A 56,285-nucleotide genomic window follows, 5' to 3' on the forward strand; every position below is an offset into this window, starting at 1 on the left:
GCATAGATATCTTGTTGTAACTCCGCCTTAAGCCGATGCAACTCCTCTTTAATACTAACATTTACCAACATCCTAGGTCCTGCTGAGTTAGCGGTCTTGTAGTCAACTCTATAAGCTTCCTGATAAGCCTTGGTAGCATTAAAGTATTGGATATAAAGAAGACAGAACAACTTCTGCTGCTCCGTCAGGTCATCATTTTCTATTACTGGTTGCACCTTTTTCTTGGTTGCAACCTTTTTTGTTTTTGTGTGCAACCTTTTTTCAGGTGGTGCACCCCATTTACGAGACTTCCAAGATTTAACAGTATTGATGGATACCTCGTACTTCTCGGCGATATCCTTATACTTCATGCCGTTTACATAATCTTGATAAGCCAGTTCCCATTTCTCCACATTTTCACCACCTCGTTTCTTGATAAACTATTTTGAAGCCTATGTAAAAAAAAGACGCCCGACCAAGCGGGCACCCTTTTATTTGTTCAATCCAAGCTTTTCCATACCCTCAAGTTCGTTGTCAAATGAACACTCAAGACACCGTCCATATTCTGGAGCTTGCCGTAAAGCTAGAAACTCATTTTTGCTACAAGACGGACAAACCTGTTTGGTAAGATAAATCTCATCGAGTTTTTCTTGTCGTTGTTTTTGATCCAAGATATCTTCCTCCTTCCTACTTTTTTTAATAATTTCAAAAGAAGTATAGCAGAAACATAAATTTAATCAATCACTTTTCGGTAATCGTTTGCAATAATTTTACTCTAACATATTACCATTTTTCATGTTGCATTGTGGTGCGCAAAACGTGCATCAGAAACAGTCAACAACCACATCAATTCCAAACAGTATCACAGATAATTGTTGCTGACCCGACTTGAGCCATCGCCCCACTGTAGTACGATCCACGTTATATTTTCCAGCAATAAACTCATCGGTAAAACCTCGTGGTAGCAAATACTTCATGTAGATTACATCATAGGCCCGTTGATCTTCAGCTTTCAAGACTTCTAAGGCGTAATCCACATGTTTCATCAATTTCGCCGTCTTGGCTTTGTGCTCGAGTAAGCTATCCAGGCTGAATCGCCAATCATTCCACATTGACATAAACTCTTCTGCTAATTCCTGGTCAACAATTTCGCAATGCTTCTTCAGTAACGTATATTTTCTAAGAAGCAAGCCCGTATTGTGGTATGCATTGTCTCTGATTTTTTTTCGTTTCTTTTCCTGGGCAGACATCAATCGATTGGTTACTTTATCAGCTAATTCATTTAATTGGCTATCAGACCATTCATATTCCATAACTTCTTTCAACAGACTATTCCCCCATCAAGCGAATATCACTCGAAAAAAGCTGATAAACCGGTGATATTCGCATATTTAAAAATATTTTCACTCGAAAATGTTTATTTACTAGACTTTCTGAAGATATCCATACTTACATCCAAAGCGTCAGCTATCTTCTCAATCAGTTCAAAACTGGGTTTTTTTATCCTTCCCTTTTTCAATTCTGTAATTGTTCCAGTTGAAACATTCATTTTTTTAGCTAGCTCAGATTGAGATAGCTCTTTTTCAATTAATAGATGTTGTACTATATTCCACATATTCCATCTACCTTTCTAAGAACACACATTCGTAATAATCGAAACGCAATTAATACAACATGTAGTGTTAATGTAATAACAAACTCTGTATATTGTGCTATCATAATATTGAGTAATGACCCATACCAACTGAGCATTATTCAAATTTTTAATAGGAGGTAAAAATATGGGGGTAAAGATTCAAGGATTAGATCAACTTCAGAAAAGGTTGAAACAAATGGAGCAAAGCGCTAGCTCCTTAAACGGTTCCCATTCAGTATCGTTTAACGATTTATTTACGAAAAAATTTATGAATCGTTATACTGATTTCTCTATCATCGATGAGTTTGTAGAAAAATCAGGTTTTGATTTTTCGGATATGGAATCAATTGATGAAGCAGATTTAGATTCTTTTGTTAACGAAAATACTCAATTTGAGTCATGGAACAAAATGAAAACTAAAGCTGCAGAAGAATGGACTGCTAGACAACTTGGATTTTAAAATTTTCAATTTTATCTAGTGTTTCCTTGAGCTGATTGCTTTGGCTTTGCGCTAATGCAATCAGTTTTTTTAATTCATCTATGTTTGTTATTTCGACATCAACATTTTTATTTATCATTATTTTCCCTCCCTCATCCGTAATTTGCTAAATAATTCAATAAATGCGGCCACAGTTCCTACCACTGCGGAAATTTTTGGCTCAGCCAGAACAATATCTGGCGAAGTGTTTCGATAGTTTCAGCTGTCATATTCTCACCTCAATTAACCCTATCCACCGCTATCATTTTCCAGAATTTTGAACCGGATTCCTGCAGCAGGACCCCACTTAACTTCTTGACCAGTTTTGATACTGGTTCGCACTGTCCCGGTACTGCAATTAGCGACTTTCGCCGCTTTGCCAACACCTTTAACCTTTCTTGGCTCCCCGAACGGAAAAACAATTTGTATCATTGGCCAAGAATTTATCTTTGCTTTTTCCATCAAAGCTTGCTTCCGACGCTTATTCACTGCCCGTTCCCTAGCTTCAAAAATCTCCTTGGTGCAGGCATAGCTAACAAAAAACTTGTATGGGATATTGGCTTTAGCAAGATATGGCCCTATCACTTCGCCTTCCGCGTATTGCTTGCGCAGCTCCAGCATTTTATCCACGTCCCAATTGCCAACGATGCCAAAAACTCGATAGCCATCACGCTTTGGCTTTAAATCACGGTTAGCAATCAATTGTTGTATTCGTGGTTTCTGGATTTCCGTCTCTTTTTGGATGGCGAGTATTGACATACCTTGGACATATTTCATTGAAATTTTATCCGCTAACTCTACCGGTATTTCTGGTTTCGATTTTGCTTTCTTCACCGGTTCCTCAATTTTTTCTGGCGTTTCTGCAATTTTCACCAGTTCATGCACTTGGCGCTCTATTTCCATATTTGTTCGGATGTCATGTTCATTGGTCAGCTTTAAAATCTCATCCCAAGCTTTACGCTGGGCAAGTGTTTTATTTCGTTTTCTCAAAATTTCTCACCTCAAAACGGCAAATCATCATCGCTGATATCAAGGTTAGTACCTTGATTAGCAAACGGATCACGGCCAAAATTTGGCATCCCTGCAGTCGTATTTCCATATGCATCCATTCCAGGAATATTCGGCTGTGTAGATGCGTTGCTTTGCGGCATATTTGGCGCACTATTGTTATAGGCTGGGGCTTGATTGCGACTATTTGATGCCTGATTGAAGGCGTTCTGCATCTCGTTACCACGGTTTTGAGACTGCTGACGAGACTCCAAAAGTTGAAAGTTATCCGCTACTACCTCAGTCACATAGACACGTTGGCCTTGCTGGTTTTCGTAGTTTCTTGTCTGGATTCGGCCAGTAATAGCTAGTAAACTCCCTTTCTTAGCGTAATTCGCCATATTTTCAGCGGCCTTGCGCCAGATTACACAGTTGATGAAATCTGCTTCACGTTCTCCATTTTGGTTAGTGAAATTCCGATTTACAGCAAGGGTAAAGGAAACGACGGCTTGGCCACTACCTGTATATTTGAGGTCAGGAGATTTGGTCAATCTCCCGACTAGTACCACGTTGTTAATCATTTAGGTTCCTCCTTGTAGAATTCCTGTAATTGACGATCCAATTCCTCATCCAGTGCAGCTTGTTCCTCAGGGGTTCGTTGAGCTGATTGAGCCAATGACTCCCAGTCTGTCAGTACTTCTGTTTTCTGCGGACGCTGGTACCCTTGATAGCTCTGGGTTATTTGCTTTTTAGCAGCTGGGCCTTTTTGTTGGCTATAACTTTCGAATTTCGTACCAAACAACGTCTCCGGCCGAAGATATTGAGACATATTAGCGTCGTTGAGCCATTCAGCGCATTTAATATCGATAACTCGCTTAAAGTCATCCACGTTGAACCCCTCGGCTAATCTAGCCTTGATCTTAGTCTGTGTTGCTTTTGTACTTGGTCGATAGTTTGAGCTGGTTTTTTTGTTGAGATAATCAATTATTTCTTTGATTGCCGGCATGTAGTCGGGTCTACCCGACAATATATCTTTCTTTATCTCTAACTCTTTCTCTAACTCTATCTCTAACTCTGGTTGACATTTGTCGGACATTTGTCCGCCACCCTCTATAAATGTTGATTTATCAGCATTTTCAACAAGCGACTTGTCTCGTTTGTCGGACATTTGTCCCGACGTTTGTCCGACATTTGTCTTTTGGTCATTTTGTAACAGGAGAAAATTTTTCTCTTGATCAATCTTATTTCTCAGGGCTCTTTTTCGGTCTGCTTCCGTGCTAGACTCTCCAATGAAATTTTGGATTTCTAGCATATAAATTGCTCCATTATCCAGCACTTCAATAAGATTCAACTGCTCAAATATCTTTACTGCCCGTTCAACATCACCAACACTACAGCGAGTAATTTGAGCCAACATTGTTGAGTTAAATGGTATTCGGTCATTAAACATCAAACGGCCGTCATACTTTAGGCTTCTCAGATAAAGCTTCAAAAGAATATTAGTGTAAATATAGCCATCCGGCATGCTTTCTAAAACGACCATTTCATCACTGTCGAAGAAATTATCTTTTAATTTGAGGTAATAATATTTCTTGTTGTCTGCCAAAAATATTCTCCTTTCATTCTTTTTTTAAATCGGGTTATAATTAACAAAAACTAGAAAGTAGTGATTATATGAAAGTCAAAGAATTAATAAACCATTTACAAAACCTTGATGAAAATCTTGAAGTGGAATTATTGATTGAAGCTGATTCTCCGATGGAAGATAGCTTAATTCCTATTACAGGAAGTATCAGTAGCATCGAATTTAGCAAATCAAAAGTCATTCTTAAGGGACTAGACGATATTTTGGAACAGGATTAACTTCCTGTTCTTTTTTTATCCCCCTATATGCAGTTTTTTCCGTTCCTCATAATCCAAGTAAACCGGGATTATCTGGTACAACTTCAAAAAGAGCTGAATTCCGATTGTATGTTGTTCAGTATGATGTTTCCGGCACAGAGCCATAAACCGATGGTCACTATGATCAATCTCTTGCCGATTTCTACCCATGCCGACCGTTTCCACGTGAGCTACGTCGGCATGTTTCCCGCAAATACAGCACTTCCGATATTTGAGGCAGTAGTAAAACCAGCTCGTGTTCTGAGTCAGATACTCATATCGCTTCGGCAACGGGACATCATTTGCAAGAACAAACTCAATCAAAAAATCAATCCATTCCCTCGCCTGAGACCGTGTGGCACTTGCATGAGAAAACCAATAACCGGATTCGGCCATAAAGTAGTATTTGAGATACTGCTCTACCAAAATCGGATAATCACCCGACCAGGTGGCTACATCGCCAATAAGAGCGTGGGCCACCTTATTTTGTTTGCCAGTAATTCCCCGGTTATCAATCAGGCGAATGTCCACATGATTTTGACCACCATGGGCTAACAGGTCCAAGTAATCGGCATTCAATGTTTCATCTAACTTGAGCGTGACCATCTTGCCATCGATGGCCATGATGGTCCCAAACATCAGCCCACCTCTTTAACAGCAATCCCAAGCTCAACGATTTTCTGGTTTAATGCTTGGAACTGGTGAATAGTTCCTGTTAATTGGAGAATAACGGTCTGGGTTTCAACCTCCGGAACTTGTCTAGGTGCTTCATCAACAATTTCGCCAGTTTCCCGGTCAATCACCACTTCACCGACTTGTTCTTGTTTTTCGAGTTCCATTTGAGCAATAGCAGCATCGTATTCTTCTTTGGCCTTGCGTTCCTGTTCTTCCTTGGCTAAACGGTTTGCCTTTTCCTCGGCCGCCTTATCAATCAAAGGCATCAATTCAGCCGCAGAATGACCTTGTTCCACCATTCCCATCCAGCTATCAGGTTCTAAGCCTTTGATAGTGGCATAAGAGCCGATTACTTTCTTGTCGCCAGCGATTCGTTCCAATTCCTTCCAGGCGATATCGACAGCCGATTCAATTTCCTCCAACATCTTCTTACCAAGAAATCCAGTCTTATTAGTCCAACTAGGCTGCACTGGAATCATTTCAAAAGGCACGCCCTTGGCTTCGGCAATCTCAGCGATTTTCTGGTCTAACTCTTCAGCACGTTTTTGCTGTTCCCGCTCATCAAAATCTTTGATACCAGCATTGATGTTGTCGGAAACTTCTTTGATGGTACCGGTCAGCTTCTTCATCTTACCTTCAAATTCATTCAAGGGTGCAGAATAGCCGTTCTTAACAGCTTTTCTTTGGTCATCAATCATCTTGGTGATGTCATTGAGTTCTTTTCTAGCCTGTTTGGCTTCAAGGATATTTTCATCGGAAAAGACGAGTGATTTGTAATGTGCGGCTGTCTTCTCCACCATTTCCGTTAGTTTGTCCTCATTTTTAACTGAAATCACACTCGGTTCATATTGGACTTCAAATTCTGTCACTATCATTAGTTCATTCATTGTACGGACCCCCATTGCATTCTGTTGTTTTGCGGCTGTGTTTGCTGATTTTGTCTAATTTGATTCTGTCTTTCATATTCTTTACGACATTCTGCTAAAATCATGACAGCTGCATCAAATGTTTCCTGATCAAATTTGGTAAAATCTACACTCACTTTTAAAGTATTTTTAAGGTAACCAACCAGTGACGAAGCTGATACTCGCCCTATATTGGCAGTTTCTTCTACTCTGTCTCGAAGGTATTGCACCTTATCTTCTGGAATATATTTTGGCTGCAATGACTGACCATCTGTTTCCGGATCATCGCCCGTGGGAATCAAAAAGAGAGAGGTTAACGCGTATTTAAGCGCTCCCGTTTTTGCTTTATACACAGCTTTGTCCCCAGCATCCTGACCATCTCCGTAGCCTACAAATTTTGTAGTTTCACCGGAATCTGCATCAATCAGCGTGTATTCAATCTCCAAAGTAATAATTTGTTCTTGAGAGCCTTTTTTTGTAGTCACCGGTGTAGCCGTACGACTAAGTTCGTGTGATATCATCATGATATTGCGACTAGATAATTCTTTACGAACGACATCCTTGATATCGCTCTCCAGCGCATAGTCGTAATCGTGAAAGTTATTGTGCCCTCTTTTAGGAATTCGTTCAATTACAGCCATAATTTCTGACAATTTTTGCATCAAGTTTTTCTGTTCAACTGGCGTTTCTGCTGTTTCGGTCATCGTTAGCCCTCGCTTTCATACGGTCGATATTTTGTTGAGCTTTGATAATTGGGGCACGTTGGCGCCACCATTCATCAGCAAGTTCTTTATATTTTGCTAACGCTTCTGCTCTATTCACTCGATTTCTCCTTCTATCCATGCTAAAATAAGCATGAATTTAACTTAGTTGACTGACTCATTGCTTGCCGGCGGAGTCAGTTTTTTTGTTTGTAATCAAGATTATGCCTCCTAAAATAAATGCTTAAGCAAAATTGCTGTCAGTAAGGCTACTGCTAAAAAATTAGCCGTTAAACTGAGATAACAAATAGCTTGAACTCGTCTAGCATTTATCCGACGATCTTCCGCCAAAGCTGCTAACCATATTTTCTTCATTGTTTTCTCTCCCCTCAAATACGTTGGTAGTGCAACCTCTTCGCTGATTCATCACGCAAAAACTGGTCATAAATTTCCGTATTGATGTAAACTTCACTTTTAGTCACCATGATATATCCGTCCTGAGTCAGATACTTTGGAACCTTAAACTTTTTCATACGGCGACTATACGTGGATTCTGAATATCCCATCTTCTCTTTGAACTCTTTTTTAGTCAGTATATTCTCGTTCATGTTCAGTCCTCCTTAGGCTGTTCGCTCAGCCAAAAACTTATTGACGAAATACACTTGCCCTTTTCCAGTTACCTTAGGAGTTCGACTAATTCGAATACTGCCGTCTGGGTTGTTGTGAGTCCGCTCCTTAATCTCAATCAATCCCATTTCGGCAGAGCGCTGTGTGGGCATATTGTAGCTCTCACCTTTTCTCGAAATCAAAAATCCATTTTGACGTAACCACTCAAAAAGCCGATTTTGTCCGATATCCACACCATTTTGTTTAATGAGCTTGGCCAAGTCTCCAATTAGGATTGAAGTCTTACTGGCATCCACTGCATCGGCAAAGAGCGCTTTTGGTTTAAGTTCAGCATTTTCTAGTTGCAAAGCTTCAACTTTGCGAGTCTGGATTTGAAGAGCGCGTTGGACAACCATTTCTGGATTGTTCCATGCCTTTTCTATTTTGATGAAATAAGCTCTCACTTCTCGGCCTTTTTCAGTTTTACTTTGCATGGCTAAATGTTTGGCTGAGTCTAATGTCAAGGCATAATCTTGTAACCGTCGAACGGCCCCGTTATTTACAACCGTATCTGTGGATACACTTGTAAAATCTTCACCATCGAGTAGTCCATCATTGTTCTTTTCCCACCAAAGACTGAATCGTATTTTTAAATCTAAAGCTTTGTGAAGCTCTCTTGCGCTAACTAACTGCTCATCATTTTCATTGGTTGTTACTTTGATTAGTTCGTTCATTCAGTTCATTCCTTTCTGATATAATTTTGTTATCAGCAGATTACTTGCTGAAATAACCGATAGGAGATTAGTTATGGATTTTAAAATTAATATGGATCTGCCATTGTCAAAAGATACAGTAAGCAATATTCTTGAACCAACATTGATTCCGCTAAGTAAGGCACTTGGTGGTATTATTCAATGGGTCTTTCAAAAACCGATAGAATATGGTGTTATTCGACCTATTCAATTAGAAAACCTAAAAACAAGAACCGAAATAGAACTAAGTTTAATTCCAGAAAAAAATCGTACCCCCGAAAAATTAGGTTTAACTCTCAAAGCTTTTGAAGATTCTCGATACCAACTAGACAGCGAAATTTTAGTTGAATTCTTTGCCAAACTGATTGCTGGCACTGTCGACAATCGTTCAGAAATTAATCCCGTATATTCATCTATTCTCTCTGAAATGTCGGAAGATGATGCACACCTATTAAATTATTTTTTCAACAGGAACTACTTATTTGAAAATCAAATAACACATTCAAATCCTGCTTTTTCTGATGAAAGATATAGGCTTCGATCAAAAATGAACTATTACAAAATAACAGGAGACTATGAGGAGGGATACCATCGGCCATCGGATAATTGGCCTTCTTTATTAAAAGATAATATTGTTCTGGATGACATTGAAAACTCATTTCTATTCTTGAAATCTAAAGGATTGATTTTTCAGGATTTCTCTCAAGATTCACACGTTCTTATACAAACGATTGAAGAAAATTCTTTCAAAACTAACGACTGGTTGAAAGATTTACTAGATAGATTTTCAAACTATAGGTATAACCGAATTACCACGCAAGAAACGACTGTTTACTCACTCACTTCTCTCGGTCGTTCTCTAGCCGATTTAGTTTGTCATAAAGACTAATCTTTTCATCTATACGATTTTCGAAATCCATTAGTTCTTTCAATAATTGTTCCCAAAGTAGTCTGAATAGCACGATTTGAAATATTAAAGTTATGACCAAATAAAATATAAACATCGTATTTGCATCTCCTTTTTGTCACTTGTAAAGCAATAAAAAATTCTTTCTTGCTTTAATTCGGATAAACCTTATCTCCATTAATTCTTAGATCACTTTTGAATTTAGGTTGCTCCTGGCTACTCGCAATAGCTTGGAGCACTTTTTTTAGTTCTTCTGGGGTTCCTTTGATCGTTATTTCCAATTATTTTTCCTCCTAAATTCCACAAGATTCCTGAAAAACTTCCAAGAAAGTATGTGCTATGTCTGAATATAGTTGCTGAGCTTGTTTTCTCTTTTCAATAGGAATTTCCGTGTTGTACTTTGCGAAAAATGCCATCAACACTAGTTTTCGAATCTGATCGTGAACTCGCCATTCTTTTATTTCTGTTTGGATTCCCCAACGTTCCTCTACAAAGTGACCACTCGAAAGCTGTAACTCCTCTACTGTCCGTTTCAGATGCTTTCCTTCCTCATTAAACAGAGTGTTTACATTAAACCTTTCGGACTGAACTACTTTTTTCGATTGTCCATATTGAGCTGCTTGATTCAGCATTACTTGCAACTCAGCTTTAGTCATCGTGATTTTTTCTTCCAATTACCTCACGTCCTCTTCTTTTTTCGTTCTCTTTCGGGTACATCGAAAGTAAAAAAAATTCCAAGCTGATCTTTTCCATATCCAAGAACTTCTCCAATTCTTTGCAATTCATCAGCACCTATGTCTACAAATCCATTTTCTCTCTTTGCATACGGTGTTCGTGTCTTCCAACCTAATTTCCTTGCCATTTCATCTTGTGTAATACCTTTTTCTACCCGCGTTTCTTTAATTTTTTCAAGGTTTAATGCCATTACCACACCTCCGTTCTCTTTCGGGTACACTTATAATATAAACTCACCGTTCCCATTTGTCAACATTTATTCTTGTATACTTTTGGGAACGGTGATATAATTTATTCATCAAACAGATTATCCGGAGGTGACGTTATGAGAACAAATGATGAAATAATTCAACTATTAACTCAACTAAAAGACGAACAAAACATTTCTATTTCTGAAATAGCTCGACGAGTAGGCATGGCTAAATCAGCTGTCTCACGATACTTTAATAAAACTCGAGAATTCCCTCTAAATAGAGCTGAGGAATTTGCTAATGCACTAGGTATCTCTCAAGAGTATCTATTAGGACTTGAAGCTGATTCAAATGAGGATAAGCTGAATACGATATTTAGAAAACTCGATAAGCCTCGTCAAAATGAAGTAATTGAGTTCGCAGACTTTAAACTCAAATCACAAAATAATGTGGTGACCTATCCAGAACAAAATGAAATCCACACCCTCGCCGCCCACCGGGTTGATGAAACAGAAACTGCCTCACCGGAAGACAAAGCTCGCTTGATGTCCAAACTGGATGAAATGGATCGTAAATTTGATGAACAACAAAAACGACTAAAAGCAAAAGAGGCCGAAAAAAGAGGTCCTTTTGATGAATGATTATGAAGTTATTTTGAGTAATATATTTCAGGAAGTCCCAGTTGTCGAAGGTTCTTTGAGAGAAGATGGATATGAAGGACTATATCGTGATGGGCGAATTTATCTCGAAAAAAATCTTAATACACTTGCCAAAAAGGAAATACTGGTTGAAGAATACTTCCACCACAAAACTTCTGTTGGTGACATTATAAATTACAAAGATTTTGAAAGTCGAAAGCAAGAAGCCACCGCAAGACGTATGGCATTAGAAGCGCTGGTTCCTTTAAATAAACTCATCGAATGCGCCTTTTCTGGTAGCATTGGAAAATACGAATGCGCTGAGTTTCTAGAGGTCTCCCCGGTAACTTTGGAAGCTGCTATCAAGCACTACTCTTCCAAATACGGACAAGTTCATCTGCACAACGGCTGCATCTTACGCTTCAATGAATATTCAGTGACAGTATTGAATACTGGATTACAATAAAAAAACTAACCAGCGATTCAACTCTTACCAGGGTTTAACTTATTTTCCATCTATAATACATCAAAGAGGTAATTTGGCGACTAACACTACCTGCCATTAAATGGGAGTGAATACATTTATTTGGAGGAAAGAGAATGGGTTTGTTAGATGGTTTAAACAAGGTAGTAGATTCTGCTGCAAGAACAGTGCAAGACAAAGGGGAACAATTATCTAAGAGCGTAGATGAAATGACCTCTGGCGCTGATAATGGAAATGTTCTTCAAGGTATGTTGGGAAACTATTCTTCACAAGATGCTAAAAAAATTATGGCGAAGTGGGGCGATTTTTTAGTTGATTCGGAAGAAATTGTTTCCGGCTATAAGCTTGTCAGAGACGAATTAATTTTAACAAATTATCGGATTATTTTTATTGATGTTCAAGGTGTGACCGGTCAAAAGAAAGCTATAACTCAAATTTATTTAGATAGTATTGTTGATGTGAAATACACTGCTGCTGGATTTGGTTTCGATGATACAGATATGTATATTACTTACATGGCAAATCCGTTTAAAAAATCATTGCAAACAACTTTAGAATCCCATCACTTTGAATTTCCTAAGAAACAAGATGTTACCGATTTATATCGCTTTTTAATGCAGCTAGCAATTGAAAATAGAATCAAGATAAATCAATAAATAAAATAGACGCATCCCCTGACTTTAGCGAGTACAGGATGCCTCTAGCAAAAAACATAAATAGGCCCTTACCTTGTAACAAAGAAAATAATCAAAGTAACCTATAACGCAGCAAATAAAAAATACCCCGACCAGAGTTGGAGCTCTGATCGGGGAATAATCAAAAAACGAGGTGGATTTATGAACGATAACAATGAAAAACTAAGAAAAAAAGATTATTTTGATTTAATTGTTGAAGGTGGTATCGGGGCAATTCCGTATATTGGTGGTGTTGTACAGTCGCTTTATTTTGGATCTAAAAACGAGAAACGCTTTAGACGTGTAGAGAAATTCTATGAAAATTTAAATGAAGACTTGGAATGTATTCGGGATCAAATTCCAGAAGATGTTTTTAATTTAGAGAATAAGGACCAGCTCATTGGTATATTTGAAGGAATAAATGACGAAATAGAAAAATCAAAAGCACAAAATAAAATAGAGATGTACAGGAATCTTTATAAGAATTGTTTACTTCGAATTAACAACACTTCATGGGATAGTGAGGAATATTTTCTTCTTGTACTCAACCAGTTAACATCGATTGAGATTCAATTACTAGCATATTTAATGAACCGTGGAAATGAAAACTTTTTAGGAAATATCAGTATGGTTGGGTATTCGCAAGAATTAATTGACGGTAGTTTAAATAGATTAGCTGATTTTGGACTATTAGAAAAGACTATTGGATCCATTGTGCTAGGTGAGATAGGTAAGCAAAACATGGGTTACAAAATTTCCAATTTAGGAATCCAATTTATTTCTTCGACTCTTACTTAGATTTTCTATTTAATATAGCATCTACCCCAATTAACAAGGCAATAATAAAAATCCAGACGTACCAATAATCAACAAATAATTTAAATTCTGGAAGTTCTGTTATTCTCTGGAAAATTTCCTGAACCATAATAAGCGCCTCCTAATTGGTTGGTCTTAACACAACCAATTATATCATCAACAGCAATAATAAAAAATAGGCACATCCCCCCTGCCGGCAAGCTAGTGGATGTGCCATCACATAAATAACCCTAAGATAGGCTTATTTAACTATGCCTATTTTACCAGAAAATAGGAGGAATGAACAATGTGGTTGCAAGAAATGAAAACAAAAGATGGCAAGATTCGATATGTATTTTACGAACGTTACACAGATCCCTACTCTGGAAAACAGAAACGAGTGTCTATCAGCAAAAACAATAAGTCTAGGCAGACCCAAAAAGAAGCTGCTTACCAACTTAATAATAAAATAGCGGATAAGCTAAACCAAGTTCAGTTGAAAAAGCCAGACCTAACGTTAAAACAACTGTATAAAGAGTGGTATAACATATACCAGCAACAAGTGTCTGAAGGGACTTACCTTCCTACCAAAAATATGTTAAAAGCCCCTATCCAGGATATCGGAGAAGACGCCCTTGTATCTAAGATTGATTATGTGCTACTGAATGATATCTTAGAAAGTTACCTCTACGAAAAAAAATTAACCAATCGCTATGTCAATACAATTAAATCAAAGCTCAACTTAATGATGAAATATGCCAAGCGAAAAGGCTATATCGAAACCAATCCAGTAGAATCTGTCGAGTTAGCTTTCAAAAGAGAAAATGGCGGCTCAAAAGTTAAGGATAAATTTCTTGATGATGATGAGATAGAGTCTTTGCTAGCATACACGCAAAAAAAGAATAAACGCTATGCCCTACTATTTGAATGGCTCTATCAGACCGGGGAACGTTGTGGTGAAGGAATTGCCCATCAGAAAACAGATATCTTTGAAGAAGATGGGGAATTTGTTGCCAGAGTCGATGGTACTCTATTGTATCGAGAACGAAAAATTGCAGACGTGAAAAAATCAGATCGTCCGAAAACAGATGCCGGCTTCCGGGATATCGTCTTATCAAAAAGATCCGTAGAAATCTACAACGAAGCACTAGAAATGAATCCGGATGGTTCCTTTCTTTTCCAAACTTCTCACGGTACGCCAATAGCTATCTCTGCAGTAAATAGTTTTTTACGGCTACACAAAGAACGAATGGGTATCGCTGAAGACAAGCCATTAACTTCCCATATTTTTCGGCATACTCACATTTCTAAATTAGCCGAACTTGGGGTACCCATGTATGTCATTCAGGAGCGAGTTGGGCATGAGGATAGCAAAATTACTCAGCAAATTTATACCCATGTCACTAAGAAAGCAAAGGAAAAATTGAGTTCAAAACTGGACTTTTTGTAGGAGTCTGCCTTATTTCTGCCTTATTGAGATTCAAAAGCCTCTTTTTTGAAGGCGATATAAAAACATCAATAACAGCGCAAAAAGAAAAAGCCCCTCGATTTCTCAAGGGGCTTGCGCTATTTTTATAACAAAAATTAACGACGGATTTCTTTGATACGTGCAGCTTTACCGTGTAAAGCACGCAAGTAGTACAATTTCGCACGACGAACTTTACCGTAGCGAACTACTTCGATTTTTGCAACACGTGGTGTGTGTAATGGAAAAGTACGTTCCACACCAACACCGTTTGAGATTTTACGAACAGTGTAAGTTTCGCTGATGCCAGCGCCACGACGTTTGATAACGACGCCTTCAAACAACTGAATCCGTTCGCGAGTTCCTTCGACAACTTTCGCGTGTACGCGGACAGTGTCCCCAGGGCGGAAAGCTGGGATGTCAGAACGTAATTGTTCTTGGGTTAATTCTTGAATCAATGGGTTCATTTTGCATTCTCCTAATTTCCAAACATTCATAGGGTGCCACACCCCAGCGGAATATCGTAATTGTTGAGCTGTGCGCTCACCAAAATATATTAGCATGTTTTCCAAGTAGTGTAAAGAAAATTTTCTTGTCAGAAGTTTCGAAAAGTCAGAAATCACATTTAAATGATTGAATTAGTATAAAATCTGCTACACTTAAAGAAACCACTTAGGAGGTTCCCCATGATCATCACCGAAACCTTAGAAGAAACCTATATTCCCCAACTTTGGGCCATTGACCGGGCCATTTGGAATCCCAGCAACACCCCGGCCTTAGCGCAATATGAAAATTACGAGCATTATGCCAAAAGCCTGCGCCACCAAAAACTGCTGATTGCCATTGATGAAGAAAACGACCAAGTGTTAGGGGCTGTGAGCTATCATCATCCTTCTCCACTACCTGCTCATCAGCGTCAATGGGTATTGGGCATCGGTATCGCCCCTAGTGCGCAAGGTCAAGGAGTGGGCCGTGCTTTGATGAAGCACCTGATTGACTTAGCGCCATCTGACAATATTGGCAAAATTTCATTACGGGTTTTTGCCACCAATCCTGGTGCTCGTCATTTTTATCAGCAGCTTGGCTTTCAAGATGAAGGTTTTTTACAAAAAGAATATTGGCTCAACAATCAGTGGGTGGATGAGTACGCCATGGCCTACTATGTAAACTAAAACAGTCCCGTTACCGAAATTAGATTTTTCCGGTGACAGGACTGTTTTTTTATTCTGCTTCTTTTTTGTCAGCCAACTCTTTTTTAATCTCTCGTAATAGTTTTTCCATTTCTGAGGTTAGCGTCAATTTTGCCAACATATCTGGCCGGCGGGTATACGTCCGGCGCAGAGATTCTTTTAAGCGCCACTCTTCAATCAATTTGTGATTGCCATTTAATAAGACTTCCGGTACAGCCAATCCTCTAAAATCCGCTGGGCGAGTGTATTGGGGATGTTCCAATAGTCCTGTGGAATGGGAATCCGTTTGAGCAGAGGTTTCATTGCCCAAGACTTCTGGCAACAAACGTACGGTGGCGTCAATCATCACCATGGCGCCTAATTCGCCTCCGGTTAAGACATAATCCCCTAAAGACACTTCGTCGGTGACTAACGTGCGAATTCGTTCATCATAGCCCTCATAATGGCCACAGATGAAAACCAAATGTTCTTCATTAGAGAATTCTTCGGCCATCTTTTGGTCGAATTTTTTTCCTGCCGGGTCTAGCAAAATCACTCGCTTTTTCGTGTCCGGCGTTGCTGCTTCAATGGCCGCCAAATTATCAAAAATTGGCTGAGCCTTTAACAACATCCCCGCACCACCGCCATAAGGATAGTCATCGACGGTATGGTGTTTGTTATCGGAATAATCCCGAAAATTGGAAATGTTGATTTCTAATAAGTTTTTATCCCGGGCTTTGCCGATGATAGATTCCCCCATGGGCCCTGCAAACATCCCCGGAAATAAGGTTAAGACATCAATTCTCATCATCTAACAACCCTTCTGGAATGTCCACAATGACTTTGCCAGCTTCTACGTCAATGACTTTGACCACCGATTCGATATAAGGAATCAAGGCATCTTTTTGCCCCGGACGTTGGACTACCCACACATCATTGGCTCCTGGTGACAAGATTTCCTTCACTTTCCCAATAACAACACCCTCTGTTTCCATTACTTCTAAACCAATGATTTCATGGTAGTAAAATTCGTTTTCAGCTAACGTGCCCAAATTGTCCTTAGAGACTTTTAACACGCCATCTCGAAAAGCTTCCACATCGTTAATATTGGGGTAACCTTCAAAGCTCAACAAGTCAAAATTTTTATGTTTGCGATGGCTTGCTATCGTTAATGTTAAAGGTTCTCTACCGTTACGAAACAAGACTAAAGTTGCTCCTTTTTGATAACGTTCTTCAGCAAAGTCGGTCTGGGAAATCACTCGGACTTCTCCTTTAATGCCATGGGTGTTGACAATTTTGCCTACATTTAAATATTCAGTCAAACAAACTCCTCATTTCTATTTCTCATTGGATAATCTGCTTTATTTTACCACGGGAGTGAGCGTTCTGCTAGAGGGAGGATTTTACAAAAACTGCCCACCAAATAGGCAGGCAGTTAATGACCGATTTACTTATTTGTCCTTACTCACTTCATCTGATTTTGGTAAGTCTCCCAACGTCCAAGTGACCGTACTGTGGTAAGTACCTAGCCTTGTGACCGGATCAATTAATTGTAAGGTGCTGCTAACGTCCCCATCAGCTGTTGTCAGAATTCGAAAATTTTCCGTAGCAGATACCTCACTGCCACCTTTGTGTAACAAAAACGCCGCCGTGCTGTTTTCTTTCGAGCTAACCGTAATTGGGGTAATCGTATCTTGATTATCTTGTTGAATGTTTAAATTCAACTGAGCATCGATAGTCTCACTTGTTCCTTCAGATTGAAATGGAGTCATGGCGACATTTAGGCTCCAATTTCCGCCTCTGCTATTGTTTCTAGAGTCAGTAACCTTAAGTAAGCCAGTTGAATTCCCATCAAAAGTCTGAGCATTTTTCACATTGAAATCTTTTAACTTACTTGTGGTTCCAGCCTGACTGTTCCCCAAAGTAAAACTGCCAAAGTTCAAATCAGGCACGGCATCTAGGCTAAGAATTGCCGGTGCTTCAGGCACGATAATCGTAAATTTTGCTACGGGTTGGTCCTGATCCGTATTTTCTACTAAATTCCCATTGCTATCTTTCCAGCTCGTAATTCGCCCGATAATTTCATATTCCCCCGGAGCCCAACCCGTGGTATCCACGGTAAAGGCCGTGTCTTCTCTAAGATTGATTCCGCTGATTTGGTTATCAGCTTTGCCATCGGTATCAGTTTTAGCATTAACGCTGACAGGTTTGTCCTCTTTAGAAAAAGCTACTGTAAAATCACTGCCACTGCCGTAAACTTTTAAGCTATTAGCAGCTGTATTATTTTCGGCAGTTACTTCTTCTTTATCAAAGGCCAATTTCAATAGCATCTCATCAAAATCTGGTAAGTTTTCTGTATCAAACACACTACCAAAGGCTTTTTCTTTCGTAATGGTCATTTGCAACGTAATATTTTCTCCTGCAATCAAACTTCCCCAAAATGATTGGGTTGATTGATTGGAACTGTTTAAAGAAATGCTCCCATTTGGAACAATCATCGTACCAGCAAATGGATAGTCCACATTGCCAATTCCTAAATCAAGAGTACTCCCTGAGCTGACACTTGGAAAATTATGAATAATATGACTCCCCATTTTCTTATAGAAGTCAGCACCTAGAGAATTGCCATTGCCGTCAACGAAAGTCATATTCCCTTTATCAAAGGTCCATTGTAAACTAGTCCAGTCATTCCAATTAAAAATAATGTAAGGCAGATTAGCTTTCGGTGTATCCGCAGTAACGTTGTCCAATTGGATACGCATGGCATTGTTGCTACGAATGCCACCGAGCGTTTGACTAGATAAATCAAAAATTGCTAACCCGTTTGTACTACTCCCTGCAATTAATGGAACTTCTACTTGGATTTCATTAATCCAGCCTTCTTTTTGCACATACTTAGCCGCTTCAATTGTAGGATCAATACTGCTATTGCCCACAACTGGCAAATCAGCATTAAAAGATTGATAAAATTGACTGACCGTCTTTAACTGAGCCTGACTGCGGCTAAAGTATTCTGCTCCAGAATAGAGTGTGCCAGATTCGTTTACTCCGAGGTTGTCTCGAAAATCAGGAATATCTCCTACTTTATTTTGCACCGGTGTCCGATTTATTGCAGGATGTGAATTTTGATCATCCGTAGTAGCGGCTATCTCATCACTATCCCCTTCAAATAGAAAACCTTGATTATCCTGAAAATTCTGTACCGAGGTCAGAACTTTTTTCCCATCGGAGTCAGGAGCGTAAGTATTCCCAATGAAAGACAAAGGAGCAGTTTGTTCTGTAGCGTTTGTATCCGTATAGGTATAAGAGAAGGGATAACGCCAATCACTAGGATTTGGGTATTGATCAGAGTGCATATAATAATCCGCATTCCAATAATCAAAGTTCATAGTATTGGCACTATACGTTCCATCATAATTTGGCCGATTGTTTTGTCCTGTAAAATAAATTGTATTTCCAGCGAAAGCAGTAAACTGTGTACCTATGCCTAAAGGATACTTTTGGGCCAAATTTTGACTAAAGTACGCCACATCATTTACATTTACCTGAGTACCAGAGCCATCATAGTCAGGAATTTTAGGATTCGTTGCTGTTTTGGCCGTTTTTTCTTCATCAGAAGAAGTTGCTGTTTCCTCAGTATCGCTTGAATCAGTAGTGGCTGTATGGTCTGCTCCCGTATCATCCTGAGATTCACTCGTTGCTGTCTCACTTGTCAACGTAGAAGCGGTCGTTTCGCTAGTTTGGGAATCACTTGTCCCAGATTCGTCAACAGCATTACTCGTACCTTCACTACTTGCCACCTCACCAGTTTGGGTGGAAGTCGTCGTGCTAACAGCCACGGCACTCAATGGATTTAGCAATAATAATGCAATCATGGCACCTGTCACTATTTTTCTATGCATCAACTTCCCCTCCCTCAACTGATTGTTCTTTCTTGTTAAAATACAGCAAGCAAACAAGTACTACTACTTCCACTCCAATTACCACCAGCCACCAATTTGTCGCTTCTGCGGTTTTGGGAAACACTTTTTGAACAGACTGATTCAACACGCCTAAAAGATTTCCAGAAGAATTCAAATTTTGCAAGCTATCAACGGGTCCATTGGGCAACTTGCTCTCTGGATTGGGATGAAGTACTAGATCTCCAGAAGGTAACTCAGGTAAAGGTGCCGTGGGATTTACAAAGCCATCGTCAATAATTTGTAATTCCGCCGTACTTTTAGCATCACTAGCAGCCATTACCGGCGAAACATTTCCTCCTAAAAGTAACGTTGCTAGCACAAGGGGGCCAAGATAAGTAACGATTTTTTTCATCATTCTCACTCGTTTCTATTTTTCGGCAGATTCGTCGGTTTTCCGTTTCCGACGGCCTAAGACAAAGGCTAAAATCACCAAAATCAGTAATAATAAAATCGCAATTAAAATATACAACCAAGTGTAATCCGGCTCAACTAAACCTACTGCTTGTTCGTTCAATTTATCCGCTTGGTCATCCACGATGGTAAAATCTTCTTCAAACTTCCACTCTTTCTTTCCTGAAGTAGCTACCATACTCAAATGATAGTCCCCGGCTTCAATGGGTTCATTATCCCAATCAATGGCAAAATCATAATTGGAATTTGGCGCCATTTCTTGATTCTCTTTTTTGGTTTCATGAAGGATTTCTTTACTGCCTTTTTGGGAAACTTTTGCAGTTACCGTCATTTCACCAAAAGCTTGAGGCTTACTATTTTGGATATTGGCAAAAACCGCCGTACGGCCATTGTCTAAGCCTGGCTTAATGACATTTAACTGGAGCTCAGGGGATATCGCGGTTTCCGTATCTTCCTGTAAACTGATGCCCATGACCATGGCGTAACGATTGCGAATGTTTAATGACTGTTTACTGCTCGTGGCGTCTTCTGCAGTTTTCAAAGCGTAAAAACCGCCCGTAATCGTCCCTGCAAAGGGCTCTTTCGGGATGGTCATTTTAAAAGTAATATCTTTAGTTTCTTGGGCTTGTAATGTCACTTTTTGCGGCGCTGAAAAAAGTTCGGGAATCGTATATTGAGCCGAAGAATCTTTGGCGTATTCATAATCTGAATACTCAATTACTCCACCGTTATTGGTAAAGGCTGGATTGGGAGAGACGGTTACTTCCATAGGAGCATCTTCCAAATTCGTCAGCCGAATGGTTAAATTTTGTTCCGACTCCGGTGTGACTTTTAAATTAAAAAAGCTGCTGTCATCCAGTTGGTTGTCCGGCAATAACGCCTCCATAGTAAAACCTGCACCATTTTCTGTTTCGGCCGCCACAACCGATTGTCCCCCCAGTCCTAGCAAAGCCACTAAAACGAACAGCAGGCCAAAAATAAATCCAGTTTTTTTCACGTATCTCGCTCCTCATTGATTCAATGGCTTTGCCAAAAATCCTCTACTTGAAAATGAATCGGACAACAAGTTGCCCGATTCATTTTCAAACAAAATTTTTAACATCAGCAACTTATTATTGTGCTGCTGTAGTAGTTGCTGTATTGGCTAAAGTCCAAGTTAAGTCGGCTTGGTAAGTGCCCGCTTTAACATTTTCGTTTTGTGCGATAGATAATTTTGTTTTTGTAGCATCTACCGTAAAATCATTTTGACCAGAGCCTTGTTTATCGTCGTTAGTTGCAGCTAATTCAAAACTTTGGCCAGGTTCTAAACCGGTTTTAGTATTAACAAGGGTTGTGTCTTTCGTTGGTGTTACCCCAAGATCCATGGTAATACCAGTAAAGGGTGCTTGAGCTTTATCGTTGATATTTGTAAATTGGCCCAGTTTTAAACTTAAGGACCAACCAGCATCCGATCCCCGGAAATCAGAAACGCGGACAAGGCCAGTTTTATTTCCATCATGGGTAGTTTTTGCATCGGAAACATCCCCATTTAAATAAGGTAATGCTACATCGCCTTCAATAATTTTTTTAACTGAAGTAGCGCCAAATTGCATATCCGGTACCGCATCTAGGGTTAATTTCCCAGCTTCTACCGTAAATTCAGCAGTGGAATTAGCCTTAGCTGAAGTTGTATCAGTTACCTCAAAACCATTTTCAGCAATACCTTGGGAAATATTATTGTCTGCTGTTCCAGCGCCGCTACCTTCCGCAGCATTTACGCTTGCTCCTCCTACCATCACAGCTACCATGGCCGCAGTGGATAATGAGAGTGCTTTGATTGTTTTCATAACCTTTTTTCCTCCTCGCATTCCTTTGAGCAAGCTTGTTCAGCGCTTATTGCGAATGCTTTTTTTATGTTGGCGTAGTGCCACTGTGATTACCAAAATTAAAATCACAGTCAACCCGGCAAGGACTGGTATGCCCCACCGAAGAGTTGCATCTTTTACTGTTGGTGCTTGTTTGTTAATCGCCGTGACTTCGGCTTTAGTTAAAGTGAAGTTTTTATCTACTTTAACCTGATTTCCACCTTGACCAATGGTGCCATAAACCCGATAAGAACCACTTTTCAGGGCTTGACCTTCCATGGAAATGGGATAATTCAATATTCCATTTGGTGCCCAGGTCACTTGGGCAAGGTTTACTTGCCAAGTATGTTTTACCAAACCAAAAAACTGGGAATGAACCACTTTCAAATTCATCGGTTCTGCTTCCACTAGTCTGGCTGCGCTGTTTTCTATGGTGATGGATAAAGCTGGTAATTTTTTCAGAAGCTGACCGGCAATTTTAGATACTGCTAACTGAGGATTAGGCATTCCTTTTGTTCCAACTAATCTGACTGGTAGTGAATAATTCGTCTCATCACTGCTCATCTGGATTGCTCCTAGGACTTCTCCGTAATCCACTTGTTGAAAATTTAGATTTATGGTAAGTTCTTTTGTTTCCCCGGCTGCTAAATCTAAACTAGCCTTAGGAATCAAATTTTCAAAAGCTAGTGGTACTTTGCCAGAAAAACTTTTCGTCGCCTCATAGGTGAGCTGACCTTGGGTGTTGGTCACAGCTTGTATTCCTTGATAGTTGATAAGCCGTTCCTGATTTGAAAAATTAGTCACCGATAAAGTCAGCTGGTGGACTTTACCGTCTAGTGGCAAAGTAACTTCAGAGGTTGTCACTCGTAATCCATCCAGTTGTAGTGGTGTCAACGTAATTCCCATTTTATTTTCTGTTGCCCAAACTGATGGACTAACTAATATGCTCCACAACAGAGCAACTATTACAAAGCCGTGTTTGTATAATTTAGTCACTACATCACCTCTGAAATATCATTATAGTAATTTAATTCTTTTTTGCAATTAATAAGACTTCTCTTTTTTAAATTTCTTACAATTTTGTTACGATGGGCTTTGATGCATTGCATTCTGTCATTTTTTAACAAAATAATCTAATTTTTTGAAATGTTGTTAAATAAATGATTTTTTTGTATAGTTATCCATAAGCTTGTTATACTTATGATAATTTCGTAGACAGGAGGTGTCTTTTTGGATCACCAGAAGCGTTCTTTGCTGGTCATATTATTCATTTTTTTTCTAAGCTATGCACCGGTTCAAGCTCAGGCTACTGGAGCAGGTTATGGTGTGACACCACTCTTGCCAGAAAATCAATTAGATGAAGCTACTTACTTTAATCTCTTGGTTGCCCCGGGTGATACGCAACGACTTAGTATCCAACTGACCAACCAGGAAAATCAGCCCAAAATTCTGCACATCGCTCCGACTACTGCCACAACTTCAAATATCGGAGCCATTCAATACACCACGACAAAACCCGAGCTCCTAAAAGGCCCAGTACTCAGTGAACTCCTATCTGCTCCTAAAACAGTTACTTTACAAAGCCAAGAAACTAAAATAATTGATTTTACTTTGACCATGCCCCAAGAATCTTTCCAAGGAATTCTCTTAGGTTCTTTTTTGATTCAAGAAGTCGGGCAAAATTCGAATGCAAATGGTATAGCCAATCAGTTTGCCTATGAAATCGGGCTAATGATTCGAGAATCAAAAAAATTACCATCGATGAAAATAAGCTTTCACAAACTGCAATTAAATAACAACGATCTAACTATTCAGTTCAAAAACCAAAGTGGTCGCTTAGTTTCAGGAACCTTAAAAGCAAAGCTAGTTGGAAAAAAACAAAGTTTCTCAAAAGAACTCCAAATTGCTCCTAATACTGCTTCTCAAATCATTTTTCCCTTTGAAAAACTTCCCACTGGTGCTACTAGCGTAAAATTGACGTTTACAACAGATAAGGGCGAGAAATTTGATTATCAACAGGGAATCTACTTATACAGTCAAGAAGGCAAACTTCAGTTAACAAAATTATCAATCTCCTGGCAGTGGCTGATTACTGGTGGTATTTTCTTAGCAGTATGCCTTTTGGCTATCACAATTTTATTTTTCAAGAAACACAAAAAATCAGGAAAATCCCAGTAAAGGATTTTCCTGATTTTAAATAATTTACTACTCCACCGATACCGCCATTTCCAAAGCGGGCAGTGGGTCTTCGTGGCTTACGGCATACACCACTTTCTCTTCTTGCCATATCACCGTTGTCGCCTGATAGCCGGCAGCAGATAGGTCAATGGTAATCTGTCCGACCGATTTGGGTACGGGTAAAAAGGCTTCTTCTAGGTAATTGACCACTTCTTTAGCAGTGGTCACAGGTTCTTGTCCGAGGACATTTGAAGCTCTGACTACTAGAGACCAATTGCCTTCTTTCCAATTTAAATAAGTTGAGCCGGCACCGCTTTGTTGATACCCCTCGATATTGTGACTTAAATCTACTTTTTGGCCACCATCATCGTATTGATAATTGACAGCTTCTTTGGCTTTGGCTGCCGTATCATAGGTGGTTTTCTTAAAGCTAGCAAAAGGTGTTTGTTGATTCAAAGCATTGTGATTCATCACCAACGCTTCAGTCATATTATAGTAGAGAACGGATAATTCTTTTTTGTCCCCCACTGCGGCAATGTTTAAAAATAAGCTCTCATCTCGAGGAAGTTTTTGAGGCATTTTCACCTTGGGATAAGCTTCAGTCAATTCGCTAAAGGCATCTGCCTCTTCACTGGAACTAGTTTGACTTTCTGCTGTGCTACTTTCTTCACTGCTAGATTTTGTGCTATTCGTTTTTGAACTGCTTGTGGCTGGATTACTTGATGAATTGCTTTTTGTTTCACTGGTGCTTGGGCTGACTTCAGCTGAGCTGTTTTCACTGGGTTCTTGCTTGCTACCACAAGCAGCCAGCAGGACCAACAGGGCTGATAAAATAACCAACTTTTTCATCTCTTCGCCTCCAATTTATTATGTCAAGGGTAGCCTTTATTTATAAAAAAGACAAATAGAAAGCGCTAAATCACAACATTTCGCTAAGCCAATTTTTCAAACTGGTGAAGGCCTCCACTAGAAAGCGCCAGACTTGTTGAAGAAATTCCCCAGCGCCGCCTTCAAAAATTAGCCAATGGCCCCAATTTAGCAAGTCCTCTTTAAAGACCCAAATCAAGAAAATGGCAAAAACCACTCCAATGATGCGCCATAAAACCGAACCGACTTTTATAATAGCCAGAATAATTGCGATAATAATCAAAATTGCTAGTAATTCCATGATATTCCCTCCTTATTAGGAGTTTATCATCTCACAATCCACGCCACAAAACATGAGACTTGAGACTGAAAAATATAGGAAAAGATTATAAAGCTACTATATTAATCGTTTTAAAATAGCTCTTTGAAGTGCTAGGAGAGCTTTCGTGAGCCTGTACCTCATTTTTTCAATTTCTCCGTCCTTTTCCTTTGACCAATTTTGACCAAGGGTGTATACTTCTTTTTAGCAGGATAAGCTGAACTGTGCTAAACTATTTGTAAATGGAAATAGTCGGCGTCAAAAAAGCTCGTAAACGCCTTTTTGACACCAGTTTCAGCACTTTACTTTTAAGGAGGAAACAACCTATGAATTTAATCCCTACAGTTATCGAACAATCATCTCGGGGTGAAAGAGCCTATGATATCTACTCTCGTCTATTGAAAGACCGCATCATCATGTTAAGCGGCCAAGTAACCGACGATTTGGCTAACTCAATTATCGCCCAATTGCTTTTCTTGGATGCCCAAGATTCTGAAAAAGACATCTACATCTACATCAACTCTCCTGGTGGTAGCGTAACTGCCGGCATGGCAATTTACGACACCATGAACTTTGTCAAAGCTGACGTGGTAACCATCGTTATGGGGATGGCCGCATCTATGGGTTCATTCTTATTAACAGCTGGCACTAAGGGCAAACGTTTTGCTTTGCCTAACGCTGAAATTATGATTCACCAACCACTTGGGGGCGCTCAAGGACAAGCGACTGAAATTGAAATTGCTGCTAAACACATCTTGAAGACTCGGGCTCATTTAAATGACATCTTGGCTGAACGCACTGGCCAACCTTTAGAAGTCATTGAAAAAGATACCGATCGGGACAACTACATGACAGCCCAAGAAGCCAAAGACTACGGTTTGATTGACGAAATCATGGTTTCTTCTAAAAGCTTGGATAAATAAAATCTGATGAACGTAAAAACCTCTCAATTACTTGTTTCTTCAAGTAACTGAGAGGTTTTTTTACTCTTGAATCCGGGGAAATGCTCCTCCAGCGTGTAATTCGCCCATTTCCACATAATGCTGGATATTGGCTTTGTTTTTGGCAATTTCTTCTGGGGTTAAAGGTCGAATGACTTTGGCTGGTCGTCCAAAAGCTAAGACATTGGGTGGAATCACTTGGCCTTGCGTCACCAAAGAACCAGCTCCCAGTAAACTATTTTCCCCAATCACAGCATGGTTTAACACAATGGAACTCATGCCAATCAACGCGCCTTTTTTAATGGTGCAACCGTGAAGCATACATTGATGGCCCACGGTAACCTCTTCTTCAATTTTTGTAGGAGCGTCGTGATCCACATGAATAATCGTGCCGTCTTGAATATTGGTGCGATCTCCAATCAAGATAGTATTGGCATCCCCGCGAATCACAGCGCCATACCAAATACTAACCGCTTCTCCTAAAGTCACATTGCCCATTACCCGAGCATTTTCAGCAATAAAACGAACCATGATTACTCCTCCTTTGTTTTAGCCAAGCGCTGCTGTAACTCTAAATCGTAATTACGAGCGGCGGGCAGTAAGAATGTAGTAATTCCACAAAGAATCGTTCCCAGACCCGCAATCAAAAAGAGTTTTTCCACGCCAAAGCGATCGGCTAACGGCCCCGCAAAAATCAAGCCTACAGGTCCTGTGATACTCATTAAGGAATTCAAAACCCCTAATACCCGTCCTAAGTAACGAGGTTCATAACTCTGTTGGATCATCGCCATGAGTAACGTATTGAAAAACGGCGTAGCAAGTCCTGCCACGGTGTTCAGCACCACAAACCAAAAGAAGCCTCGTTGATTTCCCGGCAAAAGACCACTCAGGGCAAAGGCTGATCCAATTACGAAAAAGGAACTCAAAACTGGGGTCATGCGATTTTTCCATTTGCCAAAAACCCCAATGACCACACCACCTAAGAGCATCCCCACGGAATAAACTACCTCAATTAACCCTGCCTGCCCCACAGTTCCTTGAAAATATTCCAAAGTCATCAAAGGATACATGCTCACCGCCGGCATGAAAATCAAAGTAAAAGCGGCTCCTATTAAGGTGATGTACCAAATCCCTTTATTTTTAATCAAAAGAGCAAAGCCTTGCTTCGTATCCGTAAGCAGGTGAACTTGTTCCCCTAAGGCTTGGGTTTTAGGAATCCGTACCAACAATAGCAAACTAATGCCTAAAATAGCCCCCACCACATCTAGTAAAATCAAAAAATTCATGGGTACAAAGGCAAAGAGAAAAGCCCCTAGAGCCGGTGCAATAATCATATTGGCGGACTGTACCATGCCCAATTGACCATTGACTCGAGTTAATTCGGTTTCCGGTACCATTTGGGGCAAAATGGACTGAATGGTGGGCATTTGAAACGTTTGCGCCACTGAACGCATAAATAATGAGACAAACACCAACCATAAAGGAAATTGATCGGCTAACGTCCCGGTAATGGATAAGACTAAGGCAAATATTGCCACGATACCGTCTGTTACGATTAAAAGTTTTTTCTTGTCCAAACGATCCACAAAAGGACCAACAAAAGGACTCAAAACCACCATGGGAATCATCCCTAATAAGGTGGCAAAACTTAATACCGTAGCCGAGCCGGTTTGTTCGGTTAGATACCAAATAATGGCATATTGCACCACCATGCTGGTGATGCCGGATAAAAATTGGCCCGACAAAAAGAGCCCAATGTTTTTCTGCCAACCCTTTAAGTCAAACTCGTTTGATTGTTGTGTATTCATAAGACCTCCTAAATAATTTCTGAAATGCCACAATTCTTTTTTACATTCCTATTACTAGTGTACCTGATTCCTATGCAAAAAAATATTAAAACAGCCGTTGCATATCAAAGCAACAGCTGTTTTGGTTGTAACTTATTCGTATTCCCCATCTTCGGCAAATTGGCTTTGATAAAGCTTGCTGTAAAAGCCATCAGCAGCCAACAAACTTTCGTGGGTACCTTTTTCAATAATATCTCCATGGTTCATCACCAAAATCAAATCCGCTTCTCGAATCGTAGACAAGCGATGGGCAATGACAAAGCTAGTGCGTCCTTCCATCACTTTGTCCATGGCTTTTTGAATCAAAGCTTCCAAACGAGTATCCACGGAACTGGTAGCTTCATCTAAAATCAAAATTTTCGGATCGGAAATCACCGCCCGGGCGATGGTCAGCAGTTGTTTTTGCCCCAAGGAAACATTGTCTCCTTCTGCATTAATCTGCATCTCGTAACCGTCGGGCATGGTGCGGATAAAGTGATCCACATTGGCAGTTTTGGCCGCATCTACCACTTCATAATCTGTGGCGTTTAATTTACCAAAACGGATGTTGTCAGCAATGGTTCCTTCATAAAGCCAGGCGTCTTGCAAAACCATACCAAAAACCGAACGTACCTCACTACGATCTAATTCTTTTGTGTTGATGCCATCCACTTTAATGGCTCCACTGTCCACGTCATAAAAACGCATCAGTAAATTGATCAATGTGGTCTTGCCGGCACCAGTTGGCCCAACAATGGCTACGGTTTGACCAGCTTTAACCTCAAAGTTCAAGTTTTTAATCAATGGATTTTTAGGATTATAACTAAAAGCTACATTTTCAAAGGTAACGTCTCCTTTGACTTGAGCGGGTAAAGTCTTAGGCTGATTGAGCTTACTTTCTTCTGCTTCATCTAAAATCTCAAACACTCGTTTGGAAGCCGCCGAAGCACTTTGAATAACGGAAGACAATTGGGTGATATTGCCCATAGGTTGGCTTACTTGCCAAATGTACTGGATAAAAGCTTGCAACTGCCCCACCACAATCACCCCAGCAATCACGTAATGTCCCCCTAACACTGCAATGGCAATATAAGTGAGATAAGCGGTACTGGAAACTAATGGCATCATAATCCCTGAGATAAAAGCAGCTTTAAAGCCATAAGTACGCAAGGAAGCATTGACCTCTTTAAATGCCTCTAAGGTTTGTTTTTCGCGACCATAGACTTTCAGAACAGAAAAACCCGTCATGTTTTCTTGAACAAAGCCATTTAGATTTCCTAGGGCGTTTTGCATTTCTTGGAAGTACTTTTGGGAAACTTTTACAATAAAACGGGAAATCAAAATCGAGGCAGGAATCATAATCAAAGCTAAGAGTGCCATTTTCACATTGATATAAAACATCATGGAAATCGCCACGAGAATCCCTAAGATGGCATTGACAATCCCGATTAAGGACTGTTGCAAAGCGCCAGATACTGCATCCACATCATTGGTCACCCGAGAAAGGATGTTTCCCTGTTGATTGCGGTCAAAGTAAGACACCGGCAAGCGGTTGATTTTTTTGTCAATGTCTTCTCTAAGGTCAAACATGGCACTTTGCACCACATTGGCAATCATCCAACCGGCTAAGAGTTGGGAAGCGCAATAGCCAATTCCTACGATGGCGATGGCGATTAAGCACTTGATTACATAATCAAAATTAATCGCCACGCCTTCAGCGACATTTCGGGTGACTTCTGTGGTGGGCAACCCGGCTACATAAGGCAGTGCCCCGTTAAAAGCCACGGTTAAAACCGTAAAGAACATCACTAAGAAAAACTCTTTTTTATACGGTTTAAAGTAATGAGTAAGTCGTGTTAAAGAAGAAAATGATTTCATCGGTTCAATTCCTCCTCTGATAATTGAGATGCGGCAATGTCATAATACACCGGACAAGTTTGCAAGAGTTCCTCATGGGTTCCCATGCCAATCACATCCCCTTCATTTAAGACGATAATCTTATCAGCGTGCATAATGGTACCCACTCGTTGGGCCACGATTAAGACCGTAGACTCTGTGGTTTCGTGTTTCAAGCGAGCCCGTAATTTTGCATCGGTTTGGTAATCCAACGCCGAAAAACTATCATCAAAGATATAAATTTCTGGCTGGCGAATCACTGCTCGGGCAATGGAAAGCCGTTGTTTTTGGCCGCCAGAAAAATTCGTGCCCCCTTCTGCCAGATGAGCATCCAACCCATCAGGAATTTCGGCAATAAAGTCTGAAGCTTGGGCAATCTCCAGCGCCCGCTCCATTTCTTCTTTGGTGGCATCTTCTTTGCCGTAACGCAAATTTTCGGCAATGGTACCAGAAAACAAAAGGGCTTTTTGAGGAATATAACCAATCTTTTGCCGCAATGCTTCCATGCTCATGTCTCGCACGTCGATACCATCAACTAATACCCGGCCTTCACTCACATCATAAAAACGAGGAATCAATTGAATCAGCGTGGATTTTCCTGAACCGGTACTGCCGATAAAAGCCACGGTTTCTCCAGGCTTTGCGGTAAAACTAACATTTCTGATGACCGGACTTTCCGCATGTCCCGGATAAGCAAAGGTCACATTTTCAAAAGTCACATAGCCATGAGTTTCTGTTTTAGTCACCGGGTTTGCTGAATCTTTAATTTGGCTTTTGGCATCCAGCGCTTCTTGAATCCGTTTAGCTGAAACGGCGGCTCTTGGATACATCATAAACACCGAAGCAAAGAGCATAAAGGAAAACAAAGCGTGGAAGATGTATTCAATAAAGGCAATCAAGTCCCCGATTTGCAACGTCCCTGCATCAATTTGTTTGGTCCCAAACCAAATGATTAAAACCATGACGATATTAAAAAGGAAAGAAAAGCCGGGTTGGGCCACAGCCATTAGCCGGAAAAGACTTTTGGAACTTTCCGCATAGGCATTGTTGACTTTGTTAAAGCGCGACTCTTCAAATTTTTCATTTACAAAAGCGCGAATTACTCTAAGTCCTGACAAGTTTTCCCGTAAAATCCCGTTAATTTTGTCTAAGTTTTTTTGTTGCCGTGTGGACAAAGGTTCAGAAAACTTGGCGATGACCACGACTGCCACTAACAATAATGGCAAAGCTCCTAAGACAAACCAACTCAAACTTGGACTGGTACGGAAAATCATGTACAGGCTGACGATAAACATCATAGGTGTCATAAAGCCCATGCGCAAAATATTTTGTAAAAACAACATGATTTGATAGGCGTCATTGGTCACCCGGGTAATCAACGATGAAACCCCGATGGCTTCATATTCTTGGTGAGAGTAACTTTGGGTCTTCTCAAACAAATCATTGCGAATGTCCGCAACAATATTGGTAGTAATCCTGGTGGTAAAATACCCCAGCATAATGTTCATCACAACCCCAATCACCACTACCAGTAACATCAAAAGTCCTAATTGATTGACCATGGAGCCGTTGCCGGTGGGAATGGCCTGATCAATCATATGAGCCAAAATCGTAGGCAAGCCTAACTCAATTAGAATAAAGCCGAATACGCAAATAAAATCAAAAAGCAACAGCTTCTTATAGCGCATAGTGTAGTGCCACATTAATTTCATTAAATAACCTCCTTCGTGCAAAGATCCTTACTGCCTAATGTCTGGGTGAGACTTCCATAAGAAAAGACGGACTCAGAATTTTGCGAATATCTTTACTATAGCATAGGCAAAATTTTAAGAGAACACCAAATTTCCATCTTTTCAGACAAGGAAACCCTTTCACGATACTTGGTTTCTATACTTCTTTTCTTAACTATGCTAAAATAAAGAAAATTGTGGTACACGCATTGCGGGTATCCTGGACGGTTGAATAGTTTCAAAACATTCGGAAGGCAAAGACAAGGCTTTCTCTTTTCGGCGACAATCACCAGCGGTCACCAAAAAGCATACCGGCAGACGAAGGAAGTCCTTCGTGTTTTGTCATGCGCCGTTACTAAAAATTTAAAGGAGCTAGATTATGATCTACAAAGTTTATTATCAAGACACCAAAGTACGGAACCCAAAACGGGAACAAACTCATGTTCTTTATTTAGAAGCAACCGATGAAGTTGCGGCTCGCGCAGCAGTCGAAGCCAATACCCCATACAATATCGAATTCATCCAAGCTTTAGAAGGAAACCACTTGGCATATGAACAAGAAAATGCCGAGTTTACTTTGACGGAGTTTTAATTTATGAAACTCAATTTAAAAAATAACGAAACCGGCGTTTTTGGCGTCGGTGGACTAGGTGAAATCGGGAAGAACTGCTATGGGGTTCAATTCCAAGATGAAATCATCATTATTGATGCGGGGATTATGTTCCCCGAAGATGATTTATTAGGGATCGACTATGTAATTCCTGATTACAGCTACATTGTCCAAAACATTAACAAGGTCAAAGCCTTAGTCATCACCCATGGTCACGAAGACCATATCGGTGGCGTGCCTTATCTTCTAAAACAAGTCAATGTGCCAATTTACGCTGGGCCTTTAGCTATGGCTTTGATTCGCAACAAACTAGATGAACACGGTCTATTGCGGGATGCGGAACTCCATGAAATCAACGAAGACACGGTTTTGCGTTTTCGAAAAACCTCAGTCTCCTTCTTCCGCACTACCCACTCCATTCCTGATGCGCTAGGAATTGTGGTCAAGACCCCTTCTGGCAATATCGTGCACACTGGAGATTTCAAATTTGACTTTACTCCTGTTGGTGAACCGGCTAACCTCAGTCGCATGGCAAAAATTGGCGATGAAGGCGTCCTTTGTCTTTTATCCGATAGTACCAATGCGGAAATTCCCACATTCACTCAATCAGAAAAAGTCATCGGTCAATCCATCCAAAAGATTTTTGAAAAAGTTGACGGACGGATTATTTTTGCAAGTTTTGCTTCCAACATCTCTCGTTTGCAACAAGCAGCAGAAGCCGCAGTAGCCTGTGGGCGTAAAATTGCTGTCTTTGGTCGCAGTATGGAAAACGCCATTGTCAATGGTCAAAACCTGGGCTACATCAAAGTACCAGATGGGACTTTTGTAGAAGCTAACGAAATCAAACGCCTCCCTGCCAATGAAGTGATGATTTTATGTACTGGTTCCCAAGGAGAACCCATGGCCGCTCTTAGTCGGATTGCCAATGGGACGCACCGACAAATCAGCATTCAACCTGATGATACCGTGGTTTTCTCCAGCTCACCAATTCCTGGAAATACCACAAGCGTCAACCATTTGATTAACCTCTTAATGGAAGCTGGCGCCAAAGTCATTCACGGGAAATTAAATAATGTCCACACTTCTGGACACGGTGGCCAACAAGAACAAAAGTTAATGCTCCGTTTAATCAAACCAAAATTCTTTATCCCGATTCATGGGGAGTACCGGATGTTAAAAATCCATTCCGGCTTAGCCCAAGATACCGGCGTGCCTAAAGAAAACTGCTTTGTCATGGAAAATGGCGACATGCTGGCACTAACAGCGGACACTGCTCGCATTGCTGGACACTTTAATGCCGGCGACGTCTACATTGACGGCAGCGGCATTGGGGATATTGGCAATGTGGTTTTACGGGATCGCCGGATTCTTTCTGAAGAAGGCCTCGTCTTAGCTGTAGCTACCGTGGATATGAAGAAAAAAGAAATTCTGGCTGGCCCAGACATCCTTTCTCGAGGCTTTGTCTACATGCGGGAATCTGGAGATATGATTTATGAAGCGCAAACGCTCCTCTTCCGCACTTTGCGAGAAGCGTTGAAACAACCAGATGTCAATGAACACAAATTAAAAGAAGCCATGTCTAACGCTTTACAACCTTTCTTATTTGATAAGACCGAACGCCATCCCATGCTTTTATCCATGATCATGGCACCGGAGGCCTAAAAAAATGTTTCGTAGCTACGGCTGCGAAACATTTTTTTGATTTTAAAACTATTACTAGGCTTACTTCTTACTTAAACCACTACGCAGTTGCAGTTGTTCATTGTAATAATTCCGATAAGCGGTGTATCCGGCGATGATCGAACCCAGACTAGTGGTGGACAAAAGCATGAAGGTCACCATAATTTGGTATTTAATCGCGTGCACTGGGTCTACCCCGGCAAAGATTAAGCCCGACATCATCCCCGGTAAGCTCACCAAACCAACCGTTTTTGCCGAATCAATGGTGGGTTGCATGGCGGCCTTAATGCTTTCTCGCAAAATCGGCAATGAAGCGGTTTTCATATCCGCACCTAAGGCTAACTTCTCCAGCACTTGTTGCCGTTGATCTCGAAACAAGCTAGCCAAATTGCGGTAGCACAGACCAATTGCCACCATGGAATTGGAAGCAATCATACCGCTAATGGGAATAATCTGGGATGGAATAAATTTAATAGCTCCGGATAAAATCAATACCCCCATGGTCACATAAGTACTGACAAAAATCGCCAACAGTGACGTCCAGTATTGTTTGTACTGATTGGGATTGCGTTTGTGGGCATTAAAAGCTGCATTAAAGACAATAAACAAGCTCATCACCATGGTCAACAGGCGATTGTCCACTTGAAAGACATATTTCAATAAATAGCCTACTAAAACCAGCTGAATAATGGCGCGAAAAATACTGTAGAAAATATCCCGGGAGAGTTTTAATTTTTCTCGATAGCTGATAAAAACTGCAATTAAGACTAACAAAAAAGCAAAGAGCAATGACTGATTATTGACTGCTAATTGGTCCATGAACAAGTCGCCCTCCTTCAATTTTAATTTCTCGTTTGGCCTGCTGAAGGTCTTCTTCATCATGACTCACTTGCAAAATGGTGACACCTTCTTGGTGAACAGCGCGGATTAATTGTTGTACGATTTGTTTGCTCTCTTCGTCTAGGCCTACAGTTACTTCATCTAGCAATAAAACTTTTGGCAAAAATAGCAAATTACGAATCAAAGCCACCCGTTGACGTTCCCCGCCGGAAATTTCCAAAATCGATTTGTCCAAAAATTGCTTTGACAAATCCACTTGCTTTAACAAACGATAAACCTGCTCTCTATCAAACTCCTGCTGGCGAATTTCAAAGGGAAAGCGCAAATTGTCCGCGATGGTTTCGCCAAAAAGCTGAGGTTGTTGAAAACAATAAGAGACTTGTCTGCGGTATTCCGTAATCGGGTACTCTCCTTGAATCTTATCCTCAAAATAAATTTTCCCACTACTTGGGGTTAATAAGGTGGCGATTAATTTTAATAATGTACTCTTTCCTCCACCGGAAGGCCCAGAAATTGCCACATAGTCCCCTTTTTCCACAGAAAAAGTAATATCCCGTAAAATGGTCGTCTGTTGAGGACAAAAGCCCACCTGCTCTAATTCAATGATTGACATCCTACTCACTCCTTCTGGTCTAGTATAGCAAAGGAAATCCACTTCAGCGTAAAAGAGCCAAAATAAGCGCTGAAGTTCTTTAAAAGAAACGACATACAAAAAAACCGATCCTCCAAATTGGAGAACCGGTACGTTTTCTAAGATATTAGTCTTTAGTAACGTTTACAGCTTGAGGGCCGCGGTCTGAATCTTCAACGTCGAAAGTCACTGCTTGACCTTCTTCTAAAGTTTTGAAACCTTCGCCTTGGATTGCTGAGAAGTGAACGAATACGTCGCTACCGTCTTCCCGTGAGATAAATCCGAAGCCTTTTTCTGCGTTGAACCATTTAACTGTTCCGTGTTCCATGTATAATACATCCTCTCTCGTGCGTCAGCACATTCAAAATTTTGTAACGTTGCCTTGCATGCGATAGAGGTATAACTCGTTGTTAAAAACTTCTATGGAGCAAACAAAATTACAAGACCTATTGTACACATAGAAATTGAGAATTGCAAGCTTATTGCTTATTCTTTCTGTTTTCGTTACTGAAAATGTTCGGATTAAATGACAAGCAGACACTCATTTATTCCAAAATCCCTCTTCTCTCAGGCTCAAATAGCGATTATGACCGATGATTAAATGATCCAATAATTCAATCCCCATCAATTCCCCGCATTCAATTAAACGTCGTGTAAAGGACAGGTCCTGCTGAGAAGGTTTCGGATTGCCGCTGGGATGATTGTGGACCACAATTAAGCGCGCAGCCGACACTCGCACCGCGCCTTTAAAGATCTCTCTGGGATGGGCGACACTTTGATTTAAGGAGCCAATGAACAGGGTTTCTTTTTTAATGATTTCATTTTTGGTGTTGAGATACAGACACAAAAGATGTTCTTGTTGATAATCTTTTAATTCTTCCATTAACTGGCTAGCCAGCTCCACGCTACTGCGAATTGTGCCCAGCTTTGGCTGTAAGGCTTTTTGAATGCGGCTCCCTAGTTCAATAGCGGTTAAAATTTCGATGGCTTTCACTTCCCCGATTCCCGGAAAAGTCATCAATTCTTCTTTAGTCGCAAATTTCAACTCAAATAAATTGGGATACTGTTGGAGAATTCGAGCAGATAAATCCAATACATTCAACTGACCACTGCCAGTACGCAATAAAATGGCTAAGAGTTCTTGATTAGACAAAGCTTCGGCACCATATTGTAATAATCGTTCACGAGGTCGACTGGTGGCAGGCAGACTTTCGGTTAAACGGGGCATGAAATCACTCCTTTTTTTCTAAAATGGCGTCTTTAGAAAAAATACGCAAGGAGGACGAGATTTCCAAAAATTAGCTGATAGCTATTCTTTCCCAAAATAGAGGATTTTACTCCAGAACAGACGCTTATGGTTGATTGCTAAACTAAACAAATAACGATTGAAGCTTATTTTTTAATCCACACAAAACAGGAGAAAGCCACAAAAAGCAACCAGCCCCACTGCTACATAAAAAGCACTATTGCCGTAGCCTAAATAGGAAGTATTCACATCTTAAATTTTCCCTTGGGAATTGACAGCACATACATAGTACACTATATGAAAACAAGAAGAGTATAAAAAAGTTCTGAAATTCCCCAAATGGGAGCTTTCAGAACTTACAAATTATCAATTCAATTGATTGTTGCTCTAATTTTTAGCCAAATAGTCTCTCACTTCATGTAAATCTGGTAAAACAGCTAACGTTTGTTGGGCTAACTTATCATCTGGTTCCAACAAGTCTGGCACCATAATCACCGGAATTTTTGCGGCAATCGCGGCTTTTACTCCATTGGCCGAGTCTTCCAAGACCAAGAGTTCCTCTGGTGGCAGTTGCAACATTTCCGCAGCGCCTAGAAAAATTGCTGGATCTGGTTTTCCTCGCTTCACATCATCTGCAGAAATAATCAGTGGAAAATCCTCAGCAAGTCCAGCTTGTTTTAACAAACGATTGATTTCCGGCCGATTATTACTAGAAGCTAAGATGCGGGGAATGTTTTGCTCCTCTAAAAAGTGTAACAGTTCCACAGCTCCTGGCTTGATTTCCACTAATCCTGCGTCAAACATTTCTTTTGTATACGCATAGGCCCGGCGAATAAACTTTGTTACTGTCTCCTTGCCGTAGCGTTCATCGTAATCTTTATGAGCAGTTGTAATGTATTCTTCATCGGAAATGCCTAAATAACGCAAATAGTCATCCTTATTAAAGGCAATCTCTAAGTCCATTGCAGCTTTTTGATTCGCTTGATAGACAAGATTTTCCGTATCAAAAATCAAGCCATCCATATCAAAAATGACCCCTTTAATCATCTTCGCTATCTCCTCCCATTTCTAACAATAAATTCCGTACATCGGAAACAAAATACAAGGAACCGGTGACCAAAAGCAACTCATCTGCGCCGCTCATTTTCTCCAAAATCTCTGCCAAACCAAACTGCCATAAAGAAACCACGGTAATGCGATCTTCCGGCAGTTCCGTGAAGTGATCGTCTAGATGAATGGCTTTCGGATAATCAAAAGTCGTGACATAAATCCGGGCATTGGGAAGCTCCAGTAATTGCTCAATCATCCCCCGCACGTCTTTTGTGGACAAGGCAGAAAAGAGGATGTGAATCTGATAGTCCTTAAATTCTTTCTTCATGTTCTCCACTAGACGCTTGATGGCGTGATCATTGTGGGCTCCGTCTAAGAGGATCAACGGTTCTTGGCTCAGACGCTCCATGCGGGCGGGCCACTGTACTTGTTTCAAGCCCTGGCGCACGTCTTTTGCAGAAAAGGGCAATCCCTTTAACTGGCAAAATTGATAAAACAATTCCACCGCCACGCCGGCATTTTCCGGTTGATGACGGCCAACCAAGGAGGTGTGCAAGTCCACAAGTTTTCCCTGTTCGTTGTGGAAATCGAACACTTCGCCCCATTGTTCGTGAGGATGACGATACTCCACTTGGTATTCTTTGCCAAAGCGGTAAATCGGCGCCTGATTCTTTGTCGCTACACTTTCGATTACGGCCAGAGCATCACTGGAGATATTTCCCGTCACTACAGGAACCCCGGGCTTGATGATACCGGCTTTTTGAGCGGCGATTTTTTCCAACGTGTCCCCCAGGATGTCCGTGTGATCCAGGCCAATGGTGGTAATAGCGCAGAGCATGGGTTCCACCACGTTGGTAGAGTCCAAAAGCCCCCCTAAGCCCACCTCCACAATGGCTACGTCCACGGCTTGCTCCCGGAAGTAATCTAGGGCCATGGCAGTCAAGGTCTCAAACTCGGTGATGCCCTGCACTGCTTCGTCGGCGTCTAATTGTTCCACAAGGGGCCGATATTTCTCCACTAGAGCTACGAGGTCAGCGTCAGCTATGGGTTTGCCGTCAATGGCAATCCGCTCGTTGAACGACTCGACATAAGGAGACGTATAGGTTCCCACGGTCAATCCGCACTCCTTAATCAGCTCCATCAAACCACTCACCGTGGAGCCTTTGCCGTTGGTGCCGGCAATATGAATCGTGGGCACCGTTTTTTCCGGATGGCCCACCAAATCTAATAATGCCTGAACTCGTTCCAAGCCGGGCCGACTACCAAAAGGCAGTCGGCTGTGAATCCAAGCAATCGCATCGTTTATTTTCATTTTACACCTCATTTTGCCATTTCCTATCTTAGTTCATTCTTTGATTAGAAGGCGGGGCCTGCAGCTTCGGCAACTCGAAACCTCGTTAGCATGAAGTGCCACAGCCCGTTTTTTAAGTCAATTTCTACCTTCTGAGACATCCCCATTATAGCAAAAAGCCCCCTAAATAGGGGACTTGTGCTTACTTTTTCTAATCAGTATCTAATTCGTCCAAGCTGTGACCTCTTCAGGATGAGCGGCAATCCAGTCTTTGGCTGCTTGTTCTGGGGTTTGTCCTTCCGTGATTGCTAGCATCACAGACTCCATATCCGCTTGTTCCCAATGAAAGGCATCCAAAATCTCGTAGGCTTCTGGTAAATCATTTTTCAAGCCTTTACGAGCCATGGTGTGGATACTTTCCGCGCTACCCATGGTCCCTTCAGGATCTTCCAAGTATTTCAAATCGTATTTGGCAAACATCCAGTGGGGAGACCAACCGGTAATGACAATGGGCTCTTCATTTTTAATGGCTTTGCCGAGTGCTACCGTCATTGCACCGGAAGACGAGGACACCACTTGCCAGTCGGCTAAATTCCCATAGGTTTGTTGCGTGGTTTCTGCGGCTTTCATCACGCCGGCTCCGGGTTCAATCCCGGTAATGGTCTTACCAGCTTCATCGGTCAAGTCATCAATAGCGTCCACATCCATGTAGCTAGGAACAACTAAGCCCAATTTAGCACCGTTTAGATTGTCCCCTAAATCCTCTAACTGCTCTTGGTATTTTTCGTATTGGGCTTCATGAGTGGTGGGTAGCCAAGCTGCGACCATGGCATCCGTTTCCCCATTTGCCACAGACTGCCACATTACCGTCATATCTAAAGGCGTCAACTCCACGTCATAGCCCTCTGAGCGTAATACTTCCGCAATCACATTGGTTGAGGCGATTTCCGTGTCCCACTCCACATAGGATAAATGAATCTTCCCTTTGGCACTGCTTTGACCACCACCAAACGTTGCGGCGATAATCACCGCAACTACGGCTACTAAGGAAATACCGGTAATGGTTTTGCCTTTTGTAGTCTGCCACAAACGACTCGTTTTCTTTTGTTTAGGTGCATTTAATTTTTGGGTAAAGCGATCGATGATAATCGCCAAAATCACTAAGGCCAAGCCATTAACAAACCCATTCCCCACTTGGGCTTGTTGCAAGGCGGACAATACGCCTCGGCCTAGTCCAGGCGCCCCAATCATCGAAGCCGTGACTACCATAGATAATGCCAACATCATCGTTTGATTCACCCCGGCCATAATGGTCCCTTTGGCTAAAGGCAGTTCTAGCTTCATGAGCTTTTGCCAACCGGTGCCCCCGAAGGAATCCGATGCTTCCACTAACTCGCTAGGAATTTGCCGAATCCCTAAGTTGGTCATGCGAACCGTTGGGGGTAAGGCAAAAATCACGGAAGCAAAGACCCCAGGCACCATGCCAATGCCGAAAAAGGCCACGGCGGGAATCAAATACACAAAGGCCGGCATCGTCTGCATGAAATCCAGTAAAGGAGAAATCAAGGCGTTGGCCCGTTCGCTCTTCGCCATTCCAATCCCCAGTGGAATCCCAATCAAAACAGATAACACGCTCGCCAGTATTACTAAAGTCACCGTGTTCATCAAATCGGTCCACAGCCCTTGATTATAAATAAACAGTAAGCCGAAAAAGGTCAAAATACCTAAGCCCGGTTTCTTCTTTCCTAAGAAAAAGGCCGCGAGCGTTAAGCCCAATATCCAGACGAGCGCCGGGATAAAGAGGAGAACAGTGGTGACGCCGTCCATGACTCCTTGGCCAATGGTTTGGATGAAAGAAAATAACCCGGCAAAGGTATTGGTCAGCCAATCCGTAAATGTTTCCACCCAGTCTGCTACCGGGATTGCTTGTTGTAAGAAATTACCCAATGTTTGCAACCTCCTCTTTGTCTGATTGGCTCAAGGCTTCAATCACACTCCCACGAATCACGACACCTTTTAACTTGTCATTTTCATCGACCACAGCTAAAGGTGCTTCTGCATCTTTAATCACTTCAAAAATATCGGTTACTAGCATTTCTTCAGGAATCTTTTTGACGTTTTTATCGATGACCGTTTTCAAGACTAAGCCATCCTGCCGTGCTTCTAAGGCTTTCAAGGCAGTTAAGCTCCCTTTCAATTGACGTTTTTTGTCCACAGCCAAAAGCATGCTGACCCCTTCTTTACGCATGCGGTTCAAAGCGACATTTGGCCCGTCTGCTTCGATATTCATGGTAATTGCCGGTTCCATGATATTTTTCGCCGTCAAGACCTTGGAACGATCCACGTCCTCCACAAAGTCCCGAACGTATTGATTGGCCGGATTCGTCAAAATTTCCTCCCCGGTACCAATTTGCATCACTTGCCCGTCTTTCATCAGAGCGATCCGGTCTCCGATACGTAAGGCTTCATTCAAATCATGGGTAATGAAGATAATGGTCTTTTTCACATTTTCTTGTAAATCCAACAACTCGTCTTGCATTTCCCGACGAATCAAAGGATCCAAGGCAGAAAAAGCTTCGTCCATCAACAACACTTCCGGATCATTGGCCAAAGCTCGGGCCAAGCCTACACGTTGCTGCATCCCACCGGAAAGCTGATCCGGGTATTGGTCTTTAAAGGATAACAAACCGGAATTGTCTAACGCTTGCTCGGCTTTTTGCCGGCGTTCTTCCTTGGAAATACCCCGTAATTCCAGACCTAACTCGGTATTTTCTAGGATTGTTCGATGAGGGAAGAGAGCAAAACTTTGAAAAACCATGTTGATTTTGTGGCGGCGAACTTCTTGTAGTTCCTCTTCGTCCATCTTGGCGATATCTTCCCCGTCAATGTAGATTTCGCCACTGGTGGGATCAATCAAGCGATTCAATAGACGAATCAGCGTGGATTTTCCTGAGCCGGAAAGCCCCATAATGACGAAAATTTCTCCTTCTTCCACCTCAAAATTGGCATCATAGACCCCTACCGTTGCCCCGGTCTTTTTTAGGATTTCCGTTTTTGATTTGGACTGGGTCATCATTTCCAAGGCTTGATGCTGTTTCTTCCCAAAAATTTTGGTTAAATGTTCTACCTTTACTTTTGACACATTCTCGCTCCTTTATTTTCAGATAATATTCATAGGTTATTTCATTTTTACGAAACTCGACAGATTCATTGTTTACGTCCCATCAAAAAAACTGACCACACAACGTTAACATCGTGTGGTCAGTTTGTCAAAAAAGGAAGAAGGCGAAATCCAGCAAAAGCGATTTCACCTCCTTTACGTTAGTGTTTTGTTCTCTTAACCTTTTCTTAAACTTTGTCCTCTCGCGGGTAGAAAAAGTGTTCCATCCGTTGATACACGAGCTCTTCCCCTACAAAAAATACTGTCTCCCCAGCTTCAAATTTGGCATAAGGCCCGGGAGAGAGTAACAAACGATCATCGTGCTGTAACGCAACCACGGTGGCACCGGTTTCTTGCCAAATATTCAGTTCTCCAATGGATTCGTTTAAATGCCGGGCTTTGTCATCTAGTTTAATCTCATAAGGCAAAAAGGGCGCGGTCTGTTGGATGCGTTTGGTGTGATTTACCAAAATGTCTAATAGGGAAGAAAAATTCTCCAGCTCCTGTTGCTGGCGGTCCACACTCTGTAGGATTTCTTGCTTCATCTCCTGAATCGAACTAACGTCGTGATACTGGGCCAAAAATGCTTGGGCCTTTTCTCGGGAAGAGACATAGGCCCCGCTACCGTGACGGACTTCCATGATCCCCAGGTCCACCAACACATTGATGGCTTTTCTGGCGGTTTCTGGCGATACGTTAAAATTACTAGCCAAGGTGGAGCGAGCGTGGAGTTTCTCCCCTTCCACATAGCGCTTGTCCACGATTCGCTGAGCCAATTCTACCGCAATCTGTTGATAACGAGGAACCGTTAATTTTTTTCCAGTCATCTCATTTCCTCCTGCTTTCCTTCTTACACTCACTTTCCCATGAAATGAGGAAAAGGACAAGTAAAAAGAAGCTAGGACAAAAGTCCCCTTCCAGTTTTTCGAAGCGCCCCTGTTGTAGTGGAGCCGGAAAAAGCCGAGACGCTTCCATGAAAGAATCTAGGAAGCGTTTCGGCTTATCTTTGCAAGTTCAATTCGCATGTTTCTTTAGGCGAACTAGACAAGGTTTGTTTGTTATCTACCGCGCGGGACTAAATTGCCTTCAACTGCACAATCCGTTCGGTCACGGCTTTTTCTTTTTCAAGATAATCTTTTTCTTTGGCCCGTTCTTGGTCAACTAGTTCTGCCGGTGCATTGGCTACAAAGCGTTCGTTAGCCAGTTTTCCTTGAACGCGAGATACTTCTTTTTGCCACTTGGTCAATTCTTTTTCCAAGCGGGCGATTTCTTCTTTGATGTCGATTAAACCTTCTAGTGGCAAGTAGATGGTCGCTCCCGTTAGAACAGCAGACATAGCCAAATCAGGCGCTTCAACAGTGGAGGAAATCACCAATTCTTCTGGATTACAGAAACGTTCGATATAGTTTTTGTTTTCCACAAAGAACTCATCGATGGCTTGGTCACTGGTTTGAATCAAGAGTGTAATCGGTCTGGACAATGGTGTATTGACTTCCAAGCGAATATTTCGCACGGCGCGAATTAATTCAATCAAGCTAGCCATGCCTTTTTCTGCCGTTTTATCCTCAAATTCTGGATGGACCACAGGATAATCGGCCACTACAAGTGATGTGCCAACGTGAGGCAGTTTGCTCCAGATTTCTTCGGTGACAAAGGGCATAATTGGATGCAAGAGACGCAAAATTTGATCTAAAGTATACACCAAAATGCTCTTGTTGGTCACTTGAGCAGGACTGGCTTCTCCATAAAGGGTTTCTTTACTCATTTCGATATACCAGTCACAGAAATCATCCCAGATAAAGTTGTATAACTGGCGACCAGCTTCCCCAAATTCAAAGCGGTCAAAGAGTTCGGTAACTTTTGCTACGGTTTCGTTTAAACGACTTAAAATCCAGCGGTCGGCTACAGATTTTTCTCCGATAATGTCAATGTCAGTAGCACTCATGCCTTCTACATTCATCAAGACAAAACGAGAAGCATTCCAAATTTTATTGATAAAGTTCCAAGCTGCATCCATTTTTTCATAGCTAAAGCGCAAGTCTTGACCAGGAGCAGAGCCATTGGATAAGAACCAGCGCAAGGCATCGGCACCGTATTTTTCAATGACATCCATGGGGTCAATGCCGTTCCCTAGTGATTTACTCATCTTACGGCCTTGTTCGTCTCGAATCAAACCGTGAATCAAGACATTGTTAAATGGTCGTTTGCCGGTAAATTCCAAACTTTGGAAAATCATCCGGCTCACCCAGAAGAAGATAATATCGTAGCCGGTAACCAATGTATTGGTTGGGAAGTAGCGAGTGAAGTCTGGCGCTTCTTCATCAGGCCAGCCCATGGTAGAAAATGGCCACAACGCAGAACTAAACCAAGTGTCCAAAACATCGGGATCTTGTTCCCAGTTTTCACTATCAGCAGGAGCTTCCATGCCTACATAAAGTTCACCCGTGGTCTTGTGGTACCAAGCCGGAATCCGATGGCCCCACCACAATTGACGGGAGATTACCCAGTCATGGACATTTTCCATCCAACGCAAGAAGGTTTGATCAAAACGGGGCGGGAAGAATTCCACCGCGTTGTCAGTTCCTTGATTGTCAATGGCTTTTTGTGCTAATGGTGCCATGCGAACAAACCATTGGGTGGACAAGCGCGGTTCTACTACCACACCGGTACGTTCGGAATGTCCGACACTATGAATCATTTTTTCGATTTTCACCAAGCGACCGATTTCTTCTAGGTCTTTGACAATCATCTTCCGAGCCGCAAAGCGATCCATGCCGGCATATTTGCCCGCTAAGTCATTCATCGTGCCGTCTTCATTCATCACATTGACCCGAGGAAGATCGTGGCGATTACCGACTTCAAAGTCATTCGGGTCATGGGCCGGAGTGATTTTCACTACACCAGTTCCAAATTCCATATCTACATATTCGTCTGCGATAATTGGGATTTCCTTATCCACTAATGGCAAAATAACCGTCTTGCCAATTAAGTGGGCATAGCGGGCGTCTTCAGGATGAACAGCCACCGCAGTATCCCCAAGCATGGTTTCTGGTCGGGTCGTAGCGATTTCCACTACCCCAGTACCATCTGCCAAAGGATAGCTCATGTGATAAAAAGCTCCTTCCACATCTTTGTGGATGACTTCAATATCAGATAAAGCAGTACGAGCTTTGGGATCCCAGTTGATGATGTATTCTCCCCGATAGATCAAGTCTTTTTCAAATAACGTTACAAAGACTTTCCGTACTGCTTCGGACAAGCCATCGTCTAAGGTAAAACGTTCTCGGCTATAATCCAATGACAAGCCCATTTTGCCCCATTGTTCTTTAATGTGATCGGCGTATTCCCCTTTCCAAGCCCAAACTTGGTCCACAAATTTTTCCCGACCTAAGTCATAACGAGAAATGCCTTCTTCCCGGAGTTTTTCTTCCACTTTTGCTTGGGTAGCAATCCCCGCATGGTCCATCCCCGGCAACCATAAAGTATCGTAGCCTTGCATCCGTTTTTGGCGAATCAGCATGTCTTGCAAGGTAGTATCCCAAGCGTGGCCTAAATGCAATTTTCCGGTGACATTTGGCGGTGGAATCACGATGGAATAAGGTTTGGCATCAGGAATGCCACTAGGTTTAAACAAGTCTTGATCCAGCCAGTTTTGGTAACGGCCAGCTTCGACTTCATTCGGATTGTACTTAGTTGATAAGTTTTCAGTCATTTCTTTTCCTCCTTTTACACTACAAAAAAAGCACCCTAAGAAAAATCTTAGGGCGCTTAAAAGCGCGGTACCACCTAAATTGCAGAAAAATTCCTGCCTCTCTAGCGTGTGTTAACGGACACGAAGCGTTTAATCCTACTGATTTCAGATCAATGACTCCCAAGCTACCTTCACTGAAGCGGGTAAGGACTTTCCAGCGCCGCCCTCTCTCTAAAACCGCAATCTACAGCTACTCCTCTTGTTCAACGTCTTGACTTATTCTACAATGGAAATTTCTGAAAGTCAAACTGCTACACCCTTTGTAAATCGGACAAAAAAGCGTGGCCGTCTTTCCTCAAAGAGTTGGTATTGAAGTTTCATCGGTACACTGGATGATGAAAGCTGTGACTTGTGTTGGGATAAGAAAGTCTGATTTCAGCTCTACATTAGGCTTTTTTCTGATAATTTTGATCAAAGAAAATCAACGTCTGCAACTCCGTGGTCAAATCAATGTATTGTACGTGAACGTTATTTGGCACTTCCACTCGATCAGGAGCAAAATTTAGAATCGCTGTAATGCCCGCATCCACAATTTGATCCACAGCGTCTTGAGAATATTGACTAGGCACAGTAGAAATCGCCACTGTACTGCCTAACTCTGCCACCACTTCTTGCAAATCACTCATAGGATGCACGAGATAACCGTCAATTTCTTGCCCATAAACTTCAGGATTATCATCAAAGACTGCCATAATATTCAAATTGCTATTGCGGCGAAAATTGTTTTTTGCCAAGGCTTTCCCCAGATTACCAAAGCCTACCAAAACAATCCGTTTTTCTTCATCGGTATTTAAAATCTGATTGAAAACTTCAATCAAATAAGCCACGTCATAGCCATACCCGCTACGGCCCAATTCACCTAAATGAGAAAAATCTCGACGAATGGTGGCCGAAGGAATTTGAGTAATCTCGCTGAATTCTTTGGATTTAATCCGGGTCACCCCAGAGTCTTGGAGCATGTTCAGATAACGTAAATACAACGGCAGGCGCTTAGCCGTAGCTTTAGGTACGTTTTTTAAATTTAATTCATCAACCATAGGAGGCTCCTTTGTTCGTTTTTTCACATAGTTAGTGTATCACGTACCTACTTATCACGCAATAGTTTTCATCCCCCAAGCACTCCCTATTAAAAGCTGGGAAAAGACTGTTCTAAAGGCAAAAAACCGCCAAAGCCCATTATGAGGTTTTGGCGGTAGTGCTATTACAATTTATAATAGATCGGCAAATTCTGCTTCTTGGTGACTGTTTTGTCCGGGAATGATTTCCGAAATACGTAAATCAGCCAATGAACGGGCCATCATTCCTTCAATATCCAAGCGTTTTTCGTAGTATTGCACTTTTTCTAAACTTGGACGAGTCTTTGGTTGAGGCGGAGCAAAAATCGTACAGCAATCTTCAAAGGGTTGAATGGCCAATTCAAAGGTATCAATGGCTTGGGCGATGTCGATGATTTCCAACTTATCCATAGTTACCACCGGGCGGATAATCGGTGTGGTGGTAACTTCATTAATCGCCATCATAGATTGCAGGGTTTGAGACGCCACTTGTCCCAAAGATTCCCCATTGATAATCACTAAACCTCGGCGCATGTCCCGGATTAAATCCGTTAAGCGCAACATCATGCGGCGGGTAATGGTCATCCAATACCCTTGAGGCACGTGTTTTTTGATTTCTTCTTGAATTTCCGTAAACGGTACTTCGATAAATTGAATCTTGCCCACATAAGGTGTCAATTTTTCAGTTAAATCCTTGGCTTTTTGCAAAGCTTGTTCACTGGTGTAAGGAGGTGATGCAAAATGCACCGCTTCGATTTCCACGCCTCGTTTCATGGCTAAATAACCAGCCACCGGCGAATCAATCCCGCCTGATAGCATCAACATGCCCCGACCACTGGTGCCAACAGGAAGGCCACCAGCGCCTTGAATGGTTTCATAGGACAGGTAAGCGCCATTTTGACGAATTTCCACCCGCAAATTAATATCAGGCCGTTTCATTTGGGCTTTAATACTTGGTAAAACTTGAAAGACTGCTGAACCCAATGTTTGGTTTAACTCATCTGAAGTTTGCACAAAATCGTGGTCACTGCGCTTGGCGGTGATTTTAAAAGTTTCGCTACCGGTATAAATGCTCTTCATCAATTCTTGCACCGTAGCAATAATCACATCTAAGTCTTTTTCCACCCGGATACTAGGAGAAAAATTTTGAATACCAAAGACCTTGGTCAACCGTTCCATAACCGGCTGGCTATCGGTACCATTGAGATACAGATGCATCCGGTCCCGGTCGCCTTTCACGGTGACATCAGGAAAAGCTGCTAAAGCCCCTTTAACATTTTCTGCAAGGCGCATGATAAAACTGCGGCGGTTTTTTCCTTTAGTAGAAAGTTCCCCATAGCGCACCATAATTTCCGTATAATTTAAGTTCATTGTGAACTGCTCCTTTTATCTAAATTAAATTTTAGCGAATTTTTCCGCTAACTGCCGGAAGATGATTAAAAACTGTTCCACTTCCGCCATCGTGTTGCTCTCATCTAGCGAAATTCGTACCGCTGAAGTGGCTACTTCTTCTGGGACTGCCATGGCGCCTAATGTGGAACTAGCTGTCTTGCTGCGACTGGAACAAGCGCTGGTAGTAGAGGTATAAATCTGCTTTTCTTCCAAGGCGTGAACCATGACTTCTCCTCTGATTCCTTTAAAGCCAAAGGTCAAAATATGGGGTGCAAAATCTGCTTCCCCGGAAAATATCGTCACTTGAGGAGTTTTAGCTAGTGCTTCTTGTAAATACTTCTTCAGCGTAGCCACGTGTTCTGGTCTTTCTGCTTTTTTAGCCAGACTTAAACGCAATGCTTTAGCCATGGCCACAATTCCCGGCACATTTTCTGTACCACTGCGACGATTGTCTTCTTGGCCGCCACCACTTAAAAGTGGGGTCAATTTACGACCTTCTTTCCAATAAATAAAGCCCACGCCTCGAGGTCCATGAAATTTATGGGCAGAAAAGGTGGCAAAATCCACTCGAGACGTCAGCCATTTGTCTTGGGGAACTTTAGTGATAGCTTGTACCGCATCCACATGAAAATGAATCTTAGGATGACTTTCTAAAACTTCAGAGATTGCTTGAATCGGTTGCATGGCACCGATTTCGTTATTCACTGCCATGACAGAAACCAAAATCGTTTCTTTTTTAATCAGTTTGGCAAGAGCGGCAACATCTACAAAGCCTTGCTTATCCACCGGGGCAATGCTGATTTCAAAGCCTAGTGCTTCTAATTCGAAGGCTGCTTCCCGAACGGCGGGATGTTCCACGGCGGAAATAATCAAGTGATTGCCGTATTGTTTTTTGGCTAAAGCCGTGCCTTTAATGACCCAATTGTCCCCTTCTGTACCCCCAGAAGTGAACCAAATTTCATGATGGCCTACTTGCAGTAATTCGGCAATTTGTTTTCTCGCTTGTTGCAACAAGCGATTGGCTTGGTTGCCCAAGTCATGCAGGCTCGCTGGATTGCCGATAATCCGCTGGCTAGTCTTCACGTATGTATCTAAAGCTTGGGGATGGATGGGCGTGGTGGCACTATTATCAAAATAAATCATTTGGTTATCCTTTCTACTACTATATGTATGTAACCTTCAGTGGTCAAAAAAATTCTTTCTCATTATATACTCTGTTTTGCCTCCAAGCAAGAAAAGCCGGCTGACTTGCCTTATTCTCCCCAGCAAAATGCTATAATAAAGAAAAATCGGGAGCCAGACAGTTCTCATTTTGGAGGGATTTTATGCGTTTTGTTCACTATCAAAAAGACCAGCAAACACTTTTAGGTTTCATTCAAAATGAACAAGTTTATGCAGTCAATGACTGGTTAAAGAGTGACTACAAAGATTTAGTAGACTTTTTGGAAAATGGAACGGCAGAAGAATTAACCAAACTGCAAGACCCATTGCCTTTTACAACCACAAAAGGAATGCCATTGTCCAGTGTGCAGTTATTGTCGCCAATTGACCGCCGTCGCCAAGAGATTTTATGTGTCGGGGTGAATTATGCCGCCCATGCAGTGGAGACTGGTCGTGTGTTAACTACCGAGGCCGCCCGCCAAAATCCTCCAGTCTTTTTTAGCAAACGCGCAGCCTATCTTTTAGGAAATCAGGCATACTTAACGCCCCGCTTTGACCTGGATTCTCATTTGGATTACGAGGCAGAACTTGCGGTGATTATCGGCAAAGAAGCCAAAGACGTCTCGACAGAAACCGCCCTAGACTATGTATTTGGTTACAGTGTCTTTAACGATTTCTCCTCGCGCCAACTTCAACGACGCCACCAACAATGGCTCAAAGGCAAATCTTTAGACGGCTATAGTGCAATGGGTCCTTGGATTGTCACTAAAGATGCCTTTGATATCACAAAACCTCATCAAGTCACTTGTAAAGTAAATGGGGAAATCCGTCAAAATGCTTCCACAGATGAAATGATCACAAAAGTACCGGAAATCATTGCTACTCTTTCTGCTGGTATGACCCTTTATCCCGGTGATATTATCGCTACCGGAACTCCTGCTGGTGTGGCATTAGGTATGGAAAAGCCCGCTTGGTTGAAAACTGGCGACAAAGTAGAATGTGAAATCAGTGATATCGGTTCGTTAACGATTACCATCGGTTCCCCCACGGTCAATGCAAAAGGAGAAAACAAATGAAATATGAATGGCGCAAACATGAGCCTTATAAAGCAAAAACCAAAGCGGAATACGTAACAATTCCCAAACAGCGTTTTTTAATGATTGAAGGTGCTGGTGATCCCAACGAAGCAGACTTTGCCACACACGTGAGCGCACTGTACGCTTTAGCTTACCCGATAAAAATGAACTTCAAAAAAATGGCCCAATCTATGGACTGGCAAGCCCACTATCCCTTTGAAGATTACACGGTCTTTCCTTTAGAGGGCTTGTGGAGTACCACTAACCCTAAAGATTTAACAGACAAGTCTTCTTTTACTTATCAGATCATGTTGCGGCAACCAGATTTTGTGACTGAAGAATGGGTTGAAGCTGCCCGAGATACCGCGAAAGCTAAAAAGCCTCATCCCTATTTAGATGAGGTGCAACTAATCGAGATTACCGATGGCCCTTCTGTGCAAATTCTCCACAAAGGCCTCTTTGATACCGAGCCGGAAAGCTTTGCGAAAATGGATCAACTTGTGGCAGAACAGGGACTTTTGCGCCGGGGCTATCAGCATCGGGAAATCTATTTAACCGATGTACGCAAAACTGCTCCAGAAAAAGCGAAGACGATTTTACGCTATTTTGTAGCAGCTGAGAAGAATTGAAATGGAAAAGGAGTGTTGGTGAAAATTCACCAGCACTCCTTTTTTTACCAAAAATCTTTAACAGATAAAAAACCTCGCTTTATTCCACCAAACCGTATTTCTTTTTAATCCGTGCTAGCTTTTCCAAGAAAGGCTTGGCTAATAGCCCTAGAAAAATTACCGTGGAAATGGCATGGATTAAATCCATAGGGGCGCCCGAGATAAAGACCGCAATCAACGCTTGCACATTGATCACTGAAGTAAACATCAACAAAGACGCAGGGTTCATAATCAAACCATAAATAAAGAAAATGCTAAAAAAACCAAAGATACACAATGAAGTTCGGGTCGCTTTTAACCAACCTAGTCGATAAAACAGCCCGGCCACAAAGCCAATCATGCCAAAAGCAAACATTTGCCAAGGTGTCCAGGGCCCTTGACTAAAGAAAATATTGGAAACCAAAGCGGTTAAACAGCCTACTAAAAAACCGGCTTCTGCTCCAAAGGCCACCCCACTAATAATCACAATGGCAGCCACCGGTTTAAACTGAGGCAACATGAAAAAGGCGCCTCGACTGGCTACTGCAATGGCTACTAAAACCGCAATCACAATCAATTCCCTTGCTTGAGGCTTGCGATCTTCAAAAATCATAAAAAAAGGCAACATCGCCAAAACTAGTAAAAGCAAACTGATTACCAAATAATGCCGGTCACCAATTTTCATGCCAAAAAAAATCACCCCTGGCACTAATAAAAACAAAATAAACAATGCGACTTTCGTCCGGCGGCTAATTTTTTTTTGCTTCACTGGGGTTTGCCAAATTTCCTCGATTTCACTCTCCTCGCTCCTTCTTTTGGCTGGCTCTTGAAAAGTAGGTGAGCTTGCGGAGAATTTGTGATCTTGGTAAAAATCATTTAAGAAATCCTTTGTTTTTTGAGACATTCAATCACATCCTCTACAGTCACTGCATCTGGAAAATAGTTGCGGGCCATGCGATTGGCCGCAGTGGTATAAAAACTATTGCCCGCAAAGAAATCCCGGGCTGATTTACTAGAGACGACGCTGCCATTAAAGAATAAGCCACAGCTGTCAGCAAATTTCGCCACAAATTCCACATCATGGGAAACCATTAAAATCGTCACCCCTTGTGCTTTCAACTGAAGTAAGATTTCGCCTAATTGGGCTTTATAAAAATCATCCAAACCTTTTGTCGGTTCATCTAAAAGCAAAATCTGCGGTCGTAGTAATAAAATTTTTGCTAAGGCTAAGCGCTGTTGTTCTCCACCACTTAAATCATATGGATGGCGATCCACCAACTCGGTTAACTGAGTCAGCTCTAAAATTCCTGCTACTGCTTGATCTTTTCTCATGGATGCTTGGTAAGCGGCGCTCTTTTGTTCTTTAGGGCCATCAATGACTTCAAAAAGATCTTCTGAAACCGTTTTTTTCACAAACAAACTTTGAGGATTTTGTGGCAAGACGCCTAAGAAATTACGGTACAATTCTTGATCACTGTATTTGTTTAATGCACGCCCTGCCAGTTTAATCTTTCCCCGATAAGGCCGGCGCACCCGACTGATTAAGGACAAACTGGTACTTTTACCGGTTCCATTGCCACCGACTAAAGCAAAAAACTCTCCTTTGGCAACTTTCAGTGACAGTCCTTTGATCACATCAGCCTCTGTTTTCTCGTAACGAAACCACAGATCTTTTACTTCAATCATCGCATCTTTTCTCTTTTGGGGCTGTTCGGCGGCTTTTTTTAAAGGACTTAGGGAAAATTCACTAAGCCAATTGCGCCCTTCTCTCACCGTTAAAGGTAAGTTTTCAGGAGTAAAAGCTGCGGCAATCTGCATGGGAGCCGGCATAGCCACAAAGAGATCTCCTTGACTGGTTTGCAATTGGTGTCCGATTTCTTTTGGGGGTGCTGCGGCAACTAAACGTCCTTGATCCATTAGTAAAACTTGGTCGGCCATGGGTAAAACATCTTGCAAACGGTGTTCTGTCATTAAAATGGTTGTGCCAATTTCCCGGTTGATTTTTTGAAGAGTTTCCAAAAAATCACTGGCAGCAATGGGATCCAGTTGCGAAGTCGGCTCATCTAAAATCAATAATTGCGGATGTAAGGCCATAATGCTGGCTAAATTTAACAATTGCTTTTGGCCCCCAGAAAGCTCGCGCACATCTTTTTCAAACCAGTGTTGAATGCCAAAATAAGACGCCATTTCCGCTACCCGCAACCGAATGGTAGGAGTGTCATAACCTAAGCTTTCTAAGCCAAATGCCAACTCATGCCAAACTTTATCGGTGACAATTTGATTATCGGGGTTTTGCAAAACAAAACCAATTTGGCTAGCTTGTTGACGAGTACTCAACTGAGATAAGGGTTTTTGGTCAAATAAAATTTGTCCAAAAGCTTTTCCGTAAGGCGCTAAAACTGGTTTAAACTGCCGTAAAAGTGTGGTTTTACCACTGCCGCTTTTACCGAATAACACATTAAAACTCCCCGCTTCAATGGTTAAGGAAAGATCTTTTAACGTGGCAGTTTTTGCTTCCGGATAATAAAAATCAAAGTTTTCCATCGTTACGAGTGTCATCACAAAGGCCTCCAGTTGAAAAATAATAAGGGACGGTTACGCTGTGGTCCGCCTTTTTGGTCAATTTGTGCCATTGATAGTCTTCATATAGTCCTAAAAACAAAGGCAGATTGGCCAAACAAAAGAAAGCCAAAAATCCAAGTCCGCTACCAAACGTTACCGGCCAGCCTTTCATAATCAGCTGAGGATTATAACTGATGTAAAGACTGCCCTTAGCCCAACTTAAGAAAAATGCGCCACTGGTCACGACTAGCCAACCAAGTAAAAATCCATCTCTAAAATCAAAGCGATAAATAGCAAAAGCCGTCCGCCCTTTTAAGCCATAGCCCCGGGCTTTCATGGAGTCCGCGGTCTCAATGGCATTTTCCAGCGCCCAAGTGATCATAATCGAAAAGGTGGTCACTCCATATTTAATCTTTTGCCACCAGCGGCCGTTGTGCATATCTCGGCCAATACTTTTTTGTCCATTGCGAACTAATTTCAGCTGGTTCTGAAATTTCGGCACAAAGCGAAAAACCATGGAAAGAATCAGGGAGCTTGCGGGAATGATTTTGCCAAAAAGATAAATAAATTTATCACTGGTCATCACCAGATTATAAGTACTAAACCAAGTTAGACTCACCCCTAAAACCAGTGCTAATGCCACACCATAAACAATTGCTTCCAAAGTGATGGCATTCCCATTTTCTAAATAAAGTAACGGGGTCACTCCATAGTGATTAAAAGCTGGATTGACCAAAGCCACCACAATCATCCCCGGTAGCAAAAACTTACCAAATAAACTGCCCATACTTCGCCAGCCTTTCAGCCGCACGCCATAGGCAAACCCACTGCCTAAAGACAACAGTAAAATTACTGGATGCAAACAAAACATACTGATTCCTAACACCAGTGCGTAGTATAAAAAATTTATCCCGGGATGGGCTTGTATAAAGGCATCATTTTTTTTGTTCATCATCTAATCAGAATAGTCTTTGCTACTCTGCTCCCTTCTTATTTCGCTGCCCCAAGATCTTGGCCTAAATCACAAGTGTATTCCCATTTAATCACATCGCCATCATGGAGGTCTGTGTATTTGGAACAACCATAATTGGGAAACCAGCCATTTACTTGGAACATCCAACCGGACAGTCCCCCGCAATCAAATTCATAGAGTTGATTAATGCCTTCGATGTAATAGGCATCATACATCGGGGTCCAACTGGCTTCCATTTGAATCCCTGCGGCTCTTGTGGTCCGTACTAACAAATCATAAACCGAATCACCAGCTTTTAAGCTGACTTTTGTAGGTGCTAAAATCCACCCATCTTGTGGGACGAAGCCTTGTTTTTCTTTGGCTAATTGATCCCAGTTATTCAAAATGGTTTTAGCAGAAATAGACAATGTCACCGTTGCGTCTTGGGTTGGAACAGTTTCCGTTTGGTTGGCCTCATTTTGACCAGTTGTGGAGGGTTCTCCGGTAGTTGTTGGATTTTGCTGGCTTATTCCATTTTGGTCTTTTGCAACACCTGCTGTTGAATCAGCCTCCTCAGTTGAAGTGGTTGTGACTTCTTGGTCACTAGTACCTTCTTGTGCATCCTCTGAGGTTACCTGGCTCGCTTCACTAGCTACTGTTTGGGTGTTTGTGGACTCTTTCGTCGTTTCTGACTGGCTTCCGGCTACGATGTAGTAATCCACATCGCTTTCTAAAACCCGGAATTTCAAAGTTGTGGTTTTGCCTTGTTCTAAAGTAAGATTAGCCCCTTTGACCGCTTTGAGCTTACCTTTGACTTCTCTGACTAACAAAGCTTTGTCCACCGACCACTTCACAGGTAAGGTGATGGCTAACTCCGGTGTTCCTGCCAGCTCCATTTTTTCAATGTGCAGTTTTAACGCTTCTTGGGCTTGATTGGCTTGCTTTTTAATGGCATCCAAATTTTCTTTTCCAAAGGTTACCCGTAAATTTTGCGTCACCGGATTTTGGACTTGTTGTCCAGGATAAAACCAAGTATAGCGAATCTTATCTTGCTCCCCGGTAAAGCGATAAGTCTCTTCTTTGCCCACAATGGTAGCCAGTTGTTCTTTTTTAATCACACCATCTGCTGGCAACTGGGTTTCCAAAGACAATGGCGTAACTTTTTTGGTGGACTTATCTGCTTGAGAAGTGCTACAAGCAGATAAGAAGACCGTTAATAATACTAATATGCTAACCGTTAGACGTTTCATCCCCATTTTCCTTTCCTCTTTTAAGCCCGTTTTTTCCAAAACCAGAAACCAGTTGCGCTAGCGGCCGTGCCAAGTGCTACTACCCCTGCGACTTCCACTGCAACTGGTACTTTTTGTGCCGTGGTTTTTTCTTTAGTCTTCGCTTTTTTCTGACTACTTGTTGTAGCAGGTTCATAGGTTTCTCCTTCAAACTGCCAATCTGCGGCTTTTTTCTCAGCAGTTTTCTTTGGCGTCGCTGCCTTACTAGTAGTAGCAGGCTTTCCGGATTGAGTATTGGTGCTTACGTTGGTAAGAGATTG

Annotated in this window: 66 protein-coding genes and 1 other annotated feature (1 of these 67 only partly in view); of the genes, 15 read left to right on the plus strand and 51 right to left on the minus strand. The window is 41.7% G+C overall.

What is annotated here, in order from left to right; all coding sequences use genetic code 11:
- From AB5754_RS01050 to AB5754_RS01065, 4 genes are all read right to left on the minus strand, one after another.
- Positions 1 to 392, minus strand: a 392-nt coding sequence (locus tag AB5754_RS01050; RefSeq protein WP_368259438.1) for a terminase small subunit, incomplete at its 3' end; no start/stop codon positions are given.
- Between the two features lie 78 nt (positions 393 to 470).
- A complete protein-coding gene (locus AB5754_RS01055; protein ID WP_368251191.1) occupies positions 471 to 650 on the minus strand; it encodes a hypothetical protein in 180 nt (59 codons plus the stop codon).
- 153 nt (positions 651 to 803) lie between these two features.
- Positions 804 to 1,304: a hypothetical protein gene (locus tag AB5754_RS01060; protein WP_368251192.1), complete on the minus strand. Its 501-nt coding sequence runs from the start codon at positions 1,302 to 1,304 to the stop codon at positions 804 to 806.
- A gap of 92 nt (positions 1,305 to 1,396) precedes the next feature.
- Positions 1,397 to 1,594: a helix-turn-helix domain-containing protein gene (locus AB5754_RS01065; RefSeq protein WP_368251193.1), complete on the minus strand. Its 198-nt coding sequence runs from the start codon at positions 1,592 to 1,594 to the stop codon at positions 1,397 to 1,399.
- 166 nt (positions 1,595 to 1,760) lie between these two features.
- On the opposite strand from AB5754_RS01065, the gene AB5754_RS01070 reads away from it, so the two are divergent.
- On the plus strand, positions 1,761 to 2,075 hold the full coding sequence (locus AB5754_RS01070; RefSeq protein WP_368251194.1) for a hypothetical protein: 315 nt from the start codon (positions 1,761 to 1,763) through the stop codon (positions 2,073 to 2,075).
- Here AB5754_RS01070 and AB5754_RS01075 read toward each other — a convergent pair.
- The 4 genes from AB5754_RS01075 to AB5754_RS01090 all read right to left on the minus strand — a co-directional run bounded on the left by AB5754_RS01075 (position 2,056) and on the right by AB5754_RS01090 (position 4,686).
- Positions 2,056 to 2,193, minus strand: a complete 138-nt coding sequence (locus AB5754_RS01075; protein ID WP_368251195.1) for a hypothetical protein — start codon at positions 2,191 to 2,193, stop codon at positions 2,056 to 2,058. The genes AB5754_RS01070 and AB5754_RS01075 overlap by 20 nt on opposite strands.
- A 149-nt stretch (positions 2,194 to 2,342) precedes the next feature.
- Positions 2,343 to 3,083 carry a hypothetical protein gene (locus AB5754_RS01080; protein ID WP_368251196.1) on the minus strand — a complete coding sequence of 247 codons (741 nt, stop codon included), beginning with the start codon at positions 3,081 to 3,083 and terminating at the stop codon, positions 2,343 to 2,345.
- Between the two features lie 11 nt (positions 3,084 to 3,094).
- Positions 3,095 to 3,661, minus strand: coding sequence for a single-stranded DNA-binding protein (gene ssb, locus AB5754_RS01085; RefSeq protein WP_368251197.1), 567 nt, complete (start codon positions 3,659 to 3,661; stop codon positions 3,095 to 3,097).
- A complete protein-coding gene (locus AB5754_RS01090) occupies positions 3,658 to 4,686 on the minus strand; it encodes a phage replisome organizer N-terminal domain-containing protein (RefSeq protein ID WP_368251198.1) in 1,029 nt (342 codons plus the stop codon). The genes ssb and AB5754_RS01090 overlap by 4 nt, the downstream gene beginning before the upstream one ends.
- A gap of 68 nt (positions 4,687 to 4,754) precedes the next feature.
- On the opposite strand from AB5754_RS01090, the gene AB5754_RS01095 reads away from it, so the two are divergent.
- On the plus strand, positions 4,755 to 4,943 hold the full coding sequence (locus AB5754_RS01095) for a hypothetical protein (RefSeq protein WP_368251199.1): 189 nt from the start codon (positions 4,755 to 4,757) through the stop codon (positions 4,941 to 4,943).
- Between the two features lie 15 nt (positions 4,944 to 4,958).
- Here AB5754_RS01095 and AB5754_RS01100 read toward each other — a convergent pair whose 3' ends face one another.
- The 7 genes from AB5754_RS01100 to AB5754_RS01130 form a co-directional block, all read right to left on the minus strand.
- A complete protein-coding gene (locus tag AB5754_RS01100) occupies positions 4,959 to 5,600 on the minus strand; it encodes a putative HNHc nuclease (RefSeq protein WP_368251200.1) in 642 nt (213 codons plus the stop codon).
- Entirely contained in the window at positions 5,600 to 6,523 is a 924-nt protein-coding gene (locus tag AB5754_RS01105; RefSeq protein WP_368251201.1) for a DUF1351 domain-containing protein, read from the minus strand. Before AB5754_RS01105 ends, AB5754_RS01100 begins: the two co-directional genes overlap by 1 nt.
- Positions 6,520 to 7,245: an ERF family protein gene (locus AB5754_RS01110; RefSeq protein WP_368251202.1), complete on the minus strand. Its 726-nt coding sequence runs from the start codon at positions 7,243 to 7,245 to the stop codon at positions 6,520 to 6,522. The genes AB5754_RS01105 and AB5754_RS01110 overlap by 4 nt, the downstream gene beginning before the upstream one ends.
- The gene (locus tag AB5754_RS01115) at positions 7,217 to 7,363 is read right to left on the minus strand and encodes a hypothetical protein (protein WP_368251203.1); all 147 of its coding nucleotides are present in this window, start codon (positions 7,361 to 7,363) and stop codon (positions 7,217 to 7,219) included. The genes AB5754_RS01110 and AB5754_RS01115 overlap by 29 nt, the downstream gene beginning before the upstream one ends.
- 110 nt (positions 7,364 to 7,473) lie before the next feature.
- Entirely contained in the window at positions 7,474 to 7,617 is a 144-nt protein-coding gene (locus tag AB5754_RS01120; protein ID WP_368251204.1) for a hypothetical protein, read from the minus strand.
- 14 nt (positions 7,618 to 7,631) lie between these two features.
- Positions 7,632 to 7,850, minus strand: a complete 219-nt coding sequence (locus AB5754_RS01125; RefSeq protein ID WP_368251205.1) for a hypothetical protein — start codon at positions 7,848 to 7,850, stop codon at positions 7,632 to 7,634.
- Positions 7,851 to 7,862: 12 nt separating this feature from the next.
- On the minus strand, positions 7,863 to 8,582 hold the full coding sequence (locus AB5754_RS01130; RefSeq protein ID WP_368251206.1) for a phage antirepressor KilAC domain-containing protein: 720 nt from the start codon (positions 8,580 to 8,582) through the stop codon (positions 7,863 to 7,865).
- A gap of 73 nt (positions 8,583 to 8,655) precedes the next feature.
- Between AB5754_RS01130 and AB5754_RS01135 the strand changes: the two genes are divergently transcribed.
- Positions 8,656 to 9,489, plus strand: coding sequence for an Abi-alpha family protein (locus AB5754_RS01135; protein WP_368251207.1), 834 nt, complete (start codon positions 8,656 to 8,658; stop codon positions 9,487 to 9,489).
- Positions 9,490 to 9,659: 170 nt separating this feature from the next.
- Here the strand turns inward: AB5754_RS01135 and AB5754_RS01140 are convergent, their stop codons facing one another.
- Genes AB5754_RS01140 through AB5754_RS01150 form a run of 3 tightly spaced genes read right to left on the minus strand, consistent with a single transcriptional unit; the run spans position 9,660 to position 10,432 of the window.
- Positions 9,660 to 9,788 carry a hypothetical protein gene (locus tag AB5754_RS01140; RefSeq protein ID WP_368251208.1) on the minus strand — a complete coding sequence of 43 codons (129 nt, stop codon included), beginning with the start codon at positions 9,786 to 9,788 and terminating at the stop codon, positions 9,660 to 9,662.
- A 12-nt stretch (positions 9,789 to 9,800) separates the two neighbouring features.
- On the minus strand, positions 9,801 to 10,181 hold the full coding sequence (locus tag AB5754_RS01145; protein ID WP_368251209.1) for a hypothetical protein: 381 nt from the start codon (positions 10,179 to 10,181) through the stop codon (positions 9,801 to 9,803).
- 5 nt (positions 10,182 to 10,186) lie between these two features.
- On the minus strand, positions 10,187 to 10,432 hold the full coding sequence (locus AB5754_RS01150) for a helix-turn-helix domain-containing protein (protein ID WP_368251210.1): 246 nt from the start codon (positions 10,430 to 10,432) through the stop codon (positions 10,187 to 10,189).
- Between the two features lie 135 nt (positions 10,433 to 10,567).
- Between AB5754_RS01150 and AB5754_RS01155 the strand changes: the two genes are divergently transcribed.
- From AB5754_RS01155 to AB5754_RS01170, 4 genes are all read left to right on the plus strand, one after another.
- Entirely contained in the window at positions 10,568 to 11,074 is a 507-nt protein-coding gene (locus tag AB5754_RS01155; RefSeq protein ID WP_368251211.1) for a helix-turn-helix domain-containing protein, read from the plus strand.
- The gene (locus tag AB5754_RS01160; RefSeq protein ID WP_368251212.1) at positions 11,067 to 11,537 is read left to right on the plus strand and encodes a toxin; all 471 of its coding nucleotides are present in this window, start codon (positions 11,067 to 11,069) and stop codon (positions 11,535 to 11,537) included. The genes AB5754_RS01155 and AB5754_RS01160 overlap by 8 nt, the downstream gene beginning before the upstream one ends.
- Positions 11,538 to 11,671: 134 nt before the next feature.
- Positions 11,672 to 12,211, plus strand: coding sequence for a PH domain-containing protein (locus AB5754_RS01165; protein WP_368251213.1), 540 nt, complete (start codon positions 11,672 to 11,674; stop codon positions 12,209 to 12,211).
- Between the two features lie 180 nt (positions 12,212 to 12,391).
- Positions 12,392 to 13,027, plus strand: a complete 636-nt coding sequence (locus AB5754_RS01170) for a hypothetical protein (RefSeq protein WP_368251214.1) — start codon at positions 12,392 to 12,394, stop codon at positions 13,025 to 13,027.
- Here the strand turns inward: AB5754_RS01170 and AB5754_RS01175 are convergent.
- Positions 13,020 to 13,154 carry a hypothetical protein gene (locus AB5754_RS01175; RefSeq protein ID WP_368251215.1) on the minus strand — a complete coding sequence of 45 codons (135 nt, stop codon included), beginning with the start codon at positions 13,152 to 13,154 and terminating at the stop codon, positions 13,020 to 13,022. The genes AB5754_RS01170 and AB5754_RS01175 overlap by 8 nt on opposite strands.
- A gap of 192 nt (positions 13,155 to 13,346) precedes the next feature.
- Here AB5754_RS01175 and AB5754_RS01180 point away from each other — a divergent pair, with 192 nt between their 5' ends.
- Positions 13,347 to 14,474, plus strand: a complete 1,128-nt coding sequence (locus tag AB5754_RS01180; protein ID WP_368251216.1) for a tyrosine-type recombinase/integrase — start codon at positions 13,347 to 13,349, stop codon at positions 14,472 to 14,474.
- Positions 14,475 to 14,608: 134 nt separating this feature from the next.
- Here the strand turns inward: AB5754_RS01180 and rplS are convergent, their stop codons facing one another.
- Positions 14,609 to 14,956, minus strand: a complete 348-nt coding sequence (gene rplS, locus AB5754_RS01185; protein ID WP_010754280.1) for a 50S ribosomal protein L19 — start codon at positions 14,954 to 14,956, stop codon at positions 14,609 to 14,611.
- Between the two features lie 219 nt (positions 14,957 to 15,175).
- Here rplS and AB5754_RS01190 point away from each other — a divergent pair, with 219 nt between their 5' ends.
- Positions 15,176 to 15,661, plus strand: a complete 486-nt coding sequence (locus AB5754_RS01190) for an N-acetyltransferase family protein (protein WP_368251217.1) — start codon at positions 15,176 to 15,178, stop codon at positions 15,659 to 15,661.
- A 49-nt stretch (positions 15,662 to 15,710) separates the two neighbouring features.
- Here AB5754_RS01190 and trmD read toward each other — a convergent pair whose 3' ends face one another.
- From trmD to AB5754_RS01225, 7 genes are all read right to left on the minus strand, one after another.
- Complete coding sequence (gene trmD, locus AB5754_RS01195; protein ID WP_368251273.1) at positions 15,711 to 16,466, minus strand: tRNA (guanosine(37)-N1)-methyltransferase TrmD; 756 nt, start codon at positions 16,464 to 16,466, stop codon at positions 15,711 to 15,713.
- On the minus strand, positions 16,456 to 16,980 hold the full coding sequence (rimM, locus tag AB5754_RS01200) for a ribosome maturation factor RimM (protein WP_368251218.1): 525 nt from the start codon (positions 16,978 to 16,980) through the stop codon (positions 16,456 to 16,458). The genes trmD and rimM overlap by 11 nt, the downstream gene beginning before the upstream one ends.
- Positions 16,981 to 17,109: 129 nt before the next feature.
- Entirely contained in the window at positions 17,110 to 19,560 is a 2,451-nt protein-coding gene (locus tag AB5754_RS01205) for a hypothetical protein (protein ID WP_368251219.1), read from the minus strand.
- Positions 19,553 to 19,972, minus strand: coding sequence for an LPXTG cell wall anchor domain-containing protein (locus tag AB5754_RS01210; protein ID WP_368251220.1), 420 nt, complete (start codon positions 19,970 to 19,972; stop codon positions 19,553 to 19,555). The genes AB5754_RS01205 and AB5754_RS01210 overlap by 8 nt, the downstream gene beginning before the upstream one ends.
- Before the next feature lie 15 nt (positions 19,973 to 19,987).
- Entirely contained in the window at positions 19,988 to 21,028 is a 1,041-nt protein-coding gene (locus AB5754_RS01215; RefSeq protein ID WP_368251221.1) for a DUF916 and DUF3324 domain-containing protein, read from the minus strand.
- Between the two features lie 115 nt (positions 21,029 to 21,143).
- On the minus strand, positions 21,144 to 21,857 hold the full coding sequence (locus AB5754_RS01220) for a WxL domain-containing protein (RefSeq protein ID WP_368251222.1): 714 nt from the start codon (positions 21,855 to 21,857) through the stop codon (positions 21,144 to 21,146).
- 39 nt (positions 21,858 to 21,896) lie between these two features.
- Positions 21,897 to 22,871, minus strand: coding sequence for a DUF3324 domain-containing protein (locus AB5754_RS01225; protein WP_368251223.1), 975 nt, complete (start codon positions 22,869 to 22,871; stop codon positions 21,897 to 21,899).
- A 234-nt stretch (positions 22,872 to 23,105) separates the two neighbouring features.
- On the opposite strand from AB5754_RS01225, the gene AB5754_RS01230 reads away from it, so the two are divergent.
- Entirely contained in the window at positions 23,106 to 24,053 is a 948-nt protein-coding gene (locus tag AB5754_RS01230) for a DUF916 domain-containing protein (protein WP_368251224.1), read from the plus strand.
- A gap of 27 nt (positions 24,054 to 24,080) precedes the next feature.
- Here the strand turns inward: AB5754_RS01230 and AB5754_RS01235 are convergent, their stop codons facing one another.
- Entirely contained in the window at positions 24,081 to 24,902 is an 822-nt protein-coding gene (locus AB5754_RS01235; protein WP_368251225.1) for a hypothetical protein, read from the minus strand.
- A 70-nt stretch (positions 24,903 to 24,972) separates the two neighbouring features.
- A complete protein-coding gene (locus tag AB5754_RS01240) occupies positions 24,973 to 25,221 on the minus strand; it encodes a hypothetical protein (protein ID WP_368251226.1) in 249 nt (82 codons plus the stop codon).
- Positions 25,222 to 25,565: 344 nt separating this feature from the next.
- On the opposite strand from AB5754_RS01240, the gene clpP reads away from it, so the two are divergent.
- The gene (gene clpP / locus AB5754_RS01245) at positions 25,566 to 26,162 is read left to right on the plus strand and encodes an ATP-dependent Clp endopeptidase proteolytic subunit ClpP (protein WP_311833000.1); all 597 of its coding nucleotides are present in this window, start codon (positions 25,566 to 25,568) and stop codon (positions 26,160 to 26,162) included.
- A gap of 60 nt (positions 26,163 to 26,222) precedes the next feature.
- Here clpP and AB5754_RS01250 read toward each other — a convergent pair whose 3' ends face one another.
- The 4 genes from AB5754_RS01250 to AB5754_RS01265 form a co-directional block, all read right to left on the minus strand.
- Positions 26,223 to 26,711: a gamma carbonic anhydrase family protein gene (locus tag AB5754_RS01250; RefSeq protein ID WP_368251227.1), complete on the minus strand. Its 489-nt coding sequence runs from the start codon at positions 26,709 to 26,711 to the stop codon at positions 26,223 to 26,225.
- A 2-nt stretch (positions 26,712 to 26,713) separates the two neighbouring features.
- Positions 26,714 to 27,988, minus strand: a complete 1,275-nt coding sequence (locus tag AB5754_RS01255; protein WP_368251228.1) for an MFS transporter — start codon at positions 27,986 to 27,988, stop codon at positions 26,714 to 26,716.
- Positions 27,989 to 28,120: 132 nt separating this feature from the next.
- Positions 28,121 to 29,884: an ABC transporter ATP-binding protein gene (locus tag AB5754_RS01260; RefSeq protein WP_368251229.1), complete on the minus strand. Its 1,764-nt coding sequence runs from the start codon at positions 29,882 to 29,884 to the stop codon at positions 28,121 to 28,123.
- Complete coding sequence (locus AB5754_RS01265; protein ID WP_311832996.1) at positions 29,881 to 31,614, minus strand: ABC transporter ATP-binding protein; 1,734 nt, start codon at positions 31,612 to 31,614, stop codon at positions 29,881 to 29,883. The genes AB5754_RS01260 and AB5754_RS01265 overlap by 4 nt, the downstream gene beginning before the upstream one ends.
- Positions 31,615 to 32,011: 397 nt before the next feature.
- Between AB5754_RS01265 and AB5754_RS01270 the strand changes: the two genes are divergently transcribed.
- Both AB5754_RS01270 and AB5754_RS01275 read left to right on the plus strand, forming a co-directional pair.
- Positions 32,012 to 32,224, plus strand: coding sequence for a DNA-directed RNA polymerase subunit epsilon (locus tag AB5754_RS01270; protein WP_311832995.1), 213 nt, complete (start codon positions 32,012 to 32,014; stop codon positions 32,222 to 32,224).
- A gap of 3 nt (positions 32,225 to 32,227) precedes the next feature.
- On the plus strand, positions 32,228 to 33,904 hold the full coding sequence (locus AB5754_RS01275; RefSeq protein WP_311832994.1) for a ribonuclease J: 1,677 nt from the start codon (positions 32,228 to 32,230) through the stop codon (positions 33,902 to 33,904).
- A 60-nt stretch (positions 33,905 to 33,964) separates the two neighbouring features.
- On the opposite strand, the gene fetB is transcribed toward AB5754_RS01275, so the two are convergent.
- The 13 genes from fetB to AB5754_RS01340 all read right to left on the minus strand — a co-directional run bounded on the left by fetB (position 33,965) and on the right by AB5754_RS01340 (position 49,481).
- Positions 33,965 to 34,741, minus strand: coding sequence for an iron export ABC transporter permease subunit FetB (gene fetB, locus AB5754_RS01280; RefSeq protein WP_368251230.1), 777 nt, complete (start codon positions 34,739 to 34,741; stop codon positions 33,965 to 33,967).
- Positions 34,719 to 35,375, minus strand: a complete 657-nt coding sequence (locus AB5754_RS01285; RefSeq protein ID WP_368251231.1) for an ATP-binding cassette domain-containing protein — start codon at positions 35,373 to 35,375, stop codon at positions 34,719 to 34,721. The genes fetB and AB5754_RS01285 overlap by 23 nt, the downstream gene beginning before the upstream one ends.
- A gap of 145 nt (positions 35,376 to 35,520) precedes the next feature.
- Positions 35,521 to 35,721, minus strand: coding sequence for a cold-shock protein (locus AB5754_RS01290; protein WP_010754310.1), 201 nt, complete (start codon positions 35,719 to 35,721; stop codon positions 35,521 to 35,523).
- A gap of 213 nt (positions 35,722 to 35,934) precedes the next feature.
- Positions 35,935 to 36,621: a DNA repair protein RadC gene (gene radC / locus AB5754_RS01295; RefSeq protein ID WP_368251232.1), complete on the minus strand. Its 687-nt coding sequence runs from the start codon at positions 36,619 to 36,621 to the stop codon at positions 35,935 to 35,937.
- Positions 36,622 to 37,026: 405 nt separating this feature from the next.
- Positions 37,027 to 37,686 (minus strand): HAD family hydrolase, encoded by a 660-nt coding sequence (locus AB5754_RS01300; RefSeq protein ID WP_368251233.1) that lies wholly within the window; start codon positions 37,684 to 37,686, stop codon positions 37,027 to 37,029.
- Entirely contained in the window at positions 37,679 to 39,001 is a 1,323-nt protein-coding gene (locus AB5754_RS01305) for a folylpolyglutamate synthase/dihydrofolate synthase family protein (RefSeq protein ID WP_311832990.1), read from the minus strand. The genes AB5754_RS01300 and AB5754_RS01305 overlap by 8 nt, the downstream gene beginning before the upstream one ends.
- A 201-nt stretch (positions 39,002 to 39,202) precedes the next feature.
- Positions 39,203 to 40,927, minus strand: a complete 1,725-nt coding sequence (locus AB5754_RS01310; RefSeq protein WP_311832989.1) for an ABC transporter permease/substrate binding protein — start codon at positions 40,925 to 40,927, stop codon at positions 39,203 to 39,205.
- Entirely contained in the window at positions 40,920 to 42,122 is a 1,203-nt protein-coding gene (locus tag AB5754_RS01315; protein ID WP_311832988.1) for a glycine betaine/L-proline ABC transporter ATP-binding protein, read from the minus strand. The genes AB5754_RS01310 and AB5754_RS01315 overlap by 8 nt, the downstream gene beginning before the upstream one ends.
- Positions 42,123 to 42,328: 206 nt before the next feature.
- Positions 42,329 to 42,967 (minus strand): GntR family transcriptional regulator, encoded by a 639-nt coding sequence (locus tag AB5754_RS01320; protein WP_311832987.1) that lies wholly within the window; start codon positions 42,965 to 42,967, stop codon positions 42,329 to 42,331.
- Between the two features lie 248 nt (positions 42,968 to 43,215).
- Complete coding sequence (locus AB5754_RS01325; protein WP_368251234.1) at positions 43,216 to 45,852, minus strand: valine--tRNA ligase; 2,637 nt, start codon at positions 45,850 to 45,852, stop codon at positions 43,216 to 43,218.
- Between the two features lie 45 nt (positions 45,853 to 45,897).
- Positions 45,898 to 46,107 (minus strand) — a binding site (T-box leader).
- A gap of 170 nt (positions 46,108 to 46,277) precedes the next feature.
- Complete coding sequence (locus AB5754_RS01330; protein ID WP_311832985.1) at positions 46,278 to 46,928, minus strand: redox-sensing transcriptional repressor Rex; 651 nt, start codon at positions 46,926 to 46,928, stop codon at positions 46,278 to 46,280.
- 171 nt (positions 46,929 to 47,099) lie between these two features.
- Positions 47,100 to 48,317, minus strand: coding sequence for a tRNA uracil 4-sulfurtransferase ThiI (gene thiI, locus AB5754_RS01335; RefSeq protein ID WP_368251235.1), 1,218 nt, complete (start codon positions 48,315 to 48,317; stop codon positions 47,100 to 47,102).
- Between the two features lie 24 nt (positions 48,318 to 48,341).
- Positions 48,342 to 49,481: a cysteine desulfurase family protein gene (locus tag AB5754_RS01340; protein ID WP_368251236.1), complete on the minus strand. Its 1,140-nt coding sequence runs from the start codon at positions 49,479 to 49,481 to the stop codon at positions 48,342 to 48,344.
- Positions 49,482 to 49,663: 182 nt separating this feature from the next.
- Between AB5754_RS01340 and AB5754_RS01345 the strand changes: the two genes are divergently transcribed.
- Together AB5754_RS01345 and AB5754_RS01350 are read left to right on the plus strand one after the other, a co-directional pair.
- The gene (locus AB5754_RS01345; RefSeq protein WP_368251237.1) at positions 49,664 to 50,575 is read left to right on the plus strand and encodes a fumarylacetoacetate hydrolase family protein; all 912 of its coding nucleotides are present in this window, start codon (positions 49,664 to 49,666) and stop codon (positions 50,573 to 50,575) included.
- A complete protein-coding gene (locus AB5754_RS01350; RefSeq protein WP_368251238.1) occupies positions 50,572 to 51,204 on the plus strand; it encodes a GyrI-like domain-containing protein in 633 nt (210 codons plus the stop codon). Before AB5754_RS01345 ends, AB5754_RS01350 begins: the two co-directional genes overlap by 4 nt.
- A 79-nt stretch (positions 51,205 to 51,283) precedes the next feature.
- Here AB5754_RS01350 and AB5754_RS01355 read toward each other — a convergent pair whose 3' ends face one another.
- The 5 genes in view from AB5754_RS01355 to AB5754_RS01375 are tightly spaced (at most 35 nt apart) and all read right to left on the minus strand, a layout consistent with a single transcriptional unit that may run on beyond the window.
- Positions 51,284 to 52,126: an ECF transporter S component gene (locus tag AB5754_RS01355; RefSeq protein WP_368251239.1), complete on the minus strand. Its 843-nt coding sequence runs from the start codon at positions 52,124 to 52,126 to the stop codon at positions 51,284 to 51,286.
- Entirely contained in the window at positions 52,099 to 53,781 is a 1,683-nt protein-coding gene (locus tag AB5754_RS01360) for an ABC transporter ATP-binding protein (protein ID WP_368251240.1), read from the minus strand. Before AB5754_RS01360 ends, AB5754_RS01355 begins: the two co-directional genes overlap by 28 nt.
- Positions 53,753 to 54,739, minus strand: coding sequence for an energy-coupling factor transporter transmembrane component T (locus AB5754_RS01365; protein ID WP_368251241.1), 987 nt, complete (start codon positions 54,737 to 54,739; stop codon positions 53,753 to 53,755). The genes AB5754_RS01360 and AB5754_RS01365 overlap by 29 nt, the downstream gene beginning before the upstream one ends.
- A gap of 35 nt (positions 54,740 to 54,774) precedes the next feature.
- On the minus strand, positions 54,775 to 55,992 hold the full coding sequence (locus tag AB5754_RS01370) for a DUF4430 domain-containing protein (RefSeq protein WP_368251242.1): 1,218 nt from the start codon (positions 55,990 to 55,992) through the stop codon (positions 54,775 to 54,777).
- Positions 55,993 to 56,006: 14 nt separating this feature from the next.
- Positions 56,007 to 56,285, minus strand: partial view of a DUF4430 domain-containing protein gene (locus AB5754_RS01375; protein WP_368251243.1) — the final stretch only. 4,686 nt of this gene lie beyond the right edge of the window; only the last 279 of its 4,965 coding nucleotides appear in the window; the start codon falls outside the window, past its right edge — the gene reads right to left on this strand; its stop codon occupies positions 56,007 to 56,009.

This window comes from Enterococcus sp. 2201sp1_2201st1_C11_2201SCRN_220225 (assembly GCF_040925905.1).
GTDB lineage: Bacteria > Bacillota > Bacilli > Lactobacillales > Enterococcaceae > Enterococcus_C > Enterococcus_C asini_A.

Coding starts and splice junctions, on each gene's coding strand:
- AB5754_RS01065 (WP_368251193.1), bottom strand. CDS start 1,594: ATGTGGAATATAGTACAACATCTATTAATTGAAAAAGAGCTATCTCAA.
- AB5754_RS01070 (WP_368251194.1), top strand. CDS start 1,761: ATGGGGGTAAAGATTCAAGGATTAGATCAACTTCAGAAAAGGTTGAAA.
- AB5754_RS01075 (WP_368251195.1), bottom strand. CDS start 2,193: ATGATAAATAAAAATGTTGATGTCGAAATAACAAACATAGATGAATTA.
- ssb (WP_368251197.1), bottom strand. CDS start 3,661: ATGATTAACAACGTGGTACTAGTCGGGAGATTGACCAAATCTCCTGAC.
- AB5754_RS01095 (WP_368251199.1), top strand. CDS start 4,755: ATGAAAGTCAAAGAATTAATAAACCATTTACAAAACCTTGATGAAAAT.
- AB5754_RS01100 (WP_368251200.1), bottom strand. CDS start 5,600: ATGTTTGGGACCATCATGGCCATCGATGGCAAGATGGTCACGCTCAAG.
- AB5754_RS01105 (WP_368251201.1), bottom strand. CDS start 6,523: ATGAATGAACTAATGATAGTGACAGAATTTGAAGTCCAATATGAACCG.
- AB5754_RS01110 (WP_368251202.1), bottom strand. CDS start 7,245: ATGACCGAAACAGCAGAAACGCCAGTTGAACAGAAAAACTTGATGCAA.
- AB5754_RS01120 (WP_368251204.1), bottom strand. CDS start 7,617: ATGAAGAAAATATGGTTAGCAGCTTTGGCGGAAGATCGTCGGATAAAT.
- AB5754_RS01125 (WP_368251205.1), bottom strand. CDS start 7,850: ATGAACGAGAATATACTGACTAAAAAAGAGTTCAAAGAGAAGATGGGA.
- AB5754_RS01130 (WP_368251206.1), bottom strand. CDS start 8,582: ATGAACGAACTAATCAAAGTAACAACCAATGAAAATGATGAGCAGTTA.
- AB5754_RS01135 (WP_368251207.1), top strand. CDS start 8,656: ATGGATTTTAAAATTAATATGGATCTGCCATTGTCAAAAGATACAGTA.
- AB5754_RS01150 (WP_368251210.1), bottom strand. CDS start 10,432: ATGGCATTAAACCTTGAAAAAATTAAAGAAACGCGGGTAGAAAAAGGT.
- AB5754_RS01155 (WP_368251211.1), top strand. CDS start 10,568: ATGAGAACAAATGATGAAATAATTCAACTATTAACTCAACTAAAAGAC.
- AB5754_RS01160 (WP_368251212.1), top strand. CDS start 11,067: ATGAATGATTATGAAGTTATTTTGAGTAATATATTTCAGGAAGTCCCA.
- AB5754_RS01165 (WP_368251213.1), top strand. CDS start 11,672: ATGGGTTTGTTAGATGGTTTAAACAAGGTAGTAGATTCTGCTGCAAGA.
- AB5754_RS01170 (WP_368251214.1), top strand. CDS start 12,392: ATGAACGATAACAATGAAAAACTAAGAAAAAAAGATTATTTTGATTTA.
- AB5754_RS01175 (WP_368251215.1), bottom strand. CDS start 13,154: ATGGTTCAGGAAATTTTCCAGAGAATAACAGAACTTCCAGAATTTAAA.
- AB5754_RS01180 (WP_368251216.1), top strand. CDS start 13,347: ATGAAAACAAAAGATGGCAAGATTCGATATGTATTTTACGAACGTTAC.
- rplS (WP_010754280.1), bottom strand. CDS start 14,956: ATGAACCCATTGATTCAAGAATTAACCCAAGAACAATTACGTTCTGAC.
- AB5754_RS01190 (WP_368251217.1), top strand. CDS start 15,176: ATGATCATCACCGAAACCTTAGAAGAAACCTATATTCCCCAACTTTGG.
- trmD (WP_368251273.1), bottom strand. CDS start 16,466: ATGAGAATTGATGTCTTAACCTTATTTCCGGGGATGTTTGCAGGGCCC.
- AB5754_RS01205 (WP_368251219.1), bottom strand. CDS start 19,560: ATGCATAGAAAAATAGTGACAGGTGCCATGATTGCATTATTATTGCTA.
- AB5754_RS01210 (WP_368251220.1), bottom strand. CDS start 19,972: ATGAAAAAAATCGTTACTTATCTTGGCCCCCTTGTGCTAGCAACGTTA.
- AB5754_RS01220 (WP_368251222.1), bottom strand. CDS start 21,857: ATGAAAACAATCAAAGCACTCTCATTATCCACTGCGGCCATGGTAGCT.
- AB5754_RS01235 (WP_368251225.1), bottom strand. CDS start 24,902: ATGAAAAAGTTGGTTATTTTATCAGCCCTGTTGGTCCTGCTGGCTGCT.
- AB5754_RS01240 (WP_368251226.1), bottom strand. CDS start 25,221: ATGGAATTACTAGCAATTTTGATTATTATCGCAATTATTCTGGCTATT.
- clpP (WP_311833000.1), top strand. CDS start 25,566: ATGAATTTAATCCCTACAGTTATCGAACAATCATCTCGGGGTGAAAGA.
- AB5754_RS01250 (WP_368251227.1), bottom strand. CDS start 26,711: ATGGTTCGTTTTATTGCTGAAAATGCTCGGGTAATGGGCAATGTGACT.
- AB5754_RS01255 (WP_368251228.1), bottom strand. CDS start 27,988: ATGAATACACAACAATCAAACGAGTTTGACTTAAAGGGTTGGCAGAAA.
- AB5754_RS01260 (WP_368251229.1), bottom strand. CDS start 29,884: ATGAAATCATTTTCTTCTTTAACACGACTTACTCATTACTTTAAACCG.
- AB5754_RS01265 (WP_311832996.1), bottom strand. CDS start 31,614: ATGAAATTAATGTGGCACTACACTATGCGCTATAAGAAGCTGTTGCTT.
- AB5754_RS01270 (WP_311832995.1), top strand. CDS start 32,012: ATGATCTACAAAGTTTATTATCAAGACACCAAAGTACGGAACCCAAAA.
- AB5754_RS01275 (WP_311832994.1), top strand. CDS start 32,228: ATGAAACTCAATTTAAAAAATAACGAAACCGGCGTTTTTGGCGTCGGT.
- fetB (WP_368251230.1), bottom strand. CDS start 34,741: ATGGACCAATTAGCAGTCAATAATCAGTCATTGCTCTTTGCTTTTTTG.
- AB5754_RS01285 (WP_368251231.1), bottom strand. CDS start 35,375: ATGTCAATCATTGAATTAGAGCAGGTGGGCTTTTGTCCTCAACAGACG.
- AB5754_RS01290 (WP_010754310.1), bottom strand. CDS start 35,721: ATGGAACACGGAACAGTTAAATGGTTCAACGCAGAAAAAGGCTTCGGA.
- radC (WP_368251232.1), bottom strand. CDS start 36,621: ATGCCCCGTTTAACCGAAAGTCTGCCTGCCACCAGTCGACCTCGTGAA.
- AB5754_RS01300 (WP_368251233.1), bottom strand. CDS start 37,686: ATGATTAAAGGGGTCATTTTTGATATGGATGGCTTGATTTTTGATACG.
- AB5754_RS01305 (WP_311832990.1), bottom strand. CDS start 39,001: ATGAAAATAAACGATGCGATTGCTTGGATTCACAGCCGACTGCCTTTT.
- AB5754_RS01320 (WP_311832987.1), bottom strand. CDS start 42,967: ATGACTGGAAAAAAATTAACGGTTCCTCGTTATCAACAGATTGCGGTA.
- AB5754_RS01325 (WP_368251234.1), bottom strand. CDS start 45,852: ATGACTGAAAACTTATCAACTAAGTACAATCCGAATGAAGTCGAAGCT.
- AB5754_RS01330 (WP_311832985.1), bottom strand. CDS start 46,928: ATGGTTGATGAATTAAATTTAAAAAACGTACCTAAAGCTACGGCTAAG.
- thiI (WP_368251235.1), bottom strand. CDS start 48,317: ATGAACTTAAATTATACGGAAATTATGGTGCGCTATGGGGAACTTTCT.
- AB5754_RS01340 (WP_368251236.1), bottom strand. CDS start 49,481: ATGATTTATTTTGATAATAGTGCCACCACGCCCATCCATCCCCAAGCT.
- AB5754_RS01345 (WP_368251237.1), top strand. CDS start 49,664: ATGCGTTTTGTTCACTATCAAAAAGACCAGCAAACACTTTTAGGTTTC.
- AB5754_RS01350 (WP_368251238.1), top strand. CDS start 50,572: ATGAAATATGAATGGCGCAAACATGAGCCTTATAAAGCAAAAACCAAA.
- AB5754_RS01355 (WP_368251239.1), bottom strand. CDS start 52,126: ATGTCTCAAAAAACAAAGGATTTCTTAAATGATTTTTACCAAGATCAC.
- AB5754_RS01360 (WP_368251240.1), bottom strand. CDS start 53,781: ATGACACTCGTAACGATGGAAAACTTTGATTTTTATTATCCGGAAGCA.
- AB5754_RS01365 (WP_368251241.1), bottom strand. CDS start 54,739: ATGATGAACAAAAAAAATGATGCCTTTATACAAGCCCATCCCGGGATA.
- AB5754_RS01370 (WP_368251242.1), bottom strand. CDS start 55,992: ATGGGGATGAAACGTCTAACGGTTAGCATATTAGTATTATTAACGGTC.